A 56,193-nucleotide genomic window follows, 5' to 3' on the forward strand; every position below is an offset into this window, starting at 1 on the left:
GCATCGTCCTGGCCGGCACCGTGACCCTCTTGACCCAGAAGTGGTTGTGGGCCTCTCAACGCCGGAACATCAGCGCCCCATAGGGACAGCCCGCCATCAGGAATTCCGCCGCCCCGAACCCGGCCCGGGCCCGTTGCGGCCCTTACCCCAGCGCCGACTTCACCGCGTCGGCCAGCCGCCCCGCCACCGACCGGGCCTGATCGATGTCGGCGGCTTCGACCATGACCCGGACCAACGGCTCCGTCCCGGAAGGCCGCAGCAACACCCGCCCGGTGGAGCCGAGTTCACGCTCGGCCTCGGAAACGGCCGCCGCCAGCTCCGCGGACGTCCGCACCCGGGACTTGTCGACGTCCGGCACATTGATCAGCACCTGCGGCAGCCGCTCCATCACCCCCGCGAGGTCCCGCAGCGACCGCCCCGTCTCCGCGACGCGCGCCGCCAGCAGGAGCCCCGTCAGCGTGCCGTCCCCGGTCGTCGCGTGGTCCAGGATGATCACGTGCCCGGACTGCTCGCCGCCGAGCGCGTAGCCGTGCCGCTTCATCTCCTCCAGCACATACCGGTCCCCGACCGCGGTCTGGACGAGCGTCAGCCCCTCCCGCTCCAGCGCCAGCTTGAACCCGAGGTTGGACATCACGGTCGCCACCACGGTGTCGGCCCGCAGCACGGACCGCTCCCGCATGGCCAGCGCGAGTACGGCCAGGATCTGGTCGCCGTCGACCTCCGCCCCGGTGTGGTCCACGGCCAGGCACCGGTCCGCGTCACCGTCGTGCGCGATACCGAGCGCCGCCCCGTGCTCGACGACCGCGGCCTTCAGCTTGTCGAGGTGGGTCGAGCCGCAGCCGTCGTTGATGTTGAGCCCGTCCGGCGAGGCGCCGATCGTGACGACCTCGGCCCCGGCCCGGGAGAACGCCTCCGGCGACACCCACGCCGCCGCGCCGTGCGCCTCGTCGAGGACGATCTTCAGTCCGTCCAGCCGGTTCGGGAGTACGGCGATCAGATGGGCGACGTACTTGTCGAAGCCCTCCTCGTAGTCCCGCACCCGTCCGACGCCCGCCCCGGTGGGCCGCTCCCAGGGCTCACCGTGCCGGTGGGAGTCGTACACCGCCTCGATCCGGTCCTCCAACTCGTCGGCGAGCTTGTGGCCGCCACGGGCGAAGAACTTGACGCCGTTGTCGGGCATGGCGTTGTGGCTGGCGGAGAGCATGACGCCCAGGTCGGCGCCGAGCGCGCCGGTGAGGTACGCCACCGCGGGCGTCGGCAGCACACCGACGCGCAGCACGTCCACGCCGGCGCTCGCGAGGCCCGCGACGACAGCGGCCTCCAGGAACTCCCCGGACGCACGGGGGTCCCGTCCGACGACCGCCGTTGGCCGGTGGCCCTCGAACGTTCCCGCCTCGGCCAGCACGTGCGCCGCCGCGACCGACAGACCGAGCGCCATCTCGGCCGTCAGGTCCGCGTTGGCGACGCCCCGTACGCCGTCCGTGCCGAAGAGTCGTCCCACTTGTCCTCCTGAGGAAACGTCGGTTGCGGGCGGCGTACACCCATCGGATAGCGGCATCCGATCACACAAGCCGTTGAGCGTCTTGTGCCGTTATACGCCCCCGACGGTGATAAACGAACGCCCCGACAGCACTGTGGCGTGCCGCCGGGGCGTTCGCGGAAGAGCAGGCAGCGAAGCTTAGCGCTTGCTGTACTGCGGGGCCTTGCGGGCCTTCTTCAGACCGGCCTTCTTGCGCTCGACCGCACGGTCGTCGCGGCGGAGGAAGCCGGCCTTCTTGAGCGGACCGCGGTTGTTGTCGACGTCGGCCTCGTTCAGCGCGCGGGCGACACCGAGACGGAGCGCACCGGCCTGACCGGAGACACCGCCACCGGCGATGCGGGCGATGACGTCGTAGCGGCCCTCGAGCTCGAGCACCTTGAAGGGCTCGTTGACTTCCTGCTGGTGCACCTTGTTCGGGAAGTAGTCCTCGAGGGTGCGACCGTTGATCTTCCACTTGCCGGTGCCCGGGACGATCCGGACGCGGGCGATGGCGTTCTTGCGGCGGCCCAGGCCGGCGGCCGGCTGGGGGTCGCCGAAGCGGGACGCGAGGGACTCGGAGGTGTACTCGCCCTCGACGGGGACGTCCGACTCCGTGGTGTAGCTGTCGATGTCAAGCTCTTCGAGCGGCTGCTCGGCAGTGGTCTCGGCCACGATTCTCCTCAGATTCTCTTCAGTCTTAGGGGTGGCCGGACTTACTGCGCGACCTGGGTGATCTCGAACGGCTGCGGCTGCTGCGCGCCGTGCGGGTGCTGGTCACCCTTGTAGACCTTCAGCTTCGAGAGCATCTGACGGCCCAGGGAGTTCTTGGGGAGCATGCCCTTGACGGCCTTCTCGATGGCCTTCTCGGGGTTCTTGTCCAGCAGCTCGTCGTAGCGGACGGAGCGCAGACCACCCGGGTAGCCGGAGTGGCGGTACGCCATCTTCTGGGTCCGCTTGTTGCCGGACAGGTGCACCTTGTCGGCGTTGATGATGATGACGAAGTCACCGGTGTCGACGTGGGGCGCGTAGATCGGCTTGTGCTTGCCGCGGAGGAGCGACGCGGCGGTGGTGGCAAGACGCCCCAGGACAACGTCCTGAGCGTCGATGACGTGCCACTGGCGAGTCACATCGCCGGGCTTGGGGCTGTACGTACGCACTTCGCAGCCTTCTTCTTCAGTGGATGGGTGCTGAAAATGGCATCACTGAAGCGATCGTGCAGCTGGGGACGACAAATATGCCGGGCCACTGCCCGTATGCCGCCCACTGGTAACTGCTCCAGGGAACCTGTGTGAAGGGCTTCTCGTGAGTACGAGCGAGCCAATACACAACGAAGAAGCAGAATACCGGGGTCATCCGGGCGGGTCAAAACGAGCCCGTTGTCCACAGGCCCACCGGCACCACGCGCACCCCCACTAAGATGCGCCCCATGAGCTTTGGGCAGCAGGGGGGACCTCAGTCCCAGTGGGATCCCTGGAAACCGCAATCCCAGCAGCCGTGGAACAGCGGCGGCGACAGCCGGACGCCGGACTGGGCGGCGCTCGCCGAGGCGTCCGAGACCCGCAACCGAAGGCGCCGGCTGCTGTTCATAGGCGGCGGCGCGGTGGCCACCATCGCGATAGGCACCGCCGTCGCCCTGGCCGTCGTCTCGGCCAACGGCGACAACAACGCCTCCGGGAGCCCGTCCAACCTGCCCGCGAGCGCCTCGATCCCCAGCAGCAGCGCCTCGGCCCCGTCCTTCGCGCCGACCAGCGCGCCGCCCCCGCTGGACCCGAAGGAGTTCATCTCCAGCAAGGCAAAGGACACGGCCCCGCTCAGCGTGGAGACCCTCTTCCCGGGCTCCCAGCTGACCATGGGCTCGGCGGTCTACAAGAAGGGCGCCACGGCCGACACGAAGAACTGCGCGTCGGCCGCCAAAGGCACCCTCCCGGCCGTCCTCACCGGCAACGACTGCACCCGTCTGATGCGCGTCACCTACAGCAAGGACGGCGTCGCGGTGACGGTCGGCGTGGCCGTCTTCGACACCCAGGCCCAGGCGGCCAAGGCCAGGACCCAGTCGGACAAGAAGGGCTTCGTCACGTCCCTGCCCGGCAAGGGCGTGAAGGACTTCTGCAACGCCGCCACCTGCCTCACCACGGCCAACTCCTACGGCCGCTACGCCTACTTCACGACCGTGGGCTTCACCAACGGCAAGGACGTGACGAAGAACTCCACGAACGTCTTCGCCGCCGGCAACGACCTGCAGCTGTTCACGTTCCGCCAGATCAACCGGCGGGGCGAGGCGCAGGCGTCGGCCGCCGCGAACGGCTGACCGGCCCGCCGTCGAGGCGTACGGGTCCGCCGTCGAGCGCGCCGGTCCGGTCAGCTCCGCTCCCAGGCCCCGCTCAGCACGGGCTCCGGGTAGGACGGCAGCGGGTCGGCCGGCGGGGCGGCCGTCCGGAAGACCCACGTCCGGTAGGACCAGAAGCGGAACAGGGTCGCGATGCCGATGCCGACGAACTTGCTGACGTTGTTGGCGATCGTGCCGTCGAAGCCCAGCCCGTAGGTGGCCGCGTAGAGGACCCCGTTCTCGATGACCAGGCCGACCGCGCTGAAGAAGAGGAAGAGAGTCATCTCCCTCCGCTTGCTGCCGCGGTCCTCCTGGGTCCGCTCGCGGTACGTGAAGTACCGCAGGCCGAGATAGTTGGTGAGGATCGCGACGGCGGTCGCCAGGACGCTCGCCCGGACCGTCTGCCACTGCGTGACGGTCCTGATGGCGTTGAAGACCGCGAGGTTCACCACGAACCCCGAGGCTCCCACCAGGCCGAACTTCGCGATCTCGCCGTACAGCTTCCCCGTCCGCGACGGAAGCGCATGCCGTCCGCTCACGGTGGCGCTCAGCCCCGCCGGTTGCGCAGCCGCAGCCGCACCGGCATCACGGCCGACTCGATCTGCGTCGACAGGTTCATCTTGGACACGCCCTCCGTGCGCTCCTCGAAGCGGATCGGGATCTCGACGGCGCTGTGCCCGGCCCGGACGGCCTTGAACTTCAGCTCGACCTGGAAGCTGTATCCGGCGCTGTCCAGGGTCGCGAGGTCGATGTCCCGCAGCGTCGCGGCCGACCACAGGTTGAAGCCGGCGGTGATGTCCCGGATCTTGGTGCCGAGCACGGTCCGGGCGTAGCGGTTGGCGAACCGGGAGAGCAGGACGCGGTGCTTGCCCCACTCCTCGTCCAGCGAGCCGCCCTCGACGTACCGGCTGCCGACGACCAGGCCCACGCCGGACGCGATGGCCGTTCCGAGCATCCGTGGGACCGCTTCCACCGGGTGGCTGCCGTCGGCGTCCATCTGCACGACGTACTCGGCGCCCTCGTCGAGCGCGGCGCTCATGCCCGCCACGTAGGCCCGCCCGAGCCCGTCCTTCTCGGTCCGGTGCAGCACGCTCATCCGGTACCGCCCGTCCCAGTTGTACTTCTCCGCCAGCTCCTCGGCGATCCGCCCGGTGCCGTCAGGGCTCGAGTCGTCGACGATCTTCAGATGCAGCCCGTCGATCCGCAGCCCGAGCACCAGCTCGGCCATCCGCGGCAGGTTCGCGGCCTCGTTGTAGGTGGGCATCACGACGGTGACCCGGACGCCCGGGTATCTGTCGAGGCTCGTCATGTCCGTTTCTTCCCCTCCCTAGAGGCCCCGAAGGGACCTCTCCCCAGCGGGCGCGGGTCTGCCCAGCGCCCGGAAGTGCCAGCCCGCAGCGGTCCAGCGGTCCGCGTCGAGCACCCCCCGGCCGTCCACGATCAGCGGACGGGACACGAGCCCGGCGGCATGCTCCGGGTCGATCTCCCGGAACTGCGGCCACTCAGTCAGATGCAGCACGAGGTCGGCTCCCCGCAGGGCTTCCTCGGCCGACACCGCGTAACCGAGGAGCGGGAACGCCTTGCGGGCGTTGTCCAGCGCCTCGGGGTCGTAGACCGTTACGTCGCCGCCGTCGAGACGCAGCCGGGCGGCCACGTTCAGCGCGGGCGAGTCGCGGATGTCGTCGGAGTCGGGCTTGAAGGCCGCTCCGAGCACGGCGATCCGGGCCCCCAGGACCGAACCCCCGCACAGCTCGCGCGCCACGTCGACAACCTTGTCGCGTCGGCGCATGTTGATCGCGTCGACCTCCCGCAGGAAGTCCAGCGAGACCCCCAGTTCCCCGGCGCGGTGCGCGAAGGCCCGGATGTCCTTGGGCAGACAGCCTCCGCCGAAGCCGATGCCGGCGCGCAAGAACTTCCGGCCGATCCGGTCGTCGTGGCCGATCGCCTCGGCCAGGACGCCGACGTCGCCGCCCGCGGCCTCGCAGACCTCGGCCATCGCGTTGATGAAGGAGATCTTGGTGGCGAGGAACGCATTCGCGGCCGTCTTGACCAGCTCGGCGGTCGGGAAGTCGGCCGTGACCAGCGGTGTGCCCGCGTCGAGGACGGGGGCGTACACCGCACGGAGGATCGTTTCCGCGTGCGAAGACCGTACGCCGAACACCAGCCGGTCCGGCCGCAGCGTGTCCTCGACGGCGAAGCCCTCGCGCAGGAACTCCGGGTTCCACGCGACCTCGGCAGCCTCGTGCAGCGCCGCCAGTCGCTCCGCCGTCCCTACCGGCACGGTCGACTTGCCGACCAGCAGGGCCCCCTCGGCCGCGTGCTCGGCGATGGCCGCGAAGGCCGCGTCGACGTAGGTCAGGTCGGCGCCCTCGGAACCCGAGCGCTGGGGAGTGCCGACGCACACGAAGTGCACCTCGCCGAAGGCCCCGGCCGCCGCGTAGTCGGTGGTGAACCGCAGCCGTCCGCTCGCAGTGTGCTTCGCGATCAGCTCCGGCAGCCCGGGCTCATGGAACGGCACCCGCCCCGCCTGCAGCGCGGCGACCTTGTCGGGGTCCACGTCGACCCCGAGCACCTCGTGTCCCAGCTCCGCCATGCAGGCGGCGTGGGTGGCACCGAGATAGCCGGTGCCGATGACTGTGAGCCGCATGGGCACGGTGTTTCCTGCGATGGAGAGGGCGTTCATGACGTCTTGACCCAGATGCGGTATTCGCTGGTTCCGTTCGCGTTGCGGAACGGGATCTCGGCCAGCAGTCGGTAGTGGGCGTTGCCCTTCACGGCGGCGGCGACGATGTGGTCAACCCGCGGGTTGGTGAGCCCGTCGAGCACGATCAGGTCGAAGTCGCCGTCCTTGACGGCCTCCTTGTAGGCCTGGTCGCCGCTGTAGTACTTGCCCTTCTTGTCCTTGTACTCCATGCCGAAGAGGCTGTTCCACTGCTTGTGGGTGGACTTCTCGCGCAGGTAGTAGACGGGTACCTCCGGCGTCGAGGCCAGGTAGGTGCCCTTGGAGTTCACATGGGACTGGATGGCGCTGATCATCTTGCTGGAATTCGGCCAGATGTCGAAGCGCCAGTCCGCCTGCTGGATGCCCAGGCACAGCATCGCGGTCCAGAGCATGATGCCGAGCTGCGGGTAGCGGAAGTGCGCCCCCACCAGGCGGGTCACGCCCACACCGGCCATCGGCGCGGCGAACAGAAGGCCGAAGCCGACGTGCTTGAACAGCGACACCACGGTCCCGAGGTAGACCTGGTACGCCGGCGCCAGCAGCGCCGTTCCGCACAGCACGATGCCGAGCAGGGCCCGCCACCGCCAGCCGGGGGCGCCGAGCCTGAGCGCCTGCGGAGACTCGTTCATGCGGCTGCGCCGGACATAGGAGACGGCGCCGCCGACGGCCGCGAGGAACATCAGCCCGCCCCACTTGGCGGACTGCGTCAGCAGGAACTCGGTGGTGTCGGTGCCGTGCACACGGTTGGTCGTGGTCTGCCGCACACCGTCCATCAAGTTGGTGGTGTACATGCCCGCCACCAGCAGACCGCCGATACCGGCGGCGAGCAGGACCATCCGCAGGAACGCCTTACGGCCCTTGTAGGGCCACCCGGTGAGCAGCGCCAGCACGACGATGGTCGGCAGGTACAGCGCGGACGCATACTTCACGCCGACCGCCAGGACGGCGACGGGTGCGGCCAGCAGCACCGTGATCACCGGGGCACGGGCCGTGCGCACGACGATCCAGGTGGTCAGGGCCAGCAGGAACACCGCGCACGCGTCGTAGGTGGCGAAGTAACCCATCACCACGGTCGACTGGATCACCGCGAAGAGTGCCGCGCCCGCCAGGGCGGCCCGTTCGTTGAACAGCCGCCGGGAGAAGGAGTACAGCAGTCCGGTGGTGCAGAGCATGAAGAACAGGCTCAGCGTCCGCGCCCCCGCAAGCCCGAACTTCGAGTCCACGATCGCGGCGAGTACCGGGTAGAGCTGCGGCGAGCCGGAGAAGTACGCGGCGTAGTCGCGGGGCAGCGGGGTGCCGTGGAGCAGGTTGGCAAGCTCGGAGTGACCGGCCGCCAGATACAGCGCCTCGTCCTGGAATGCGGTGTTGGACAACCGCAGCGACAGCGCCGCCTGGACGGCCAGGATGCACAGCAGCACCGCCCGGCTGACCCAGGCCCGCCGACGGCTCGCCTCCATCTCCCAGCCGGCCTCCGGCGTCTCGGGGATGTGGTACGCGGGCTCGTCGTCCGGAACCTGCTGGTACTGGACCGTGCGCAGGGCGTACGTCGGCTGGTCGTCATAACCCGCCTGCGGCTGATCCGGGATGCCGGCGGCGTAGGGCTGGTACGTCTGCTGGTCCACGAACTGCCGTGTTTCGTACTCCTGCTGCTGGTACTGCCTCGGGGGCACACCGTTGGAGTTGAACCAGCCGCCGGCGTCGTCCTCGGCGTACGGATCGTAGGGCGGCTGGGGCGAATAGTGATCGTTTTTGGAGGTCATCACGGCTTCCGTACGTCGAAGCCGAAACGGTCGTCAGCGGCGAGGCGCTTGAACTCCTTGAGTGCCAGCGGGCTCGCCTCCAACCGCCAGTCGGCACGCTTCTTTTGGTTGAACCAGATGAAGCCGAGCATGTTGTCATCGGCCTCCACACCCGCGAACAGGTTGCGGATGTCGGCCCGTCGCCGCTCCCCCGCCATCGCCGCGGTCTCCAGGAGGAGCATCGGCTTCTTGGTGAAGGTACGGACCTCGTCGATGGTGGGTCCGAAGACACTGCTGAAGGCGTTGTCCTGGTCGATCGTCCAGTAGCCGACGAAGCCGACCCAGTCCACATAGGCGTCGCCCGGGTAGTACGGCTTGAGCTGTACGTTCTTGACCGGGTTGATGATGTTGGGAGCCCAGGCCCAGATCACGTTCGAGGCTCCGACGTCGGCGAACGTGTCGTGGATGTGCCGCCAGGCCGCCACGAACTGCTGGGGGGTGACGTACTTCGTACCCCACTTCTCCCAGTGCCCGTTGAACTCGTCGGCGAAGTCGATCACCACGGGCAGGTTCAGCTTGCGGACCGCGGTCGCGTACTTCTTGAGGTACGCGTCCGACTTGCCGGCCGCGATGTCGGCGAGGGTGGTGTCGAAGGGCTCCCAGGACATCAGCGTCAGGGCGCCTTCCTTCCAGGCCGCGCGCACTCCGCTGGCATCGAAGCCGTCGCCCCAGGCCGCGTAGTACTCGAGGAGGTTCGGCTGCTTGCCGGTCATCCCGGTGTACGCCTCGACGGGCTTGAGGGAGTTCGGCGCTCCCGGGAGAGCCGCACCGTAGTACTTCTTCGCCGGCTTCAGCAGCGGTGTGACGTCGTAGGGAATGTCGTTGTTCGCGCTCCCCGACGGATCGGCTCCGGCCTTGGCGTGCCCGGCCGACGACGGCTTGCCCCCGTCGTCCCCGAGCAGCGAGCATCCGCTGAGGGTCAGTGCGGCCAGCACGACGGCCGTCAGGGCGGTACGGGTACGAGTGAGGAGGCGCATCAGGCCGCCGCCCTTTCCCGCGGCTGGACCAGCACCCGGCCCACCACGAGGGCGTAGAAGACTCCGGAGGACAGGACCAGGGCAAAGTTCGGGGCGTCCATCGTGAACGTCCGGTAGACCGCCGCCACGACCCAGATCAGCGCGGTGCCGCCGCTCCAGACCCACATGCCGATCCAGAAGCGGCGGGTCTTGTTCTTCTTGGCGCCGGAGGAGCCGGTGGGCTGCCAGCCCATGCGGTTCTTGCGCAGGATGTCCCAGATGGCGAAGACGTGCGCCCAGCCGTACATCATGCGGGCAGCCCATGCCTCCAGGCGGTAGGGCGCCTTGTGCCACATGGGGAAGACGATCGTGGTGTAGACGATGCTGGGCACCACCAGGAGCAGATGCTCGACCTTGAGCTTGTCCGGCATCATCACCAGCAGCACGATCGGGATGACCGGTGCGGCGAAGGTGAACAGCGCCGTGTGGATGTAGTAGAAGAACCCGGACATGTAGCACAGGCGGCTGGAGAGCTTGATCTTGCGCTCCCAGAACTTCCTGCTGCCGAGCAGACTCATCGAGCCGGAACACCAGCGGTACTGCTGGTTGAAGAAGGCGCCGGCGGTGTCCGGGCACACTCCAGTGGACACGGCGACGGGCACATAGCGCAGGTCCCAGCCGAGGCCGCGCAGGTCGAACCCGGTGTGCACGTCCTCGGAGTGCTCGATCAGGGTGGTGCCGCCGTTGGTCTCCAGCGCGGCCCGCCGGTACACGGCACAGGAGCCGACGCAGATCGCTCCGTCACTGCCCTGCCGGGAGACCTGCACCGACCGGTAGAACAGCTCCTGCACGGCGCCCGCACCGCGCTCGATCCAGTTCTGCGAGTCGAGCACGCGGAAGTACTGCGGGGACTGGACGATGCCGATGGACGGGTCGGACTCCATGTACGGCAGCAGCTCTTCGAGCAGGTCGGCGCGCGGGGTAAAGTCGGCGTCCAGGATCAGGATGTACTGACCGTCGGACTGCCCGAACCCGAAGTGCAGGTTGCCGGCCTTCTTGAACCAGCCACGGTTCTCCCGGGTGCCATAACGGAACCCGAAGTCACGGGCCATCGCCTTCAGTTGCGGGTCAGCGCCGTCGTCCAGGACGAACGGGACGCAGACACCGGGGTAGTGGTCGGCCATCTGCCGGACGTGCCGCCAGGTGTTGTGCAGGACCTCGATTGGCTCTCCACACACCGGCAGGAACACGTCCACCGTGGGGTAGACCTCGGGTCGCCAGTTGTGCACGAGCTGCTTGTGGTGGGCGATGTCGAAGTCCCTGGTGAAACCGTTCACCCGCAGGGACACGAGGTAGTAGACCACCGTGAAGACCAGCAGCGGCGTGTAGATCCACAGGACCGGCGTGGACTGGGCCAGTTTGAACTGGCTCACCACCAGGCAGCAGAAGCTGATCAACGAGCAGATCGTCAGGATCCACAGGTTCCTTCGGGCGTAGGAGTACTTCTCCTTGTCCGTGGGCGGCAACGGCAGCAGCCCCAACGGAGCTTCGACACCTCGCCCGGCTTTCCTTCGCCCACTGCTCTGACGCGCGGCACGACGCCCCCCGGCCCGTACCGGGCCAACTGAACTCATGAAAAACCACCCATGGGCCCCTACCGGCCCGTTGACCCCCACCGTTTTTCGGCCACCCCTGTCGAACCTATGGCCGAGTTGCGAAACATTATCCGAGTTATGTGAAGGGCGTAAGAGTTGACTAGATACCTATGGGAAGAAAGTGACTCCATGTCCGTTATCTTCTGTGAAATGAGGGATAGCTAACAGGTTTCACATCCAGCGCCCCGGGCAGACCGTTCTGCCCTCTGATGGGAGGTGCAGATCGACGATCTCCGACCACCCAGGGGGAACCACATGACCAGTTCGAACTCACGACGCTCCGTCCTAAGGTCGGCCCTCGCGGTGGGCGGCGTCGCCGTCTCCGCCACAGCGGTCTCGGCGGGCGACGCCACCGCCGTGGCGGCGGACGCGGGATGGGTGAACGTCAAGGACCACGGCGCCAAGGGCGACGGCACCACCGATGACACCGCGGCGATCCAGGCGGCACTGGACGCCTGCCGGCCGGGCAATGTCACCGTGCTCCCCGCAGGGGTGTACCGCACGAGCGCTCCGCTGCGCATCGGCCCGTACGTGACCCTCCAGGGTTCGCACGCCGGCGGTGAGTCCCAACCAGGCGCCCAGAACCCGGTGGCCGGCCTGCGTCCCCTGCCCTCGTTCACGGGGCACGCCGTCGTCGAGATCCTGGACCAGCAGCTGGGGGGTTACTCGATCCAGGCCAACGCGCAGCGCGTCTTCTCGCTGTCCATCGACGGCTCCGACCTGCCACGCGGTGGAGCGGAGATCGACGGCATCCGTGCCACAGGGCAGATCCAGCATCTGCAACTGCGCGACGTCCACGTCCGTGCGGTCACCGGCGTCGGGATCAACACCTGGTACAACTTCGACGCCACTGGCGGCCCCCAGGCGCCGTTCTGCCTGCACTACGACCGCATCTCCGTCCTGTGGACCGGCTCGCACGGCATCGTGCTGAACAACTCCACCGACTCCGTCTTCCACGACGTGTACGTCCTGGGGGTCGGCGGCTGCGGCTGGTGGATGTCGGGCGCGGGCAACTCCTCCTTCACCAGCTGCCGTGCGGAGTGGTCCTCGAAGCACGGGTTCGACATCGAGTCCGTGCCCGGTGTGATCAAGATGGTCGCCTGTTCCACCGACCGGAACGGCTGGCACGGCATGTACGTCCACGCGACGGACACCACCGGCGTCCTCCTGCTGTCCGCCGTGCAACTCACCCGGGACGGCAAGAACGCCGGGTCCGGTGGCGGCGGGTACGCGGGGCTGGGGGTGGCGAGTTCCCTGTGCAAGGTCATCGCCGACGGCCTGGTCGTCCTCACGGGCAAGGACGACGACGGAGCGGGAGTCGTGAGCCCTCAGTACGGCGTGCGCGCCGACTACTCGGCCTATGTCGTGGTGAACTCGGGCCACCTTCAGGGCGTCACGTCCCCGTGGCAGAGCGGCTCCGGCAACACGAAGTTCGTGAAGGGCACGCTCGTCGGCACGGGCTGAGAACACGCCATTCCCGCTGACGATGCCGAAGCGAAACGCGCCCCATAGTGCCCAAAAACCTCAATTGATGATAGGAACAACCGCTTAGTCTTCACGTTTGTGCCGTGCCCGTGACCGCTCCGGGTGCGAACCCGAGGGGGGTTCCGATTTGCCCGGGTTTTCCATGCCCGCACGCGGTGGCCGTCATCGCAACCGGCGGCATACGTGGTTGATGTCCGTCGTGGCCGCGGCCATCGCCGCGCTGATCGGCACGATGATCAGCCTGGTGGCTTCGTCGGCCCAGGCCGACCAGAACACCCAGGGCGTCGACAACCTGCGCACCAACTGGGACCAGCACGAATCCTCGCTCTCCCCGGCGGTCGTCCAGTCGTCCGCCTTCGGCCGGCTCTTTGCCACCCAGCTCGACGGTCAGATCTACGCCCAGCCGCTGGTGCTCGGTGACCAGGTGATCGCGGTCACCGAGAGCAACACCCTGTACGGCCTCGACCGCACCACTGGTGCGATCAAGTGGAGCAAGAACTACGGACCGTCCTGGCCTGCCTCGGCGATCGGCTGCGGTGACCTGGTGCCCAACATCGGGGCGACCGCGACCCCCGTTTACGACCCGTCCACCAACGCCCTCTACTTCACCACCAAGATCGACGACGGCACCTCCACGCACCGCCACCCGACCTGGCTGATGCACGCGGTGGACCCGGCCTCCGGCGCCGAGCGCCCGGGGTGGCCCGTCACCATCGCCGGAAGCCCCGTCAACGACCCGAGCACCCCCTTCGACGCCTACTACCAGCAGCAGCGCCCCGGCCTGCTGCTGATGGACGGCGTCGTCTACGCGGGCTTCGGTGCCCACTGCGACGCCTGGCCCTACCGCGGCTACGTCGTCGGGGTGAGCACCACCAAGCACAGCATCACCTCGATGTGGGCCACCACGACCGGGGTCGGCACCGGCGGCGCCGGCATCTGGCAGGCGGGCGGCGGACTGGTCTCGGACGGCTCCGGCCGGATCTTCTTCAGCACCGGCAACGGCATCAGCCCGGCGCCCGGCCCGGGCAAGACCGTCCAGGGAACACTGGCCGAGTCCGTCGTACGCCTCCAGGTCGGCGCGGACAACAGCCTCAGCACGGCCGACTTCTTCAGCCCCAGCAACGCCGCCACCCTGGACCTCAACGACCAGGACATCTCCTCGGGCGCCCCGATGGCGCTGCCGGACGGCTTCGGCACCAGCGAACACCCGCACCTGCTGGTCCAGCAGGGCAAGGACGGGCGGGTGTTCCTGCTCGACCGCGACAACCTCGGGGGCATGGGCCAGGGACCCCAGGGCGGCGACGCCGCGGTGAGCGTGTCCGGGCCCTATCAGGGCATGTGGGGGCATCCCGCGTTCTGGGGCGGCGACGGCGGCTATGTCTACGTCGTCGGCAACCAGGGGCCGCTGCGCGCCCTCAAGTACGGCGTGCGCAACGGCGGTACGCCGACGCTCACCCTCACCGGCCAAAGCCAGGACACCTTCGGCTACACCAGCGGCTCTCCCCTGGTCACGTCCAACGGCACCGACGAGTCCAGCGCACTGGTGTGGATGACGTCCGCGAGCAACGCCACCGGCGCCAACGGCACCCTGCGCGCCTACAGCCCCACCCCCGACGGCAATGGACTGCTCCAACTGCTGTGGTCCGCGCCGATCGGCACCGCGACGAAGTTCAGCACGCCGACCGCCGAGGGCGGCAAGGTCTACGTCGGCACCCGGGACGGTGTGCTCTACGGCTTCGGCAGCCCGGCCAGGACCGCGCTGACCGCGACCTCGCTGGACTTCGGCCAGGTCGGCGTTGGCGCCACCGGTTCGGCCCGGATGACGCTGACGGCCACGCAGGACGTCAGCGTCACCGGCCTCACCGCCTCCAGCGGGTTCTCGGTGGACCCGTCCGTCGTCCCGACCCCCGCGCAGCCCACGGCACTGGCGGCCAACGCCACCCTGGACGTGCCGATCAGCTTCGCCCCCACCACCACCGGCGGCATCAACGGCACGCTGACCGCGAACCTCTCGGACGGCCAGAAGCTGGTCTTCGCGCTCCACGGCGTCGGCACCAGGCCCGGCCTGGGAGCGGCACCAGCCGCCCTGGACTTCGGGGACGTGCCCACCGGCAGCACCTCGACGCTGAACCTCCAGGTGACCAACACCGGCACCCAGCCGGAGACCATCAACGCGGTCGACTCCCCCGGCGGCGCCTTCTCCACCTCCGGACTGCCGAGCGCGGGGACGGTCGTACCGGCCGGTGGGTCCTTCGTGCTCTCGGTCACCTATACGCCAGTCGGCGAGCAGAACGACAGCGACGCACTCGTGGTCAGCAGCAGCGGCGGCGCCCCGCACACGCTGAGCGTGCCGGTCAGCGGGACGGCCATCACGGGACAGGGACACCTCGAGTTCTCCACGAGCTCGCTGGACTTCGGCAAGGTCCCGATCGGCAGCTCGAAGTCGCTGTCGTTCACCATCACCAACACCGGCAACATCCCGGTGACAGTGACCAAGGCCAAGGCGCCGACGGGCGACTTCAACAGCCCGGTACAGCTCTCGGAGGGCCTGGTCATCGGTCCTGAGCAGTCCGCGGTGCAGAGCGTGACGTTCACTCCGCGGTCAGCCGCGGATCTGAGCGCCTCCTACGAGGTCACCGGCACCGGGACCGATGCCAACGGCAACAGCCAGGGCGCCATGTACGTGCAGATCAAGGGCACCGGTACCGGAACGGCGACGACCACCTCGACCGGCGACGGGCAGTGGCAGACCAACGGCTCGGCGGTGCAGGCCGAGGGCGGCGGTGTCCAGCTGACCCCGGCCGCAAGCAATCTGGCGGGCACGGCGGTGTACACCAAGCCGTTGCGCACCGACGGACTGCGGGCCACCTTCACCACGAAGTTCGGCCCCGGCACCGGCGGGAAGGGCATGACGCTCGCTCTGCTGGACCCGGCCCAGAACTCCGCCTCGGCACTCGGCGGCGCCGGCGACAGCCTCGGCGTCGCGGGACGACCGGGTACGGTGGTCGCGCTCGCCACCGCCTGGAACGACACCCTCAAGGCCCAGAACTTCGTCGGCGTCGGTCGCAGTTCGGCCGGCTCCCCGACGATCGACTACCAGTCGCTGGTCCGCCTCAGCACCTCACTGCGCCAGGGCACGCACCAGGTCGACGTCCAGGTGGCCGCCGGTCATCTGTACGTCTGGGTCGACGGGACACAGGTGTCGGACACGACGCCGACGCTGACGTCCACCGCGCTCCTCGCCTTCTCCGGCGCCACGGCCGCCAGTGCCGACGTGCAGACGGTCAGCGGTCCGGTCATCGCCCAGGGGCCGGCGGCGGCCACCTCGCTCCACCTCACCGCCCCGAGCGCGACCGTCCCCGGCCGACCGCTGACCGTCACCGGCACCCTGACCTCGACTGTGTCGCTGCCCGCGGGGCAGCCGGTGCACATCACCCGGAACGGGACGGCGCTCCCGGACGTGACGACGAAAGCGGACGGCTCCCTCACCTTCACCGACACCCCACCGGCCGAGGGCACCTACACCTACGCCGCGAGCTACGCCGGGGACGCGACCCACGACCCGGCGAGCACGACGAGCCTCGTCCAGGCGTCGAAGCTGGCCACCACGGTCACCATGACGGCCCCGGCCACGTCCACCCGCGCGCAGAAGCTGACCGTGTCCGGCACGCTCTCCGGAGCGCCCTTCGCCGCCGGAGGGGTCGTCAAGGTCACGAAGGCCGACCTCGGCCACACCTCCGGCACCGCACTCGCCGACGCCAAGGTCGCCGCGGACGGTTCGTTCACCTTCTCGGACACCCCGCAGATCGGCGGCGCCAACACCTACAAGGTGACCTACGGCGGCGACGTCTCGCACAAGGCGGGCAGCACCAGCGCCACCGTCCAGGTCTCCCGGACCGCGACGTCCCTGACCATCGCGACCGACCACGCGACGTACGCGTACGGCCAGACCGCGAAGATCACCACACACCTCGGTACGACGTACAACAAGCGCACGGTGGCGATCTACGCCCAGCCCTTCGGCGGCACGTCGGTCCTGGTGAAGTCGGGGACGGTGGACAGCAACGGCAACCTGGCCGGGTCGTACAAGCTCACCCGCAACACCACGTTCAGCGCGGTGTTCGCAGGCGACTACCGGTACGCCCCGAAGACCGTCGCCCGAACCGCGCAGACCCAGGTGCGGGTCTCGGAGACGCTCTCCGGCTACTACACGAGCACGCACTACGGCAGCACCCTCTACCGGGTGTACCACCACACCGCCAAGGAGCAACTGGACGTCACCGTCACACCCAACAAGGCCGGCCAGTGCATCCTCTTCCGTGTGCAGCGCTACTACAGCGGCGCCTGGCACACGCAGACCACCACGCCCTGCGCGGCCCTGAGTTCCGTCAGCACCGGCCGCTACAAGATGTCCCTGACCAACTCCGTGGGAAGCAAGTTCCGCATCGCAGCGGAGTACGTCCACAGCAGCAGGGACACCACCAACCCCAGCACGTGGGGCGCCTGGCAGTACTTCACTGTCAAGCAGTGAACACGAGCCTCAGCACCCGCCGCACCCCGGCAACGACCGCTTGTTGCGCGCCTCCTTGCTGCGCGCGGCCAGCAACTCGTCCGCCGGATACCCGACTTCCTCCAGCGTCAGCCCGTGCGGCCGTACGACGTGCACCGCCGAGTCCCGTACGCCGGCGGCCAGCACCTTGGCCGGCCAGTCCGGCCCGCGGTGCCCGTCCCCCACGAACAGCAGCGCCCCGATCAGCGAGCGCACCATGTTGTGGCAGAAGGCGTCGGCCCGCACGGTGGCCGTGATGATCCCGTCCGCCCCCCGCTCCAGGCTCAGCTCCTGCAGCGTGCGGATGGTGGTGGCCCCCTCCCGCCGCTTGCAGTAGGCGGCGAAGTCGTGCTCCCCCAGCAGCCCCCGGGCCGCCTCGTTCATGGCGTCGACGTCGAGCGCCCAGTCGTGCCACAGCACATGGTTGCGCAGCAGCGGGTCCACTCCCCCTGGGTTGTCCGTCACCCGGTACGCATAGCGCCGCCAGACGGCCGAGAAACGGGCGTTGAAGCCCCGGGGCGCCTCCCTGAGCGCCCACACCCGCACATCCCGCGGCAGCCGCCCGGCGAGCCGCTTCAGCAGCTTCTCGTGATGCTCACGCCAGACCGCCTCCGGCAGATCCACATGCGCCACCTGCCCCCGCGCATGCACCCCGGCATCGGTCCGCCCGGCCACGGTCAGCTCGTACGAGACGTCCCCCGACCGCGTGACGGTCCGCAGAGCGTCCTCGATCTCCCCCTGCACGGTCCGCCGCCCCCCGGCCTGCCTGGCCCACCCGGAGAACTCGCTCCCGTCATAGGACAGATCAAGACGAACACGCCGATAACCAGGCTCTACTTCATCACTCACCCAGAGATCCTTTCAGGAACACGAAAGCGGGCCCGCTCCTCAAGAGGAACGGGCCCGCAACGCCCTGTCTTTCAGGGGCGCGGGGAACTGCGCGACAAGCCACCACGAACCCGCAGCCGCGAGCCGAACAGCACCCCGCAGACGCTCACGCGTCCTTGGTCTCCTCGGCGGAGTCCTCGTCGGCCTTGGTCACATCGACCTTGGCGTCCTCGACCTCGGCAGCCGGCGCAGCAACCTCGGCGTCCTTCGCGGCACGCTTCGTCGCGGCCTCCGCCTCACCCGTGGCCTGCTGCGCAACCGTCAGCGCCTCGACCAGCTCGATGACAGCCATGGGCGCGTTGTCGCCACGGCGGTTACCGATCTTGGTGATGCGGGTGTAGCCACCCGGACGGTTCTCGTAGCGCGGGCCGATCTCGGTGAAGAGCGTGTGGACGACGCTCTTGTCCGTGATGACCTGCAGCACCTGGCGGCGGTTGTGAAGGTCGCCCTTCTTCGCCTTGGTGACCAGACGCTCGGCGTACGGGCGCAGGCGGCGGGCCTTCGCCTCGGTGGTGGTGATACGGCCGTGCTCGAACAGCGACTTCGCGAGGTTCGCGAGGAGCAGCTTCTCGTGCGCGGCGCTGCCGCCCAGACGGGCACCCTTGGTGGGCTTCGGCATTGTTCTTCTCCTGTGTGTCTGCCCCGGCCGTATCAGGTACCGGGGTCAGGAACCCGATGAGCGGACGCTCACCGGCATCAACCGATCAGATACTGCTCAGCACTGTTCAGTGCTGCTCAGTACTGCTCGGTCTCCACGAAACCCGCGTCCGCGTCGTCGTCGGCGCCGAAGGCGTCGGCGGCGGCGGTCGGGTCGAATCCGGGCGGGCTGTCCTTCAGGGCCAGGCCCATGCCGGCCAGCTTCGCCTTGACCTCGTCGATGGACTTCGCACCGAAGTTGCGGATGTCCAGGAGGTCGGCCTCGGAACGCGCCACGAGCTCACCCACGGAGTGGATGCCCTCGCGCTTGAGGCAGTTGTACGACCGAACGGTGAGCTCCAGCTCCTCGATCGGCAGCGCCAGATCGGCGGCAAGGGCGGCGTCCGTCGGGGACGGGCCCATGTCGATGCCCTCGGCGTCGATGTTCAGCTCGCGGGCGAGACCGAACAGTTCGACCAGGGTCTTACCGGCGGAGGCCATGGCGTCACGGGGACGCATCGCCTGCTTGGTCTCGACGTCGACGATCAGCTTGTCGAAGTCGGTGCGCTGCTCGACACGCGTGGCCTCGACCTTGTACGTGACCTTCAGCACCGGGCTGTAGATGGAGTCGACCGGGATACGGCCGATCTCCTGGCCCACCTGCTTGTTCTGCACGGCGGAGACATAACCGCGGCCACGCTCGACCGTGAGCTCCATCTCCAGCTTGCCCTTGCCGTTGAGCGTGGCGAGGACCAGGTCGGGGTTGTGCACCTCGACACCGGCCGGGGGCGCGATGTCGGCGGCGGTGACCAGACCCGGGCCCTGCTTGCGCAGGTACATCACGACCGGCTCGTCGTGCTCCGAGGAGACGACCAGCTGCTTGATGTTGAGGATCAGGTCGGTGACGTCCTCCTTGACGCCCGGCACGGTGGTGAACTCGTGCAGGACGCCGTCGATGCGGATGCTGGTGACAGCGGCACCGGGGATCGACGACAGGAGGGTGCGGCGGAGGGAGTTGCCGAGGGTGTAGCCGAAGCCCGGCTCCAGCGGCTCGATCACGAACCGGGAGCGGAACTCGTCGACGACCTCTTCGGTCAACGAGGGACGCTGAGCGATCAGCATGTGTGGATCAGATCCTTCTTTCGTGGACGCCCGCTATTTGACGCCCGACGGAAACCGCCCCCGGTAAAAGGGACGGGTACTGCAAGGGTACGGGCGATACGACCCTTGTAGAGCCGTACCGCCCGAAACCAAGCCTGCGCGAAGCAGCCGTACGTCAGACGCGACGACGCTTCGGCGGACGGCAGCCGTACTGCGACATGTGGGGGATAACCCCCACACCCCCAGCCGGAAGCCGAACCGACCGTGAGCCCTCGCGTCAGACGCGACGACGCTTAGGCGGACGGCAGCCGTTGTGCGGGGTCGGGGTGACGTCCTGGATGGAGCCGACCTCGAGGCCCGTGGCCTGCAGGGAGCGGATGGCGGTCTCACGACCGGAACCCGGGCCCTTGACGAACACGTCGACCTTGCGCATGCCGTGCTCCTGGGCGCGGCGGGCAGCCGACTCGGCGGCCATCTGCGCGGCGAACGGCGTGGACTTCCGGGAGCCCTTGAAGCCGACGTGGCCGGCGGAGGCCCAGGAGATCACGTTGCCGGACGGGTCCGTGATGGAGACGATCGTGTTGTTGAACGTGCTCTTGATGTGCGCGTGGCCGTGAGCGACGTTCTTCTTTTCCTTGCGGCGCACCTTCTTGGCAGCGCCCTGACGACCCTTGGGGGGCATGTAGAAATCTCCTACGGGAGGTGGTCGGTCCTACGGCAGCTGGTGGGACCGCTGCGAGGACTACTTCTTGCCCGGCTTCTTCTTGCCGGCGATGGCGCGACGCGGGCCCTTGCGGGTGCGGGCGTTGGTGCTGGTGCGCTGACCGCGGACGGGCAGACCACGACGGTGACGGAGACCCTGGTAGCAGCCGATCTCGACCTTGCGGCGGATGTCGGCCTGGATCTCGCGACGGAGGTCACCCTCGGTCTTGATGTTGTTGTCCACGTATTCGCGGATCGCGACGAGCTGCTCTTCGCTCAGGTCACGAACACGGGTGTTCGGGTCGATGCCCGTCTCTGCCAGCGTCTGCTGAGAGAGCGTCCGGCCGATGCCGAACACGTAGGTGAGGGCGACCTCCACGCGCTTTTCGCGCGGGATGTCAACACCGGAAACGCGTGCCATTCAATGGCTCCTGGTGGTCTTCGGAGGTCTTCCACAGAATCGGTTCCCGGCCGCCGTATCAGGTACGAACCGGGTCCCCGGCCTCCGAACCGGGGGTGTCAGCCGGGCTGCCGCCCGTCTGGATCCTGCGTATGAACATATTCAGCTCGCGTCGCGCGAAGCCCTGCGAAACCGCAGAGGGAGGTCGTTACGTCAGCCCTGGCGCTGCTTGTGGCGCGGGTTCTCGCAGATGACCATGACCCGGCCGTGACGGCGGATCACCCTGCACTTGTCGCAGATCTTCTTGACGCTCGGCTTGACCTTCATGGGATCGAGGTTCTCCGAGTCAGAGGGATCTACTTGTAGCGGTAGACGATCCGGCCACGCGTCAGGTCGTACGGAGACAGCTCCACCACGACCCGGTCGTCAGGGAGGATGCGGATGTAGTGCATACGCATCTTGCCGCTGATGTGTGCCAGGACCTGGTGGCCGTTCTGGAGCTCGACCTTGAACATGGCGTTCGGAAGAGACTCGACGACAGTGCCCTCGATCTCGATGGCACCTTGCTTCTTGGCCACGCTTCGCCCTTCGAATCGACTACCTTGATCGACTCTCCCGCTGTGCCCCTGCGGGCGCATGCGGACATGCGGATGCACGAGAGCCGACGAGTCAGTCTACGTCAGCGCATCCCGAAAGACGAATTCACTGCGGTTCCACGGCCTTCTCATGACGATGCCCCACCCGTCGGCATGGTATGCACGACGGGCGGGGCGATCGGGGGCCTCTCAGCCCAGCGGGTCCGGCGCCGCCGTGATCCCGTGTTCCGCCAGCTTGGCCTTGCCGCCGTCCGGGGCCGTGAGGACCAGGGGGCCCTGCTCGGTCAGGGCGACCGAGTGTTCCCAGTGCGAGGACCAGGTGCCGTCCGTGGTGATGACCGTCCAGTCGTCGGAGAGGACCTCGGTCTTCGGGGTGCCCAGGGAGACCATCGGCTCGATGGCGAGGCAGAAGCCCGGGACCAGCTTGGGGCCCTTGCCGCGGCGGCGGTCGACGTAGTTCAGCAGGTGCGGGTCCATGTGCATCTCGGTCCCGATGCCGTGGCCGCCGTAGTCCTCGATGATCCCGTACTTGCCGCCGCCCGGCTTCGGCTGGCGGCGGATGTACGTCTCGATCGCCCGGGAGACGTCGACCAGCCGGTTGCCCGGCTTCATGGCCGCGATACCGGCCCACATCGACTCCTCGGTCACCCGGGAGAGCTCGATGAGTTCGGGAGCGTGGCCCGAGCCCACGAAGGCGGTGTAGGCCGCGTCCCCGTGCCATCCGTCCACGATCGCGCCGCAGTCGATGGAGATGATGTCGCCGTCCTTGAGGACCACGTCCTCGGACGGGATGCCGTGGACGACGACCTCGTTGACGGAGGTGCAGATCGTCGCCGGGAAGCCGCCGTACCCGAGGAAGTTGGGCTTGGCGTTGTGCTCGGCGAGCACCTTGCGCGCGACCTCGTCCAGGTCCTTGGTGCTGGCTCCGGGCACCGCCGCCTCACGGGTGGCCGCGTGGATGGCGGCGACGACCAGCCCCGCCTCCCGCATCTTGGCGATCTGCTCGGGGCTCTTGATCTGCACCATGGGGGCCTGCGCTCTCCGTCTACTTCCGCTACTGCTCACTGCGTCAACCGGTTACCAACACAACAGTACGGCCGTGACGCCCTCTCGGGTGCCACGGCCGTGACTGGCTGACGGCTACTTGCCGTCGTCCTCGCGCTTGAGGGCCTCCAGCGCCCGCTGCGTGACCTCGTCCACCGGGCCGAGGGACGAGATCGTGACGACCAGCCCCTGCGACTTGTAGTAGTCGATGATCGGCTCGGTCTGCGTGTGGTAGACCTCGAGCCGGGTGCGGACCGTCTCCTCGGAGTCGTCGTCCCGCTGGTACAGCTCACCGCCGCAGACGTCGCAGACGCCTTCCTTCTTCGGCGGGCTGTACGTCACGTGGAAGACGTGCGAGGAGTCGTTGCGGCAGATACGTCGGCCGGCGATCCGCTTGACGACCTCTTCCTCGGGGACTTCGAGGTCGAGTACCGCGTCCAGCTTGATGGCCTCGGTCTTCAGCAGCTCGTCCAGCGCCTCGGCCTGCGAGACATTGCGCGGGAAACCGTCGAGCAGGAAGCCGCCCTCGGCGTCCGGCTGCTCCATGCGGTCCTTCGCCATCGCGATGGTGACCTCGTCGGGGACGAGATTGCCGGCGTCCATGTAGGACTTCGCGAGTTTCCCGAGCTCCGTCTGCTGGCTGATGTTGGCCCGGAACAGGTCGCCCGTGGAGATGTGCGGGATGCGCAGTTTCTCGGCAAGGCGAACGGCTTGCGTTCCCTTGCCGGCTCCCGGCGGCCCGACGAGGACGATTCGCATCAGCGGAGGAACCCTTCGTAATTGCGCTGCTGGAGCTGGCTCTCGATCTGCTTCACCGTCTCGAGACCCACACCCACGATGATCAGGATGCTCGTCCCGCCGAAGGGGAAGTTACCGGATGCCCCGAACCCGACCAACGCCATCGTTGGAACGAGAGCGATCAGACCCAGATACAGCGAACCCGGCCAGGTGATCCGGTTGAGCACGTAACTCAGGTACTCAGCGGTCGGTCGGCCAGCCCGGATGCCCGGGATGAAGCCACCATACTTCTTCATGTTGTCGGCGACTTCCTCGGGGTTGAAGGAGATCGCCACATAGAAGAACGCGAAGAAAACGATCAGCAAGAAGTAGCTGACCAGGTAGATCGGGTGGTCACCCTTGGTCAGGTTGTCGTTGATCCAGACCTTCCAGCTGGAGTTCCCGCCGGAGAACTGCGCGACCAGCGCCGGGATGTAGAGCAGCGACGACGCGAAGATGACGGGGATCACACCCGCCTGGTTGACCTTCAGCGGAATGTACGTCGACGTACCGCCGTAGGACCGACGGCCGATCATGCGCTTCGCGTACTGCACCGGGATACGGCGCTGGGCCTGCTCGACGAAGACGACCAGACCGACCATGACCAGGCCGACGAGGATGACGGTGCTGAACTCGATCCAGCCGTCGGCCAGCTTGCCCTGCTTCTTGATGGCCCACAGCGCGGACGGGAAGGTCGCCGCGATCGAGATGAACATGAGGATCGACATGCCGTTGCCGATGCCGCGGTCGGTGATGAGCTCACCGAGCCACATGACGACGGCGGTGCCGGCCGTCATGCAGATGACCATCGTGATGGTGGTGAAGATCGAGCGGTCCGGCACGATCTGGCTGCCGACCGAGCACTGGCCGAAGAGCGCGCCGCTGCGGGCGGTGGCCACCAGGCCGGTGCCCTGCAGGATGGCGAGGGCCACCGTCAGGTAACGGGTGTACTGCGTGATCTTCGCGGTACCCGCCTGGCCCTCCTTCTTCAGGGCTTCCAGGCGCGGGATCACCACGGTCAGCAGCTGCAGGATGATGCTCGCCGTGATGTACGGCATGATGCCGAGCGCGAAGATCGTGATCTGCAGCAGCGCGCCACCGCTGAACATGTTGATCATGCCGAAGAGCCCCTGGTTGCCAGAGGCCTCCTTTACGCACTGCTGGACAGACGTGTAGTCGACGCCAGGGATCGGAATGTGGGTACCGACCCGGTAGACCACGATGATGCCCAGCGTGAAGAGCAGCTTCTTGCGCAGGTCGGGCGTTTTGAACGCCCGGGCGAACGCGGTGAGCACGGTGCCTCCTGCGACCCCCGCGCAACTGCGTCAAGGGTGACGGTCTTGAGGTTCGACGGATACGAATAACGAACGGTGCAGGCTACCTTACCGGCGGCACAGCTCCCCGTGGAACGACCAACCGGGGATACCCCTTTGTGGGATATCCCCGGTCGGGATCGTTCATGTCATCGAGCGATCGTCTGAGTGGTGTCAGACGAGCTCGGTGACGGTGCCGCCGGCGGCGGTGATCTTCTCCTTGGCGGAGCCGGAGACGGCGTCGACCGTCACCTGCAGCGCCACGGAGATCTCGCCCTGGCCGAGGACCTTGACGAGCGCGTTCTTGCGAACGGCACCCTTGGCCACCAGACCCTCGACGGTGACCTCGCCACCCTCGGGGTAGAGCGAGGCCAGCTTGTCGAGGTTCACGACCTGGTACTCGGTCTTGAACGGGTTCTTGAAGCCCTTCAGCTTCGGAAGACGCATGTGGAGGGGCATCTGCCCACCCTCGAAGCGCTCCGGAACCTGGTAGCGGGCCTTGGTGCCCTTGGTACCACGACCGGCCGTCTTACCCTTCGACGCCTCACCACGACCGACACGGGTCTTGGCGGTCTTGGCGCCCGGGGCGGGACGGAGGTTGTGGATCTTGAGCGGGTTGTTCTCCGCCATGATCAGTCGACCTCCTCGACCGTCACGAGGTGGCGGACGGTGTGCACCATTCCGCGGAACTCGGGGCGGTCCTCCTTGACGACCACGGTGTTGATCCCCTTGAGACCAAGCGACCGCAGGGTGTCACGGTGGTTCTGCTTGCTGCCGATGTAGGACTTGACCTGCGTAATCTTGAGCTGCGCCATGATTACGCACCCGCCCCGGCACGCGCACGGAGAAGAGCCGCGGGGGCGACGTCCTCGAGCGGCAGACCACGGCGGGCCGCGATCTCCTCGGGACGCTGCAGACCCTTCAGGGCCGCCACGGTCGCGTGCACGATGTTGATCGCGTTGTCGGAGCCGAGCGACTTCGACAGCACGTCGTGGATACCGGCGCACTCGAGCACGGCACGCACCGGACCACCGGCGATAACACCGGTACCGGGCGACGCGGGCTTCAGGAGCACGACGCCGGCAGCCTTCTCACCCTGGATGGGGTGCGGGATGGTGCCCTGGATACGGGGGACCTTGAAGAAGTGCTTCTTGGCCTCCTCAACGCCCTTGGCGATGGCGGCCGGCACCTCCTTGGCCTTGCCGTAACCGACACCCACGGTGCCGTCACCGTCGCCCACCACGACCAGCGCGGTGAAGCTGAAGCGACGACCACCCTTCACAACCTTGGCGACGCGGTTGATCGCGACGACGCGCTCAACGTACGCGGTCTTCTCGGCGGCAGCAGCGCCGCCGTCACGGCCCTTCCGGTCCCGCCGCTCGCCGCCACCGGCACCGCCACCGCGGCGCTGGGGTCCAGCCATTGGAATTACCTCTCTCTTTTTCCGCTAGCTACGAACGGCTCAGAACTTCAAGCCGGCTTCGCGGGCGGCGTCCGCCAGGGCGGCGATGCGCCCGGCGTACTGGTTGCCACCACGGTCGAATACGACAGCCTCGACACCGGCGGCCTTGGCGCGCTCGGCGACCAGGGCACCGACCTGCTTGGCCTGCGCGGACTTGTCGCCCTCGCCACCGCGGACCGTGGTGTCCAGGGTGGACGCCGACGCCAGGGTGTGACCCTTGATGTCGTCGATCACCTGGGCCACGATGTGGCGGTTGGAGCGGGTAACGACCAGACGGGGACGCTCCGCCGTACCGGAGATCCGCTTGCGGATCCGGATGTGACGGCGCTTGATCGCGGCGCGCTTGTAGGCGTCGCCCTTCAGGATCTTCTGTCCGTATGCCATGGCTTACTTACCCGCCTTTCCGACCTTGCGGCGGATGACTTCGCCCTCGTACTTGACGCCCTTGGCCTTGTACGGGTCGGGCTTGCGCAGCTTGCGGATGTTGGCCGCAACCTCGCCGACCTTCTGCTTGTCGATGCCCTCGACCGAGAACCGGGTGGGGGCCTCCACCTTGAAGGTGATGCCCTCGGGGGCCTCGACGGTGATCGGGTGGCTGTAGCCGAGCGCGAACTCGAGGTTCGAACCCTTGGCCGTAACGCGGTAACCGACACCGCTGATCTCGAGCTTCTTCACGTAACCCTGGGTCACGCCGGTGATCATGTTCGCCACCAGCGTGCGGGACAGGCCGTGCAGGGCCTTGTTCTGACGCTCGTCGTTCGGGCGGGTGACGTTCAGGACGCCGTCCTCACCCTTGGCGACCTCGATCGGCGCGGCGACGGTGTGGGTCAGCGAACCCTTGGGGCCCTTGACCGAGACCGTACGGCCGTCGATGGTGACGTCCACGCCGGCGGGAACCGTGATGGGGAGCTTGCCAATACGCGACATAGCTGTTTCCTCCGATTCCTTTCCGCTACCAGACGTAGGCGAGGACTTCTCCGCCTACGCCCTTCTTGCCGGCCTGCTTGTCGGTCAGGAGACCGTGCGACGTGGAGATGATCGCCACGCCGAGGCCACCGAGGACCTTGGGCAGGTTGGTGGACTTCGCGTACACCCGGAGACCGGGCTTGGAGATCCGCTTGATGCCCGCGATGGAGCGCTCACGGTTCGGGCCGAACTTCAGCTCGAGGACGAGGTTCTTGCCGACCTCGGCGTCCTCGATCTTCCAGCCCGTGATGAAGCCCTCCTGCTGGAGGATCTCCGCGATGTGAGACTTGATCTTGGACGCCGGCATCGTCACGGAGTCGTGGTACGCCGAGTTCGCGTTTCGCAGACGCGTCAGCATGTCTGCGATCGGATCAGTCATGGTCATGAATTGGCCTTCGGCCTCTCTCGCCGGGGTTTCCAGGTGCCCATCCCTCTCCTCGATCCGAGACGAGGCGGGTGCGGTGCGGTGGACCTACGGCGTAGTAAGTCGTACGGGCGTCAAGGCGCCCAACCCTCCAAGCCTAAGCCATGGAGGGATGGGCCCCTGACCAAACCCTTTGCTTACCGAGAGCTTCAGGTATCCCCAAGTAGGGGATTACCAGGAGCTCTTGGTCACGCCCGGCAGCTCGCCACGGTGAGCCATCTCACGAAGGCACACGCGGCACAGGCCGAACTTGCGGTACACGGAGTGCGGACGGCCGCAGCGCTGGCAGCGGGTGTAGCCGCGCACACCGAACTTGGGCTTGCGAGCAGCCTTGGCAATCAGAGCCTTCTTCGCCATCTCGCTCACGCCTCCTTGAAGGGGAAGCCGAGGTGACGAAGGAGCGCACGGCCCTCAGCGTCGTTGGTCGCCGTGGTGACCACGGTGATGTCCATGCCCCGGGTACGGTCGATCTTGTCCTGGTCGATCTCGTGGAACATGACCTGCTCCGTGAGACCGAAGGTGTAGTTGCCACGGCCGTCGAACTGCTTGGGGGACAGACCACGGAAGTCGCGGATGCGCGGGAGCGCGAGCGACAGGGTGCGGTCCAGGAACTCCCACATGCGGTCGCCACGGAGCGTGACGTGGGCACCGATCGGCTGACCCTCACGCAGCTTGAACTGCGCGATGGACTTGCGGGCCTTGGTGACGGCCGGCTTCTGACCGGTGATGGTGGTCAGGTCGCGGATCGCGCCCTCGATCAGCTTCGAGTCACGGGCGGCGTCGCCGACACCCATGTTGACCACGATCTTCACGAGACCGGGGATCTGCATGACGTTCTCGTACTTGAACTCGTCACGCAGCTTGCCCGCGATCTCCTCGCGGTACTTCGTCTTGAGACGCGGAGTGGTGGTGGTAGCCATCAGATGTCCTCACCCGTCCGCTTGGCAACGCGGATCTTGTTGCCCTCGTCGTCGAAGCGGTAACCGACACGCGTGACGACCTTCTGACCGTCCTTCTCAACGACCAGCTGGACGTTGGAGACGTGGATCGGCGCCTCGGTCGTGACGATGCCGCCGGCCTGCGAACCGCTGGCGGTCGGACCGGCCTTGGTGTGCTTCTTGACCCGGTTGACACCCTCGACCAGGACGCGCTCGTCGCGCGGGTAAGCGGCAATGACCTTGCCCTGCTTGCCCTTGTCCTTGCCGGTGATGACCTGGACCAGGTCGCCCTTCTTGATCTTCATGCTTACAGCACCTCCGGAGCCAGCGAGATGATCTTCATGAACTTCTTCTCGCGCAGCTCACGCCCGACCGGGCCGAAGATGCGGGTGCCGCGAGGGTCGCCGTCGTTCTTCAGAATGACGGCGGCGTTCTCGTCGAAGCGGATGTACGAGCCGTCCGGACGGCGGCGCTCCTTGACGGTGCGAACGATGACCGCCTTGACGACGTCACCCTTCTTCACGTTGCCACCGGGGATCGCGTCCTTGACGGTGGCGACGATGACGTCACCGATGCCCGCGTAGCGGCGACCGGAGCCACCGAGCACACGGATGCAAAGGATCTCCTTCGCACCAGTGTTGTCGGCGACACGCAGTCGCGACTCCTGCTGGATCACGTCTATCTCCTGTTTGTCTGCCGGTTCCCTCCGGGGGTTGGCCCGGAGAGCCTGGCGGAACCGTCCTGCCGGGATACCCCCGCAGGAATTACTTGCCGACCCGGCCGGGGCCGCGGGGCGGCTCTCGCGACGAGCGCGAGTGCCTCACGCAGCTCGGCCGGGCTTCCCGGCGGCGGCTCCGTAAGTCGTTTCACGGAGCTCGCCGGGCGGCGGTCTTTCTTCGATCGGGTGAAACCTCGCCGGGAGCGCCCGGCCGGGCCGGGGCCCGGGGGCGAGCCCCCGGCGGGGGCAGCGGGGGCGAACCCCCGCTTGATTACTTCGCCTTCTCGAGGATCTCGACGACGCGCCAGCGCTTCGTCGCGGACAGCGGCCGGGTCTCCGCGAGGAGGACACGGTCGCCGACACCCGCGGCGTTCTGCTCGTCGTGCGCCTTGAGCTTGTTCGTACGGCGGATGACCTTGCCGTACAGCGCGTGCTTCACGCGGTCCTCGACGGCGACGACGACGGTCTTGTCCATCTTGTCGCTGACGACCAGACCCTCACGGGTCTTGCGGAAGCCGCGGGCCTCTGCGGTCTGCTCAGTCACGTTGCTCTCACTCATCAGGCGTTCTCCACCGTTTCGATGCCCAGCTCACGCTCGCGCATCAGGGTGTAGATCCGCGCGATGTCCTTGCGGACCGCCTTCAGACGGCCATGGTTCTCGAGCTGACCGGTCGCCGCCTGGAAGCGGAGGTTGAACAGCTCTTCCTTGGCCTCGCGGAGCTTCGCCAGAAGCTCCTCGTTGCCCAGCTCGCGCAGCTCGGACGCCTTGGTACCGGCCGACATCACGCTTCACCTGCCTCGCGCTTGACGATCCGGCACTTCATCGGCAGCTTGTGGGCCGCACGGGTCAGCGCCTCACGGGCGATCTTCTCGTTGGGGTACGACAGCTCGAACATCACGCGTCCGGGCTTGACGTTGGCGATCCACCACTCAGGAGAACCCTTACCGGAACCCATGCGGGTCTCGGCGGGCTTCTTGGTGAGCGGACGGTCCGGGTAGATGTTGATCCAGACCTTGCCACCACGCTTGATGTGACGCGTCATGGCGATACGAGCGGCCTCGATCTGACGGTTCGTCACATACGCCGGGGTGAGCGCCTGGATGCCGTACTCGCCGAACGCAACCGTGGTGCCACCCTTGGCAGCGCCGCTGCGTCCCGGGTGGTGCTGCTTGCGGTGCTTGACCCTACGGGGGATCAGCATGACGGTCAGGCCTCCGTTCCGGTGCTCTCAGCCGGAGCGGCGGCGGGGGCGTCGGCCTTGGGGGCCTCGGCACCGGCAGCCTGCTGCGGCTTGCGACCGCGCCGCTCGCCACCACGGCCCCCACGGGCCGGGCGGTCGGCACCGCCACCGCGAGCCGGGCGGTTACCCGCACGGGCGGCAGCGTTCTCGGCGCGGACCTCGGCGATGTTCTTGACGTCGCCCTTGTAGATCCAGACCTTCACACCGATGCGGCCGAAGGTCGTCTTGGCCTCGAAGAAGCCGTAGTCCACGTTCGCGCGGAGCGTGTGCAGGGGCACGCGGCCCTCGCGGTAGAACTCCGAGCGGGACATCTCGGCGCCGCCGAGGCGGCCACCGCACTGGATCTTGATGCCCTTGGCGCCGGCCTTCATGGCGGACTGCATGCTCTTGCGCATGGCCCGACGGAAGGAGACGCGGGAGGAGAGCTGCTCGGCGACGGCCTGCGCGACCAGCTGAGCGTCCGTCTCGGGGTTCTTGACCTCGAGGATGTTCAGCTGGACCTGCTTGCCCGTGAGCTTCTCGAGGTCACCGCGGATGCGGTCGGCCTCGGCGCCACGACGGCCGATGACGATGCCCGGACGAGCGGTGTGGATGTCCACACGCACGCGGTCACGGGTGCGCTCGATCTCGACCTTGGAGATGCCGGCGCGCTCCATGCCGGACGTCATCATCCGACGGATGGCGACGTCTTCCTTGACGTAGTCCTTGTACAGCTTGTCGGCGTACCACCGGGACTTGAAGTCCGTGGTGACACCGAGCCGGAACCCATGCGGGTTAACCTTCTGGCCCATTACCGGGTTCCTTCCTTGCTGCTGACGACCACGGTGATGTGGCTGGTCCGCTTGCGGATCCGGTAGGCACGGCCCTGGGCACGCGGACGGAACCGCTTCAGGGTCGGGCCCTCGTCGACGTACGCCTCGGAGATGAAGAGGCTGTCGGCGTCGGTGTGGTCGTAGTTGTGCGCGGCGTTGGCGATGGCGCTGTCGAGCACCTTGCCGACGGGCACGGAGGCTGCCTGCGGAGCGAATCGCAGAACAGCCTGAGCCTCCGTGGCGTCCATGCCACGGATAAGGTCCACCACGCGGCGGGCCTTCATGGGCGTAACGCGGATGTACCGCGCCTGGGCCCTGGCTTCCATGGTTGTCCCTCTCAGTTACTTACGTGTCTGAATGCGATCCGCTGCTAGCGGCGCTTCGACTTCCGGTCGTCCTTGACGTGACCCCGGAAGGTGCGCGTCGGCGAGAACTCGCCGAGCTTGTGGCCGACCATCGACTCGGTGACGAACACCGGGATGTGGGTCTTGCCGTTGTGCACCGCGATCGTGTGGCCCAGCATGGCCGGGACGATCATCGAGCGACGGGACCAGGTCTTGATGACGTTCTTAGAGCCCGCTTCGTTCTGGGCGTCCACCTTCTTGATCAGGTGGTCGTCGACGAAGGGCCCCTTCTTGAGACTGCGCGGCATCTAAACCCGCTCCTAGCGCTTCTTGTTCGTCTTGCGGCGGCGGACGATGTACTTGTTCGACGCCTTCTTGGGCGAACGAGTACGACCTTCCTTCTGGCCCCAGGGGCTGACCGGGTGGCGACCACCGGAGGTCTTGCCCTCACCACCACCGTGGGGGTGGTCAACCGGGTTCATCGCCACACCGCGAACGGTCGGGCGGACGCCCAGCCAGCGCTTGCGGCCGGCCTTGCCCCAGTTGATGTTGCTCTGCTCGGCGTTGCCGACCTCGCCGACCGTGGCGCGGCAGCGCTGGTCGACCAGGCGGATCTCACCGGACGGCATACGAAGGTGGGCCATCGTGCCCTCCTTCGCGAGCAGCTGCACGGAGGCACCGGCGGAGCGGGCGAACTTGGCGCCGCCGCCCGGACGAAGCTCCACGGAGTGGATCGTCGTACCGACCGGGATGTTGCGCAGCGCCAGGTTGTTGCCGGGCTTGATGTCGGCGCCCGGACCGTTCTCGATCCGGTCGCCCTGGGTCAGACCCTTCGGCGCCAGGATGTAGCGCTTCTCGCCGTCCGCGTAGTGGAGCAGCGCGATGCGCGCGGTGCGGTTGGGGTCGTACTCGATGTGCGCGACCTTCGCCGGCACGCCGTCCTTGTCGTGACGACGGAAGTCGATCACGCGGTAGGCGCGCTTGTGTCCGCCACCCTGGTGGCGAACGGTCACACGACCGGCGTTGTTACGGCCGCCCTTGCTGTGCAGGGGGCGGACCAGCGACTTCTCCGGCGTGGACCGCGTGACCTCGACGAAGTCGGCGACGCTGGAACCACGACGGCCCGGCGTAGTCGGCTTGTACTTGCGGATTCCCATTTCTCAGTCCTCGTCCGATATCGGACGATCCGACCCGCTTACGCGGTCGGACCGCCGAAGATGTCGATACGGTCGCCCTCGGCGAGGGTCACGATCGCGCGCTTGGTGGCCGCACGCTGGCCGAAGCCGGTGCGGGTCCGCTTGCGCTTGCCGATGCGGTTGATCGTGTTGACCCCGGTGACCTTGACCGAGAAGACCGCCTGGACGGCCTGCTTGATCTGGGTCTTGTTGGCGTTCGGGTCGACGATGAACGTGTACTTGTTCTCGTCCAGGAGCGCGTAGCTCTTCTCCGACACGACCGGCTTGAGCAGCACGTCACGGGGGTCCGTGTACGACTTGCTCAGCGGCGTCTCGACGGTGTTCTTGCCCTCGGCGGCGTGGCGACGCGCCTTGGCGACGCGCGCGGCCTTGGCCTTCTTCGCGGCCTTGGAGGCAATGGCGGGGTGACGGATGGCCATCAGACCTCGCTCCCTTCGGTGTCATTGGCCTTCGGGCCGGACACGAAGGACTCGAAGGCGGCCTGGGTGAAGACCACGTCGTCGGAGACGAGAACGTCGTACGTGTTCAGCTGGCCCGGCTCCAGGATGTGGACCTGGGGCAGGTTGCGGGCGGACAGCCACGCGGCCTCGTCGGCGCGCTCGACGACCAGGAGCAGGTTCTTGCGCTCCGAGATCTTGCCGAACAGCGTCCGGGCGGCCTTCGTCGAGGGGCTGTCGCCCTCGATGACGCCGGAGACGACGTGGATGCGGTTGTGGCGGGCCCGGTCGGTGAGGGCGTGACGCAGGGCGGCAGCCTTCATCTTCTTCGGGGTCCGCTGCGAGTAGTCGCGCGGCTGCGGGCCGTGGACGACGCCACCGCCGGCGAACTGCGGCGCACGGGTCGAGCCCTGACGGGCGCGGCCGGTGCCCTTCTGGCGGTACGGCTTCTTGCCGCCACCACGGACCTCGCCGCGACGCTTGGTCTTGTGCGTGCCCTGGCGGGCAGCGGCGTTCTGCGCGACGACGACCTGGTGGATCAGCGGGATGCTGATCTTCTCCACGCCGAAGATCTCCGCGGGGAGCTCGACGCTACCGGTCTTCTCGCCCGCAGGCGAAAGGATGTCAACAGTGCTCATCGGTACCTCAGGCCCCCTTGGCCGCGGTGCGGACCAGGACGAGGCCGCCGTTCGGACCGGGAACCGCGCCCTTGATGAGCAGCAGACCCTTCTCCGCGTCAACGGCGTGGACGGTCAGGTTCTGGGTGGTGACACGCTCGTTGCCCATGCGACCCGCCATGCGGAGGCCCTTGAACACGCGGCCCGGGGTGGCACAGCCACCGATGGAACCGGGCGAGCGGTGCTTGCGCTGGGTGCCGTGACCGGCGCCGAGACCACGGAAGTTGTGGCGCTTCATGACACCGGCGAAGCCCTTGCCCTTGCTCTTGCCGGTGACGTCGACCTTCACGCCGGCCTCGAAGACCTCGGCGGTGACTTCCTGACCGAGCGTGTACTCGGCGGCGTCGGCCGTCCGGATCTCGACGAGGTGGCGACGGGGGGTGACGTCGGCCTTCGCGAAGTGGCCCTTGAGGGGCTTGTTCACCTTGCGCGGGTCGATCTCGCCGAAGGCGATCTGGACCGACTCGTAGCCGTCGACGTCGTTCGTACGCACCTGGGTGACGACGTTGGGGCCGGCCTTGACGACGGTGACCGGAACAACACGGTTGTTCTCGTCCCACACCTGCGTCATGCCGAGCTTCTCGCCCAGGATGCCCTTGATCTGCTTGGTCATTCTCAGCTCACCGGCCTTCAGAGCTTGATCTCGATGTCGACACCGGCCGGGAGGTCGAGTCGCATCAGAGAGTCAACGGTCTTCGGGGTCGGGTCGAGGATGTCGATCAGGCGCTTGTGCGTGCGCATCTCGAAGTGCTCGCGCGAGTCCTTGTACTTGTGCGGCGACTTGATGACGCAGTACACGTTCTTCTCAGTGGGCAGCGGCACCGGGCCCGCGACCGACGCACCAGTACGCGTCACCGTCTCGACGATCTTCTTCGCCGAGGAGTCGATGACCTCGTGGTCGTAGGCCTTGAGCCGGATGCGGATCTTCTGTCCCGCCATGGCTACTCAGTAGTCCTGTCTCTTCTACAGCTCTGGAACCCGGTGTTCCCTTGACTTCGTCCGACCCACGCGGTCGGGCGTGTCGCGCTTTCACTGACACAGATGTCCCTTGTTCGAACATCCCTTGCCTGGGAAAGAGGTTCACCGGGTGCCTGGCCAGTGCCGCACCACACTTCCCGGAAGATTCCCGTACGTCCGCCCCAGTGCTGCCATCAGGCAGTTAGGACGACGAGTACTGTGGGACTCGCTTCCGGTCCCCCCGGCGGGAGGCGCGCAGCATCAACACTCGACCGAGCAACTCCGACAGTCTGCCATATGGGGCAGGGGCCTGGCCAATCGAGCCGGAGACAATACCCCGAGAGTGACACAGGTCAAACACGAGCACCCGTCAGCCACCGTCGGCGGGTGGGGTGCCCCCTGGCGTCACTGCGCCGCCCACGAGCCCAGGTGATCCGTCGCCCGTCCCGGCTGCCGTCGTGAAGGGCTGTCGGTCGGCGTCACGCCCCGGCGCGTGAGGACAGAGCCAGATGCATCGCTCGCAGGTCGATGCCTCGTTGTCCAACGCTCGCAGCTCGTCCTTCAGCTCTCGGAGATCCCGTTTCTGCAGGTCGTTCAAGTCCCGTGAGATCCCCACCCCCAGCCCCGCTTCAGCGGCGACCACGGCGTCCATGTCCGCACAGAGGTTGTGGAGGCGCTGCTGGAAACCGTGCACCGTCAGTTCCATCAGCGGAGCGCCTCGGCGCCCGCGCTCCCCTCGGTTCCCGCTCCCCCTCGACAGATACGCAACCCCGAGCGTGCCCGCGGCCCCGATCATGCGGCCCAGGACAGGCCCCCCTCGCCTACTCCTGGCGCGCCCCCAACGACCCTGCCGCCCCGACCCGGCACACTTGCCCGCGCCGAACACGACGACTCGGCGTTCGACCGGGCGGTCGTGCTGCTGCGTCGCTAGGACGCCGCGTTCCGCAGTCGGGCGAACGACGTCTCCAGGCCCCGTTTCAGCAGCCGGGCCACCGGTGCCTCCACGACACGGTGGACCAGCCAGCTCAGGAGCAGGAAACCGGCGATGACGGAGGCGACCAGGAGGCGGGCGTCCATCGTGTCCTTCAGGCGGTTGATGACCGTCGTACCGGCGGCGTAGTGCATCAGGTACAGGGGGTACGTCAGGCTGCCGGCCGTCACCAGCCACTTCCAGCGGATGCGGTCGGTCGCGCCGAGCGCGATCGCCACCATGACGAGCAGGAACACGGTGTAGATCAGCAGCGCCCCGCGCCAACTGGAGACGTGCTCGACGGTGTCGATCCGTTTGCCGAGCTCCCGCTGCCCCATCAGCCAGGACGTCGCGAGGATCCCCCACAGCAGCAGGTCCTGGCCGAAGCGGTACATCAGGTACAGGGCGAGGCCGGCGATGAAGTACCAGGCGCCGTCGGGGTTCGCGAAGAGGGTGAGGAGCCTGAAGTCCGCCACCGGCGTCAGCATCGCCGCCGCACCCCAGACGCAGCAGAAGACGACGACCTTGCGGTACGTCAGCCCGGTCGCGACCACGAGCAGGAAGAGCAGGTAGAAACGGAGCTCGGACCAGAGGGTCCAGTACACGCCGTCGACGTTGCCCACCTTCGAACCGGCCTGCAGCATCGTGAAGTTGAGCAGCACGTCGCGTGCCCGCATCCGGTCCCAGACGCCGGGCAGGACCACCAGGACGGCGGTGGTGAAGGCTATGGCGAACCAGTACGCGGGGTAGAGCCGTATGACCCGGGAGACGAAGAACTGGCGCGGGCTGCGGCCCCAGCAGGACATGCAGATGACGAAGCCGCTGATGACGAAGAAGATCTCGACGCCGATCCAGCCGTAGGACGCGACATGGAACACCGTCGGCATGATGTCGGACACCGGCCGGTCCCAGATGGCGTTGCCCGGCTGGTTCACCCGCCAGGTGCCGGCGTAGTGGTGCGCGGCGACCATCAGCGCGGCCGCCAGCCGGATGCCGTCGATGGCGTACAGCCGCGGGCGTTCCCGGCGCGGCGGGTCGGCAGGACGGGGCACCCGCACCACGCGCAGCTGCTGCGTCGGCCGGTCGGCCATCACGGACATGCACGTCCCCCTGTCTGCCTGTTTCTGCCGGTCCACGCTAGGACGTCACAAGAACCCCACAGAGAACAGAGGCGAACAATCGGGGCACGGGCGGCCGGGAGTTGGTCCAACTCTCGACGACATGTCCCGCAAGGTTTGCCGAGACTTCACCGGACGACCGTCGCCCCACCATCTCCCGGGCCCGCGCGCCGGGCGAACGAAAGGATCCGGGCAAGCGAAAGGGCCCGTACGACCGAAGTCGTACGGGCCCTTCCAGAGGCCTAGCGGCTCAGAGTCACTTGGTGATCTTGGTGACCTGGCCGGCGCCGACCGTCCGGCCACCCTCACGGATGGCGAACTTCAGGCCCTCTTCCATGGCGATGGGCTGGATGAGCTCCACCTTCATCTCGGTGTTGTCACCCGGCATGACCATCTCGGTGCCCTCGGGGAGGGTCACGACGCCGGTCACGTCCGTCGTACGGAAGTAGAACTGCGGACGGTAGTTGTTGAAGAACGGCGTGTGGCGGCCACCCTCGTCCTTGGACAGGATGTAGGCCTGCGCCTCGAACTCGGTGTGCGGGGTGACCGAGCCCGGCTTGATGATGACCTGGCCGCGCTCGACGTCCTCGCGCTTGATGCCGCGAAGCAGCAGACCGACGTTCTCACCGGCCTGGCCCTCGTCGAGCAGCTTGCGGAACATCTCGATGCCGGTGACCGTGGTGGTGGTCTTCTCGTTCTTGATACCGATGATGTCCACGGTCTCGTTGACCTTGAGGACACCACGCTCGATACGGCCGGTGACGACCGTACCGCGACCGGTGATCGTGAAGACGTCCTCGATCGGCATCAGGAACGGCTTGTCGACGTCGCGCTCCGGCTCCGGGATCGCGGTGTCGACGGCGGCCATCAGGTCCAGGACCGACTGGCCCCACTCCTTGTCGCCCTCGAGCGCCTTGAGCGCGGAGACCTTGACGACCGGAACGTCGTCGCCCGGGAACTCGTACTCGGAGAGCAGCTCACGGACCTCGAGCTCGACGAGCTCCAGGATCTCCTCGTCGTCCACCATGTCGGCCTTGTTCAGGGCGACCACGATGTACGGAACGCCGACCTGGCGGGCCAGGAGCACGTGCTCCTTGGTCTGCGGCATCGGGCCGTCCGTGGCGGCGACAACGAGAATGGCGCCGTCCATCTGCGCCGCACCCGTGATCATGTTCTTGATGTAGTCCGCGTGACCGGGGCAGTCGACGTGGGCGTAGTGACGGGTCTCCGTCTGGTACTCGACGTGCGCGATGGAGATGGTGATACCGCGCTGGCGCTCTTCGGGAGCCTTGTCGATCTGGTCGAACGCCGAGGCCTCGTTCAGGTCCGGGAACGCGTCGTGCAGCACCTTGGTAATGGCGGCCGTGAGGGTCGTCTTACCGTGGTCGATGTGACCGATGGTGCCGATGTTGACGTGCGGCTTAGTCCGCTCGAACTTCGCCTTCGCCACTGGGGTCCTCCTGTGGAGTGGTTCTGTACGCCTTACTTCATCGGCGCCAGGTGATCTTTGCTGTCAAATCCCGGGCCCCGGGTCATTCCGCCACGAATGCGGAGGAACGACCCGTGAGGCTCCGGAGTCAAGCCTACGGCGTATGAACGCGGTGCGTTAACGCGGTGCGTTTACTCGCCCTTGGCCTTCGCGATGATCTCCTCGGCGACGTTCCGCGGAACCTCGGCGTAGGAGTCGAACTGCATGGAGTAGCTGGCCCGGCCGGACGTCTTGCTGCGCAGGTCGCCGACGTAACCGAACATCTCCGAGAGGGGCACGAGGCCCTTCACGACGCGGGCACCGGCCCGCTCCTCCATGGCCTGGATCTGGCCACGGCGGGAGTTGATGTCGCCGATGACCTCACCCATGTAGTCCTCGGGCGTGGTGACCTCGACGGCCATCATCGGCTCGAGCAGCACGGGGCTGGCCTTGCGCGCGGCCTCCTTGAAGGCCTGCGAACCGGCGATCTTGAAGGCGAGCTCGGAGGAGTCGACCTCGTGGTAGCCACCGTCGTGCAGGATCACACGGACGCCGGTCATCTCGTAGCCGGCGAGGATGCCGAACTGCATGGCCTCCTGCGCACCCGCGTCCACCGAGGGGATGTACTCCTTGGGGATGCGGCCACCGGTCACCTTGTTGATGAACTCGTACGACGCGTCGCCGCCCTCGATCGGCTCGATGCCGATCTGGACCTTGGCGAACTGACCCGTACCACCGGTCTGCTTCTTGTGCGTGTAGTCGACACGCTCGACGGCCTTGCGGATCGTCTCGCGGTAGGCCACCTGCGGCTTGCCGACGTTGGCCTCGACCTTGAACTCACGGCGCATACGGTCGACCAGCACCTCGAGGTGCAGCTCGCCCATACCACCGATGATGGTCTGACCGGTCTCCTCGTCCGAGTGGACCTGGAAGGACGGGTCCTCCTCGGCCAGGCGCTGGATCGCGATGCCCAGCTTCTCCTGGTCGCCCTTCGACTTGGGCTCGATGGCGACCTGGATGACCGGCGCCGGGAAGTCCATGGACTCCAGGATCACCGGGGCCTTCTCGTCGGACAGCGTCTCACCGGTCGTGGTCTGCTTCAGACCCATCACGGCGACGATGTCGCCGGCGCCCACCGACTCGATCTCCTCACGCTTGTTCGCGTGCATGCGGTAGATCTTGCCGATGCGCTCCTTGCGGCCCTTGACGGAGTTCAGCACCGCGGTGCCGGACTCCAGACGGCCGGAGTACACGCGGACGAAGGTGAGCTTGCCCAGGTGCGGGTCGCTCATGATCTTGAACGCCAGCGCGGACAGCGGCTCGTCGTCGGACGGCTTGCGCTTGACGACGACCTCGGGGTCCTTGACGTCGTGACCCTCGATGGCCTCGACGTCGAGCGGGGACGGCAGGTAGCGCACGACCGCGTCGAGCAGGGGCTGGACGCCCTTGTTCTTGAACGCGGTACCGCAGAACACCGGGGTGACCGTGGTGTCCTTGGACTTGCCGGACGCGATGGTGATACGACGGATCGCGGCGTACAGCTGCTCCACGGTGGGCTCTTCGCCCTCCAGGTACAGCTCCATGATCTCTTCGTCGTTCTCGGCGACGGCCTCGATCAGCTTGCCGCGGTACTCCTCGGCAGCCTCGGCGTGCGTGGCCGGGATGTCGACGGTGTCGTACATCTCACCCTTGGTGGCCTCGGCAGACCAGACCAGGGCCTTCATCGTCACGAGGTCGACGACGCCCTTGAAGTCGGCCTCGGCACCGATCGGGAGCTGCATGACGATCGGCTGAGCGCCCAGGCGGTCCGAGATCATGTCCACGCAGCGGTGGAACTCGGCGCCCGTGCGGTCGAGCTTGTTGACGAAGCAGATACGCGGAACGCCGTAGCGGTCCGCCTGACGCCACACCGTCTCGGACTGGGGCTCGACGCCGGCGACGCCGTCGAACACCGTCACGGCACCGTCGAGCACACGCAGCGAACGCTCCACCTCGACGGTGAAGTCGACGTGGCCCGGCGTGTCGATGATGTTGATGGTGTGGTCGACGTCTTCCAGCGGCCAGTGACAGGTGGTGGCAGCAGAGGTGATCGTGATGCCACGCTCCTGCTCCTGCTCCATCCAGTCCATGGTGGCAGCGCCGTCGTGGACCTCACCGATCTTGTAGGACACACCGGTGTAGAACAGGATCCGCTCGGTGGTGGTCGTCTTGCCCGCGTCGATGTGGGCCATGATCCCGATGTTGCGGACCTTGGCCAGGTCAAGTGAAGTGGTAGCCATAAGGCTTCAGTCTTCTCTCGGTCTCGATGTGGGTAGCGACTACCAGCGGTAGTGCGCGAAGGCCTTGTTGGATTCGGCCATCTTGTGCGTGTCCTCGCGCTTCTTGACGGCCGCACCGAGGCCGTTCGAAGCGTCGAGAAGCTCGTTGAGCAGACGCTCGGTCATGGTCTTCTCGCGACGGGCGCGGGAGTAACCGACCAGCCAGCGCAGCGCCAGGGTGTTGGCGCGGCCGGGCTTGACCTCGACCGGCACCTGGTAGGTGGCGCCACCGACACGGCGGGACTTGACCTCGAGGGTCGGCTTGATGTTCTCGAGAGCGCGCTTGAGGGTGATGACCGGGTCGTTGCCGGTCTTCTCGCGCAGGCCCTCCATGGCGCCGTAAACGATCCGCTCGGCAGTCGAGCGCTTGCCGTTCAGCAGCACCTTGTTGATCAGGGAGGTCACCAGAGGAGAACCGTAGACCGGGTCGATGATGACCGGGCGCTTCGGGGCGGGGCCCTTACGAGGCATTCTTACTTCTCCTTCTTGGCGCCGTAACGGCTGCGAGCCTGCTTGCGGTTCTTGACACCCTGGGTGTCGAGCGAGCCGCGGATGATCTTGTAGCGAACACCCGGCAGGTCCTTCACACGGCCGCCGCGCACGAGCACGATGGAGTGCTCCTGCAGGTTGTGTCCCTCACCCGGAATGTAGGCCGTGACCTCGATCCCGCTGGTCAGACGCACACGCGCGACCTTACGCAGGGCCGAGTTCGGCTTCTTCGGGGTGGTCGTGAACACACGCGTGCAGACGCCGCGACGCTGAGGGGAACCCTCGAGTGCGGGCGTCTTGTTCTTCTCGACCTTGTCCTGCCGGCCCTTGCGGACCAGCTGCTGGATCGTAGGCACTACTTCTCCGGTTTCTGTGTGCCGATGGGTACAGCTAACCTGGAACGTCGCCGACCCACGCGGTCGGGTGTGTCGAATCCGGCAGACTCCCGCCGCAAGGCAAAAGGGCACAGATTACGGTGGCCAGTAACGGCTCGCTATGCGGTTGATGGCACGCACAAGAGCCAGGGCACACCCCAGGCACAAGGTCTGAGCGTACCTACCGCATTCGCTGCGGTCAAAACAAATGGGCCCCGCCCGCATCACCATGCGGAACATGTCAAGACCCTACGCCGTACGTGATCTTCGATTTCACGTCCCGGTCACGTGCAGACGCTAGCCGGTAGCGAGCGACACCGCGATGAGAAGGGTCAGCACCAGGGCCCATCCGGCCGTCGACAGCCAGCCCAGCACCAGCCCGGTCATGGCGAGCCCCTCCCCCGTCTCGCCGGTCCGCTCGATCTCGGCGCGCGCGGTGTGGCCGAGGATCACCGCCGGGATCCCGGTCAGCCCCAGCGTCGGAACGCACAGCAAACCGCACACGGCGGCCCCCACGGCCTTCCCGTTCGTCTGTGGCCGCGCGGTGGGCAGGAACGTCCGCGGTACCGGCGGTAGGGCCATCAGGGGCGCCGGCTGCGGTACGGGGCCCAGGGGCAGGTCGCCGACCAGCAGGGCCAGCTCCCCCACCGTCCGCGCCGCGTAGGCCCGCGCCACCCGCTTCTCGAACTCGGAGTGCTCCAGCCGCCCCTCCCCGTACCCGGCTCTGAGCACGTCGACGGCCCGCTCGCGGTCGGCGTGCGAGGCGAGCATGGAGGAGGTGGTGTGGGACTGCCACGGCTGCGGGACACCTTGCCCCGACTGCCACGGCTGCCATGGAGTCGGTTGAGACACGGGCGCCTCCCCCCAAAAGCGAATGAACGCCTCCATCATCCTCCAACGCCCCGCTTTCGCCACGGGTTCCCACACAGCGGACCGACTTCCGGCCACCACCGAGCACCACTGGCGGCCGAGGGTGTTGCGGGGCCGGGGCGGGCGTAGGCCAGGGGCAGGCGTGGACCCGCGGCGGCCGCAGCCGGGGTCCCACCGGGTGCCGACAGGCCGGAGAGCGGCGTGACCGGGGTCTGGGCCGCGGCCGGGGCCCCGCCGGATCCCGACCAGCCCGGCAGTCTGCCCGTGGCGGGGGTGGATGGGGGCGAGCGGCCCCGGGTCCGGGTCCTCGCGCGTGGCGCCGAGGGCGGGGCGTTGCCGGGGTTCGGCAGTCAGGGGTGGCTCAATGCGGCCTGTTTGCTCCCTGACGGTGGTATGGGTCCGCGTCGGACACTGGGCCGAAGGAGTGAACGGGGGGGTGGGTCGATGGCTGGTCGGGGAGCCTCGTGGGGGAGGTTTCTGGGGCATGGGCTGATCAGCGGGACCGTCGTCTTCGGGCTGATGGTCCTCGTGTTCGGCCTGGTACCGGTCGGCGACGGCACGGCCGCGCTGCTGATGTATCTGGCCCTGGTGGTGCCACCGGCGCTGACGGCCCGCCGGTTCGCCCGGAAGGGCGGCGCAGGCGGAGTGGGCCGAGAGGTCCGGTCACGCGGCACCGCGAAGCCGGCCGTGGCCCGGGCGCCCCGGCGCACCCGCCCCACGGCCGGCGAGGCCGCAGAGCTCGCCGTCACGTCGTACGGCGAAATGCTGCGCCTGCACCCCTATCGCCCCGGCCCCTCGGCCGACCCGGACGACCTCGCCGACTACCGCACCGCCCTGGAGGCCTACGACGCGGCGAAGACCAGCACTCCGCGCCGGGTGCCGGAGCTTCTCGACCGCGGCCGGGAGGCGCTGGAGCGGCTGGACGCCGCCCGCCTCGCCGGCACCGACATCGCCTGGATCCACGGCACCGGCGACACCCGGGTGCGCGTGCCCGCGCCGGACGACGGCCCCGTTCTGCTCGTCTTCGAGTCCACCGACCGGCACGGCGGCTTCTCGGTGTCCGAGGGCGGCGGCCTGAACCCCCGTCCGCGGGAGCTGTTCCGGGTCGCCCACGAGGCCGGGCGCCCGGTGTCCGGCCGGGTCCGCGTCCTGCTGCCCGCGCAGCGCGGCACGGAGCGGCTGCTGGACGTCTGGGCCCTGGGCCCGTGGCGGCTGGCGCTGCGCCCGCCCGGCGAGGCCCGGCGGCTGGAGACGGGTCTGCCGCTCACGGGACAGGGCATCGAGACGGTCCTGAAGGACGACGGATGCCGGGTGGCCGAGTTCGAGCACGACGGCACGGGAGCGTTCGCGCTGCACGAGGTGACCCGCACTCACCGCACGGGTCGCCTCCTGGCGAACGGCCACGGCCCGGCCCGCCTGTCCGTCGCCCTGCCGGAATCCCGCCGCGTCCTGCGCGTCGAGTCCACCGGCCGCTGGACCCTGCGCACGCCGAAGGGCGGCCACCCCTCCACGAGGTGACCGCCCTTCAACTCAAGCTGCTCGCTTACTGGTTGTACGGACCGTAGTCGTAGTCCTCCAGCGGAACGGCCTGGCCGGAGCCCGTGCCGAACGGCGAGTAGTCGATGTCGTCGTAGCCGACGGCCGAGTACATCGCGGCCTTGGCCTCCTCGGTCGGCTCGACCCGGATGTTGCGGTAGCGGGACAGACCCGTACCGGCCGGGATGAGCTTACCGATGATGACGTTCTCCTTGAGGCCGATGAGCGAGTCGGACTTGGCGTTGATCGCCGCGTCCGTGAGGACTCGCGTCGTCTCCTGGAAGGACGCCGCCGACAGCCAGGACTCCGTGGCCAGCGAGGCCTTGGTGATACCCATGAGCTGCGGACGACCGGAGGCCGGGTGACCGCCCTCCTGGACCACACGACGGTTCTCGTGCTCGAACTTCGAGCGCTCGACCAGCTCACCGGGCAGCAGCTCGGCGTCGCCGGACTCGATGATCGTCACGCGGCGCAGCATCTGCCGGATGATGATCTCGATGTGCTTGTCGTGGATCGACACACCCTGCGAGTTGTAGACCTTCTGGACCTCGCCGACCAGGTGGACCTGGACGGCACGCTGACCCAGGATGCGCAGCACGTCGTGCGGGTTGGTGGCACCCACGGTGAGCTTCTGGCCCACCTCGACGTGCTCGCCCTCGCTGACCAGGAGCCGGGCACGCTTCGAGATCGGGTACGCCGTCTCGTCGCTGCCGTCGTCCGGGGTGATGACGATCTTCTTGGTCTTCTCCGTCTCCTCGATGCGAACGCGGCCGCTCGCCTCGGAGATGGGAGCCACACCCTTCGGGGTACGGGCCTCGAAGAGCTCGACGACACGCGGCAGACCCTGGGTGATGTCGTCACCGGCCACACCACCGGTGTGGAAGGTACGCATCGTCAGCTGGGTACCGGGCTCACCGATGGACTGGGCGGCGATGATGCCGACCGCCTCACCGATGTCGACCAGCTTGCCGGTGGCCAGCGAACGGCCGTAGCACATCGCGCAGGTGCCGACGGCGGACTCGCAGGTCAGGACCGAGCGGGTCTTGACCTCGGAGACACCGTGCTTGACCAGCTCGTCGATGAGCACGTCGCCCAGGTCGGTACCGGCCGGGGCCAGCACCTTGCCGTCGACCACGATGTCCTCGGCGAGGCAGCGCGCGTACACGGACGTCTCGACGTTGTCCGCCTTGCGCAGCACGCCGTCCGCGCCGACCTCCGCGATGTGGAGCTTGAGGCCGCGGTCGGTGCCGCAGTCCTCCTCGCGGATGATGACGTCCTGGGAGACGTCGACCAGACGACGGGTCAGGTAACCCGAGTCGGCCGTACGCAGAGCGGTGTCCGCCAGACCCTTACGGGCACCGTGCGTGGAGATGAAGTACTCCAGCACGGACAGGCCCTCACGGAAGGACGCCTTGATCGGACGCGGGATCGTCTCGTTCTTCGCGTTCGACACCAGACCACGCATACCGGCGATCTGACGCATCTGCATCATGTTGCCTCGTGCACCCGAGTTCACCATCATGAAGATCGGGTTGGTCTTCGGGAAGTTGTCGTTCATCGCCTCGGCGACCTCGTTGGTCGCCTTGGTCCAGATCGCGATGAGCTCCTGCGTGCGCTCGTCCTTGGTGATCAGACCGCGCTCGTACTGCTTCTGGACCTTCTCGTCCTGCGCCTCGTAGCCCTTGACGATCTCCTTCTTCGCCTCGGGAACGACGACGTCGGAGATGGCCACGGTGACGCCGGAACGGGTCGCCCAGTAGAAGCCGGCCGCCTTCAGGTTGTCGAGCGTCGCCGCCACGATGACCTTGGGGTAGCGCTCGGCGAGGTCGTTGACGATCTCGGAGAGCTGCTTCTTGCCGACCTCGTAGTCGACGAACGGGTAGTCCTCGGGCAGCAGCTCGTTGAAGAGCGCGCGGCCCAGCGTGGTGTTCAGCCGGAAGCTGTCACCCTGCTGCCACTCCGGGTCGCCCTCCTCCCGCGCCGGCGGGGTCCAGCCGCGCGGCGGGATGGTGCCCACCGGGAAGCGGATGTCCACGCGCGACTGGAGCGAGAGCTCACCCGCGTCGAACGCCATGATCGCCTCGGCCGCGGAGCCGAAGGAACGGCCCTCGCCCTTGACGCCCCGCATCTCGCCGTCGGTGGTGAGGAAGAACAGACCGAGGACCATGTCCTGGGTCGGCATCGTCACCGGACGGCCGTCGGCGGGCTTGAGGATGTTGTTCGAGGACAGCATCAGGATGCGGGCCTCGGCCTGCGCCTCCGCGGACAGCGGCAGGTGCACGGCCATCTGGTCACCGTCGAAGTCCGCGTTGAACGCGGTGCAGACGAGCGGGTGGATCTGGATGGCCTTGCCCTCGACCAGCTGCGGCTCGAAGGCCTGGATGCCGAGGCGGTGCAGGGTGGGGGCACGGTTGAGCAGCACCGGGTGCTCAGCGATGACCTCTTCGAGGACGTCGTACACGACGGTGCGGCCGCGCTCCACCATGCGCTTGGCGGACTTGATGTTCTGCGCGTGGTTCAGGTCGACCAGGCGCTTCATCACGAACGGCTTGAACAGCTCCAGCGCCATCGCCTTCGGCAGACCGCACTGGTGCAGCTTCAGCTGCGGACCGACGACGATCACGGAACGCGCGGAGTAGTCCACACGCTTGCCGAGCAGGTTCTGACGGAAACGGCCCTGCTTGCCCTTCAGCATGTCGCTGAGGGACTTCAGCGGGCGGTTGCCGGGGCCGGTCACCGGACGGCCGCGACGACCGTTGTCGAAGAGGGCGTCAACGGCCTCCTGAAGCATGCGCTTCTCGTTGTTGACGATGATCTCGGGCGCGCCGAGGTCCAGGAGCCTCTTCAGACGGTTGTTGCGGTTGATCACCCGGCGGTACAGGTCGTTCAGGTCGGAGGTCGCGAAGCGGCCACCGTCCAGCTGCACCATCGGGCGGAGGTCCGGCGGGATGACCGGGACGCAGTCGAGGACCATGCCCTTGGGGCTGTTGGAGGTCTGCAGGAAGGCAGACACGACCTTCAGCCGCTTCAGGGCGCGGGTCTTCTTCTGGCCCTTGCCGGTGCGGATGATCTCGCGGAGACGCTCGGCCTCCTCGTCGAGGTCGAAGGACTCCAGGCGCTTCTGCAGCGCCGCGGCACCCATCGAACCGTCGAAGTACGTGCCGAAGCGGTCGCGCAGCTCGCGGTAGAGCAGCTCGTCGCCCTCGAGGTCCTGGACCTTGAGGTTCTTGAACCGGGTCCACACCTCGTCGAGACGGTCGATCTCGCGCTGCGCACGGTCGCGCAGCTGCTTCATCTCACGCTCGGCGCCCTCGCGCACCTTGCGGCGCACGTCGGCCTTGGCGCCCTCGGCCTCCAGCTCGGCCAGGTCGGACTCGAGCTTCTTGGCGCGGGCCTCCAGGTCGGCGTCCCGGCGGTTCTCGATCTGCTGCCGCTCGACCGAGACGTGCGCCTCCAGGGAGGGCAGGTCGCGGGTACGGCGCTCCTCGTCGACGTACGTGATCATGTACGCGGCGAAGTAGATGACCTTCTCGAGGTCCTTGGGCGCCAGGTCCAGCAGGTAGCCGAGGCGCGAGGGGACACCCTTGAAGTACCAGATGTGCGTGACGGGGGCGGCCAGCTCGATGTGGCCCATCCGCTCACGGCGCACCTTGGCGCGAGTGACCTCGACGCCGCAGCGCTCACAGATGATGCCCTTGAAGCGGACGCGCTTGTACTTGCCGCAGTAGCACTCCCAGTCCCGGGTCGGACCGAAGATCTTCTCGCAGAAGAGTCCGTCCTTTTCGGGCTTGAGGGTGCGGTAGTTGATGGTCTCGGGCTTCTTGACCTCGCCGTGGCTCCACTGACGGATGTCGTCAGCGGTGGCCAGGCCGATCCGGAGCTCGTCGAAGAAGTTGACGTCGAGCACTATGCGTCAATCCCTCTCAGGGTTGTAAGTCTTGGGGTCTGAAACGGGGGTCCCGGAGCCGGCCGGAGGTTCCTCACCAGGTCCTCCGGCCGGACTCCCGTCAGACCTCTTCGACGCTGCTCGGCTCGCGCCGGGACAGGTCGATGCCGAGCTCCTCCGCAGCGCGGAAGACGTCCTCGTCGGTGTCACGCATCTCGATGGACATACCGTCGCTGGACAGCACCTCCACGTTCAGGCAGAGCGACTGCATCTCCTTGATGAGGACCTTGAAGGACTCGGGGATGCCGGGCTCGGGGATGTTCTCGCCCTTGACGATGGCCTCGTAGACCTTCACGCGGCCGGTGACGTCGTCGGACTTGATGGTCAGCAGCTCCTGGAGGGCGTACGCGGCGCCGTATGCCTCCAGCGCCCACACCTCCATCTCGCCGAACCGCTGGCCACCGAACTGCGCCTTACCACCCAGCGGCTGCTGGGTGATCATCGAGTACGGACCGGTCGAGCGGGCGTGCAGCTTGTCGTCGACCAGGTGGTGCAGCTTCAGGATGTACATGTAGCCGACCGAGATCGGGTCCGGGAACGGCTCACCGCTACGGCCGTCGAACAGCCGCGCCTTACCGGTCGGGAGCACCATGCGCTCGCCGTCCCGGTTCGGGATGGTGTGCTGCAGCAGACCCGCGAGCTCGTCCTCGCGCGCACCGTCGAAGACGGGGGTCGCGACGTTCGTGCCCGGGTCGACCTGGTCGGCGCCGATCGCCTGGAGGCGCTGCGCCCACTCCTCCGCGAGGCCGGAGACGTCCCAGCCGCGGCTGGCGAGCCAGCCGAGGTGGATCTCCAGGACCTGTCCCGGGTTCATTCGGGACGGCACACCCAGCGGGTTGAGGATGATGTCGACCGGGGTGCCGTCCTCCAGGAACGGCATGTCCTCGATCGGCAGGATCTTGGAGATGACACCCTTGTTGCCGTGCCGGCCGGCGAGCTTGTCACCGTCGGTGATCTTGCGCTTCTGCGCGACGTAGACGCGCACCAGCTGGTTCACACCGGGGGGAAGCTCGTCGCCCTCCTCGCGGTCGAAGACGCGCACGCCGATGACCTTGCCGGTCTCACCGTGCGGCACCTTCAGCGAGGTGTCACGGACCTCACGGGCCTTCTCACCGAAGATCGCGCGCAGCAGGCGCTCCTCCGGGGTCAGCTCGGTCTCACCCTTGGGGGTCACCTTGCCGACGAGGATGTCACCGGCGATGACCTCGGCGCCGATGCGGATGATGCCGCGCTCGTCGAGGTCGGCGAGGACCTCCTCGGAGACGTTCGGGATGTCCCGGGTGATCTCCTCGGGGCCGAGCTTGGTGTCACGGGCGTCGACCTCGTGCTCCTCGATGTGGATCGAGGAAAGGACGTCGTCCTGCACGAGGCGCTGCGACAGGATGATCGCGTCCTCGTAGTTGTGACCCTCCCACGGCATGAACGCGACCAGCAGGTTCTTGCCGAGCGCCATCTCGCCGTTCTGGGTGGCCGGACCGTCGGCCAGGACCTGGCCCTCGATGATCCGGTCGCCCTCGTTGACGATGACCTTCTGGTTGACCGAGGTGCCCTGGTTGGAGCGGGCGAACTTGGCCAGCCGGTAGGTGATGTACGTGCCGTCGTCGTTGGCGGTGGTGATGTAGTCCGCGGAGACCTCCTGGACCACACCGGCCTTCTCGGCCTTGACCACGTCGCCGGCGTCGACCGCGGAGCGGTACTCCATGCCGGTGCCGACGAGCGGGGCCTCGCTCTTGATCAGCGGCACGGCCTGGCGCATCATGTTCGCGCCCATGAGGGCACGGTTGGCGTCGTCGTGCTCGAGGAACGGGATCATGGCGGTCGCGACCGACACCATCTGGCGCGGCGAGACGTCCATGTAGTGCACGTCGTCACCGGCGACGTAGTCGACCTCGCCGCCACGGCGGCGGACGAGCACCCGGGCCTCGGCGAACCGCATGTCGTCGTTGAGCGTGGCGTTGGCCTGCGCGATGACGAAGCGGTCCTCCTCGTCGGCGGTCAGGTAGTCCACCTCGTCGGTGACCTGGCCGTCGACGACCTTGCGGTACGGGGTCTCGACGAAACCGAACGCGTTGACGCGGCCGTAGGAGGCGAGCGAGCCGATCAGACCGATGTTCGGGCCTTCAGGGGTCTCGATCGGGCACATGCGGCCGTAGTGCGAGGGGTGCACGTCACGGACCTCGAAGCCGGCCCGCTCACGGGAGAGACCACCGGGACCAAGGGCCGACAGACGGCGCTTGTGGGTGAGACCCGACAGCGGGTTGTTCTGGTCCATGAACTGCGACAGCTGGCTGGTGCCGAAGAACTCCTTGATGGAGGCGACGACCGGCCGGATGTTGATCAGGGTCTGCGGCGTGATCGCCTCGACGTCCTGGGTCGTCATGCGCTCGCGCACGACGCGCTCCATCCGGGCCAGACCCGTGCGGACCTGGTTCTGGATGAGCTCGCCGACGCTGCGCAGACGACGGTTGCCGAAGTGGTCGATGTCGTCGGTCTCGACGACGATCGTGTCGCCGTTGTCCCCGGCGGTCTCGGTCTCGCCGGCGTGCAGCTTCACCAGGTACTTGATCGTCGAGATGATGTCCTCGACGGTCAGGATGCCCGCGTCCAGCGGGGCGTCCGCACCCAGCTTCTTGTTGACCTTGTAGCGGCCGACCTTGGCGAGGTCGTAGCGCTTGGGGTTGAAGTACAGGTTCTCGAGCAGCGTCTGCGCGGCCTCACGCGTGGGGGGCTCGCCCGGACGCAGCTTGCGGTAGATGTCGAGCAGCGCGTCGTCCTGGCCCTGGGTGTGGTCCTTCTCCAGGGTGGCGCGCATCGACTCGTACTCGCCGAACTCCTCGAGGATCTGCTCGGTCGTCCAGCCGAGAGCCTTCAGGAGAACGGTGACGGACTGCTTGCGCTTGCGGTCGATACGGACACCGACCATGTCGCGCTTGTCGATCTCCATCTCCAGCCAGGCACCCCGGGAGGGGATGATCTTGGCGGAGAAGATGTCCTTGTCGGACGTCTTGTCGATGGTGGAGTCGAAGTAGACACCGGGCGAGCGGACCAGCTGCGACACCACGACACGCTCGGTGCCGTTGATGACGAAGGTGCCCTTGTTGGTCATGAGCGGGAAGTCGCCCATGAAGACCGTCTGGGACTTGATCTCGCCGGTCTCGTTGTTGGTGAACTCGGCCGTGACGAAGAGCGGGGCCGCGTACGTGAAGTCGCGCTCCTTGCACTCGTCGATGCTGTTCTTCGGCGGCTCGAAACGGTGGTCGCGGAACGTCAGCGACATCGACCCGGAGAAGTCCTCGATCGGGGAGATCTCCTCGAAGATCTCCTCCAGACCGGACTTGGTGGGGACGTCCTGACCGGACTCCAGAGCCTCCTCGACCCGACTCTGCCAAGCGGTGTTTCCGAGCAGCCAGTCAAAGCTCTCGGTCTGCAGCGCGAGCAGGTTGGGAACCTCGAGAGGCTCCTTGATCTTTGCAAAAGAGATGCGCAGCGGGGCGGTGCTGGCGCCGTTGTTCGTATTCGCGGTCGAGGCAGTGCGCGAGGCGGCCAAGAGGGGGTCCTTCCGAGGGCTCGGACTCACTACGCGCTCCCCGGCCCCTTGCCACCGCACCACGACAGGCTCTTCCAGATCTGGCAAAAGGCCAGGTCAGAGATGATCCGGTCGACAATGCTGAGGCGAGGGCAGACCCCTGGTGACGGGCAGGGGACAGCTAACAGGCAGCGCAAAGGGTCAGTGTAGCCACTTGGCGCACTGATGTCCAGCCCCGCTTTTCTGAGACCCTCGTTGTCCTCAACGCCCTCGGCATGCCTGCCCTCAACGCACGTTGATACTGCCCTCTTCGTCGCCGATCCATGCCTCGGATTCGGACCGTTCTGGCGACGCGTCCTGAGAATTGCGCGCTGCGTGCGGTTCGTCAAGGCCCCCTTGCCCGAACCGGAGTTCCGGGAGACACGACGAAGATCACCATACCCCTCGCATGCGAGCCCGCAAGGTGACCGTGGCCGCGCCCCCAGGAACGCCGAAGAGCGACCACCCGGATGGATGATCGCTCTTCGGTGCTTGAGCGTTACAGCCCTCTGTTACGACGGCTGCGGCACGCGTGGATCCTGGCGGACCCGAGAGGTCTTACTTGACCTCGACGGAGGCACCGGCGCCCTTGAGGGACTCGGCGGCCTTGTCGGCGGCTTCCTTGTTGACCTTCTCCAGAACCGGCTTCGGCGCACCGTCGACCAGGTCCTTGGCCTCCTTCAGGCCGAGGGAGGTCAGCTCACGCACGACCTTGATGACCTGGATCTTCTTGTCGCCGGCGCCGGTGAGGATGACGTCGAACTCGTCCTTCTCCTCGACGGCCTCGGCACCACCGGCGGCACCGCCGGCAGCGGGGGCGGCGACGACGGCCGCGGCGGCGGCGGTGACGTCGAACTTCTCCTCGAACGCCTTCACGAACTCGGAGAGCTGGATGAGGGTCATGCCCTCGAACTCGGCGAGCAGTTCGTCCTGGGTGAGAGCCACGATGGCTTTCCTTCCACTAATTTCGGCTGGTGCCGGATGTACATGTATGGCGGGCGTACGTTCGGCCCGCTACGACCACTGCCTGCGGCGGGCTGCCTCAGGCGGCGGTCATGATGCGAGCCGAGTTACTCGGCACCGCCCTGCTCGTCCTGCTTGGCGCGCAGCGCGTCCACGGTGCGGACGAGCTTCGTCGGAAGCGCCTGGAAGAGCTGTGCAGCCTGCGTCTGCTTGCCCTTCAGGGCGCCCGCCAGCTTGGCGAGCAGAACCTCGCGGGACTCGAGGTCCGCAAGCTTCTTGATCTCGTCGGCGGACAGAGCCTTGCCGTCAAGGACACCGCCCTTGATGACGAGGTTCGGGTTGTCCTTGGCGAAGTCACGAAGACCCTTCGCCGACTCCACCGGGTCACCGGTGACGAAGGCGACCGCCGTCGGACCGTTGAACAGGTCGTCGAGCGTCGTGATCCCGGCCTCGTTGGCCGCAATCTTGGTCAGCGTGTTCTTCACCACGGCGTACTGGGCGTTCTCACCGAGCGAGCGGCGCAGCGTCTTGAGCTGCGCCACGGTGAGACCCCGGTACTCGGTCAGCACGGCGGCACTCGAGCTGCGGAACTGCTCCGTCAGCTCGGCTACCGCGGCAGCCTTGTCGGGCCTTGCCATAGAGCGTCGGCCTCCTTCCGGGTGATGACGACCGCTCGGAAGGGGCTGGGGAAAGCGAAACGCCCCGGCGCAGGCGCACGGGGCGTAGCTCGACCGGGCGACCCCATGGTCAGGGGCGGTCCGGGAGCACTTCCACAGTCACCTGCGCGGGTCGTCCGCGGTTCAGCGGATCCTTCGGCCACCGGGCCCTCTTCCGAGCGCACGGCAACGACCAGCGGTCTTTGGCTTCTGTAGGAGAGTACGGGACCGGATCGCCGTGAGGCAAATCCGGTCGTACGGCTCAGCCCTGGGCGTCCTTCATCATCTCGGCCAGGTCGGCGACGTCCTTGGCCGGCGGGGCGGTGACGGCGACCGGCTTGTTGTAGTCGACGAAGGTGATGGTCATGTCGAGCGGGCCCTTGTCGGCCTGGCCCTTCATCCGGAACTGCTTGGTGCGGTCCTGGCCGTCGACCCACATGTCCATCGTCATCGTGTCGACGCCGAGCTTCTCGTACTGCTGGAGGCTCTTCTCGCGCTGCTCGCGGACGTCCTTGCTCTCCTTCTTGAGGGAGGCCCTGAGCTCGTCGAGGGTGACGGTGCCCCGGTAGTGGGTGGTCTCCACACCGTCGACGGTCTCGGTGCCGACCTTCTTCACGTCCTTGGCCCCGGTGAGGAAGCCGGACTCGGCAGCCGGGTTCTGCTCGGCCTGGCCGGCGCCCGCCGCGCCCGCGCCGAGCTGCTTGTCGCCGAGGGCGGACAGGTCGAACTTGAGCCAGGTCTTGCCGTCCATCTCCTTGGCCATCTCGGGGTTGCCGCCGATGTACATGGCCTTGTCGACGAGCCGGATCTCCGCCGCGCCCTCGGCGCCCTGGGAGGGCACGTTCATCTTCATGCTCATCGCCACGGTGGGCTTGAGCCGCATGGAGGCCTCGGCCGTGATCTGCCCCTGCTCCGGGTACTGGCCCTTCATGCGGTAGCGCAGGGACGTGATGTCCTGCGTGTTCTTCGCGGCCTTGGCCACCGCCGCCGCCGGCGTCATCTCCGGCGACTGGTCGCCCTTCCCGCCGCAGGCAACCGCTCCCCCGGCGAGCAGCAGGGCGGCGAGCCCGGCCCCCGTCGCCCGGCGGCGCACAGAACCACGTACAGCAGACATCATTGATTCCCCCCAAAAGGAACACATGGAACACACCGAACACATGGAACACATGGTCGATACACAGGTGTGCCGTGAGCCTATCCCCAAGGGAGTGCAAAGTGCTCCCGAATATCGTCACGCTTCAGGAGCGAGCCCCTGTTTCCTCAGCAACTGCCTGAAGTCCTCGGTGTCCCCCGTCGGCGGCCGGGCCGTCGAGACCCGCACGCCGTAGTCGCTGTAGTACGCGGTTTGGGTGTAGGCGCCGCTCGCCGTCCGGCCCCGCTCGACCTTCTTGACCAGCAGGTTCCGGTTGTCGACCCAGATGTCGACGCTCTCGCTGTCGACGCCGGCCTCGGTGAGCTGCTTCCTGAGCTCCCCGGCGGCGAGGTCCGCGACACGTACGGTGCCGGCGTAGTGCGTGGTGTGCTCGCCGCGCACCTTCTCCTCGCCGACCTCGCGCACATCCCCGGAGGCCAGCAGGAGCTTCACGGACTGGTTGGGCGTGGTGGACCGCATCTGGTTCTTCAGCTCGGCGCCGGAGCCGCCGCCGAGTACGTCGAGATCGTCGTAGCCGTACCGGATCCAGTGCCTGCCGCCGGCCTGCCGGGCGAACTTCTCGCCCATGCGCGCGTAGTAGGCGTCCGGCAGATAGCGGGCCTCCATGGAGGTCGTGCCGAGACGGCGCATGAGGTCGGCGGTGGTGCCGCTGGTGTAGGTGATGGTGACCGTGCCGGTCGTGCCGTCGCTCCAGGCGAGGACGCCGTCCGCCGTCATCGACAGCTCGGCGCCCAGGGTCGTGGTGGAGCGGACCCTGGCCGACTCGGCCCGGTCGGTGGAGCGTTCGGCGCCGCGCAGGGCGGTGATGACGGCGGCGGGGACCGTGGCCTTGCGGGACGGCTCGTCCTGCCCGGAAGGCCCGGAGGAGGTGCACGCGGCCGTCGCGGAGAGCGCGAGCACCGCCGCGGCCGTCAGGGCCGCGTGGCGCACGGTCGTGCTCGTCATACGTCCCACCCCTGTGCGATCGCCCTGCTCGCACGCTAACCCAGGGCATGCGCGCGTGTACCGCAAAAGGGGACGGGCCCCGCACCTGGGCAGGTGCGGGGCCCGTCGTCCGACTGGGGTGAGCCTCAGGCTCAGACCGCGGCCGGGTCCTCCTCGACGAGGAGGTTGCGGGTGCGGTTCGGGTCGACCGGGATGCCGGGGCCCATGGTGGTGGAGACCGCGGCCTTCTTGATGTAGCGACCCTTGGCGGCGGACGGCTTCAGACGGAGGATCTCCTCCAGCGCGGCGCCGTAGTTCTCCACCAGCTTGTCGTCGTCGAACGACGTCTTGCCGATGATGAAGTGCAGGTTCGAGTGCTTGTCGACGCGGAACTCGATCTTGCCGCCCTTGATGTCGTTGACGGCCTTCGCCACGTCCGGGGTCACGGTGCCGGTCTTGGGGTTCGGCATGAGACCACGGGGACCGAGCACACGGCCGAGGCGGCCGACCTTGCCCATGAGGTCCGGGGTGGCGACGACGGCGTCGAAGTCCAGGCGGCCCTTCGAGACCTCGTCGATCAGCTCGTCGGCACCGACGATGTCGGCGCCCGCGGCACGCGCGGCCTCGGCACGGTCACCGGTCGCGAAGACCAGGACCCGGGCGGTCTTACCGGTGCCGTGCGGGAGGTTCACGGTGCCACGGACCATCTGGTCGGCCTTGCGCGGGTCGACACCCAGGCGGAAGGCGACCTCGACGGTGCCGTCGAACTTGGTCGTGGAGGTCTCCTTGGCGAGACGGACGGCCTCGAGCGGGGCGTAGAGCTTCTCCCGGTCGACCTTGGCGTCCGCAGCGCGGAGAGACTTGCTGCGCTTGCTCACTACTGCTCCTGTGTGTTCTTGAGGAGTCGTGGTGCGGGCCGAGCAGGCCCTTCCACTTCTGCTGCTGGGGGGTTGGGGCTCAGCCCTCGACCGTGATGCCCATGGAACGGGCGGTGCCGGCGATGATCTTCGACGCGGCGTCCAGGTCGTTGGCGTTGAGGTCGGGAAGCTTGGTCTGGGCGATCTCGCGGACCTGCGCCTCGGTGATCTTGGCGACCTTGGTCTTGTGCGGCTCGCCGGAGCCCTTCTCGACACCCGCGGCCTTGAGGATCATCTTCGCGGCCGGCGGCGTCTTGGTCACGAAGGTGAAGGAACGGTCCTCGTA

The 56,193-nt window shown here is 67.5% G+C and carries 60 protein-coding genes (2 of these 60 cut by a window edge); 5 read left to right on the plus strand and 55 right to left on the minus strand.

The window, feature by feature from the left end:
- A protein-coding gene (locus ACWCQ1_RS34970) for a DUF389 domain-containing protein (protein WP_358593197.1) crosses the window boundary here: on the plus strand, nt 1–83 show its 3' portion. Its footprint begins 856 nt before the window's first position; 83 of the gene's 939 nt are visible here — the last part of the coding sequence; its start codon lies beyond the left edge, outside the window; it ends in the stop codon at nt 81–83.
- 59 nt (nt 84–142) lie between these two features.
- Here ACWCQ1_RS34970 and glmM read toward each other — a convergent pair whose 3' ends face one another.
- From glmM to rplM, 3 genes are all read right to left on the minus strand, one after another.
- On the minus strand, nt 143–1,501 hold the full coding sequence (gene glmM / locus ACWCQ1_RS34975; RefSeq protein ID WP_133043271.1) for a phosphoglucosamine mutase: 1,359 nt from the start codon (nt 1,499–1,501) through the stop codon (nt 143–145).
- A gap of 177 nt (nt 1,502–1,678) precedes the next feature.
- A complete protein-coding gene (gene rpsI / locus ACWCQ1_RS34980) occupies nt 1,679–2,191 on the minus strand; it encodes a 30S ribosomal protein S9 (protein WP_123974782.1) in 513 nt (170 codons plus the stop codon).
- 41 nt (nt 2,192–2,232) lie between these two features.
- Complete coding sequence (rplM, locus tag ACWCQ1_RS34985; RefSeq protein ID WP_133043272.1) at nt 2,233–2,676, minus strand: 50S ribosomal protein L13; 444 nt, start codon at nt 2,674–2,676, stop codon at nt 2,233–2,235.
- Between the two features lie 269 nt (nt 2,677–2,945).
- Here rplM and ACWCQ1_RS34990 point away from each other — a divergent pair, with 269 nt between their 5' ends.
- Entirely contained in the window at nt 2,946–3,827 is an 882-nt protein-coding gene (locus tag ACWCQ1_RS34990; protein WP_451028196.1) for a hypothetical protein, read from the plus strand.
- Between the two features lie 50 nt (nt 3,828–3,877).
- Here the strand turns inward: ACWCQ1_RS34990 and ACWCQ1_RS34995 are convergent, their stop codons facing one another.
- From ACWCQ1_RS34995 to ACWCQ1_RS35020, 6 genes are read right to left on the minus strand one after another with little or no spacing between them, the layout of a single operon-like run.
- Entirely contained in the window at nt 3,878–4,384 is a 507-nt protein-coding gene (locus ACWCQ1_RS34995; RefSeq protein ID WP_358593195.1) for a GtrA family protein, read from the minus strand.
- An 8-nt stretch (nt 4,385–4,392) separates the two neighbouring features.
- On the minus strand, nt 4,393–5,154 hold the full coding sequence (locus ACWCQ1_RS35000) for a polyprenol monophosphomannose synthase (protein WP_133043275.1): 762 nt from the start codon (nt 5,152–5,154) through the stop codon (nt 4,393–4,395).
- 18 nt (nt 5,155–5,172) lie between these two features.
- Nucleotides 5,173–6,492, minus strand: a complete 1,320-nt coding sequence (locus tag ACWCQ1_RS35005; protein ID WP_133043276.1) for a UDP-glucose dehydrogenase family protein — start codon at nt 6,490–6,492, stop codon at nt 5,173–5,175.
- Between the two features lie 32 nt (nt 6,493–6,524).
- Entirely contained in the window at nt 6,525–8,327 is a 1,803-nt protein-coding gene (locus ACWCQ1_RS35010; RefSeq protein WP_451028197.1) for an ArnT family glycosyltransferase, read from the minus strand.
- Nucleotides 8,327–9,343, minus strand: coding sequence for a glycoside hydrolase family 26 protein (locus ACWCQ1_RS35015; RefSeq protein ID WP_358593193.1), 1,017 nt, complete (start codon nt 9,341–9,343; stop codon nt 8,327–8,329). Before ACWCQ1_RS35015 ends, ACWCQ1_RS35010 begins: the two co-directional genes overlap by 1 nt.
- A complete protein-coding gene (locus tag ACWCQ1_RS35020; protein WP_133043527.1) occupies nt 9,343–10,758 on the minus strand; it encodes a glycosyltransferase family 2 protein in 1,416 nt (471 codons plus the stop codon). The genes ACWCQ1_RS35015 and ACWCQ1_RS35020 overlap by 1 nt, the downstream gene beginning before the upstream one ends.
- Before the next feature lie 474 nt (nt 10,759–11,232).
- On the opposite strand from ACWCQ1_RS35020, the gene ACWCQ1_RS35025 reads away from it, so the two are divergent.
- Together ACWCQ1_RS35025 and ACWCQ1_RS35030 are read left to right on the plus strand one after the other, a co-directional pair.
- Nucleotides 11,233–12,441: a right-handed parallel beta-helix repeat-containing protein gene (locus ACWCQ1_RS35025; protein WP_358593192.1), complete on the plus strand. Its 1,209-nt coding sequence runs from the start codon at nt 11,233–11,235 to the stop codon at nt 12,439–12,441.
- Between the two features lie 211 nt (nt 12,442–12,652).
- Complete coding sequence (locus ACWCQ1_RS35030; protein ID WP_451028198.1) at nt 12,653–16,993, plus strand: Ig-like domain-containing protein; 4,341 nt, start codon at nt 12,653–12,655, stop codon at nt 16,991–16,993.
- 9 nt (nt 16,994–17,002) lie between these two features.
- On the opposite strand, the gene truA is transcribed toward ACWCQ1_RS35030, so the two are convergent.
- The 38 genes from truA to ACWCQ1_RS35220 form a co-directional block, all read right to left on the minus strand.
- Nucleotides 17,003–17,860, minus strand: coding sequence for a tRNA pseudouridine(38-40) synthase TruA (gene truA, locus ACWCQ1_RS35035; RefSeq protein ID WP_451028199.1), 858 nt, complete (start codon nt 17,858–17,860; stop codon nt 17,003–17,005).
- Between the two features lie 145 nt (nt 17,861–18,005).
- Nucleotides 18,006–18,518: a 50S ribosomal protein L17 gene (rplQ, locus tag ACWCQ1_RS35040; RefSeq protein WP_451028200.1), complete on the minus strand. Its 513-nt coding sequence runs from the start codon at nt 18,516–18,518 to the stop codon at nt 18,006–18,008.
- 116 nt (nt 18,519–18,634) lie between these two features.
- Nucleotides 18,635–19,657 carry a DNA-directed RNA polymerase subunit alpha gene (locus tag ACWCQ1_RS35045; protein ID WP_003966937.1) on the minus strand — a complete coding sequence of 341 codons (1,023 nt, stop codon included), beginning with the start codon at nt 19,655–19,657 and terminating at the stop codon, nt 18,635–18,637.
- Between the two features lie 256 nt (nt 19,658–19,913).
- Nucleotides 19,914–20,318, minus strand: coding sequence for a 30S ribosomal protein S11 (rpsK, locus tag ACWCQ1_RS35050; protein WP_003956432.1), 405 nt, complete (start codon nt 20,316–20,318; stop codon nt 19,914–19,916).
- A gap of 60 nt (nt 20,319–20,378) precedes the next feature.
- A complete protein-coding gene (gene rpsM / locus ACWCQ1_RS35055) occupies nt 20,379–20,759 on the minus strand; it encodes a 30S ribosomal protein S13 (RefSeq protein ID WP_020135802.1) in 381 nt (126 codons plus the stop codon).
- A gap of 192 nt (nt 20,760–20,951) precedes the next feature.
- The gene (gene rpmJ, locus ACWCQ1_RS35060; RefSeq protein WP_003998809.1) at nt 20,952–21,065 is read right to left on the minus strand and encodes a 50S ribosomal protein L36; all 114 of its coding nucleotides are present in this window, start codon (nt 21,063–21,065) and stop codon (nt 20,952–20,954) included.
- Nucleotides 21,066–21,094: 29 nt separating this feature from the next.
- Entirely contained in the window at nt 21,095–21,316 is a 222-nt protein-coding gene (gene infA, locus ACWCQ1_RS35065) for a translation initiation factor IF-1 (protein WP_003948620.1), read from the minus strand.
- Between the two features lie 207 nt (nt 21,317–21,523).
- Nucleotides 21,524–22,360, minus strand: coding sequence for a type I methionyl aminopeptidase (gene map / locus ACWCQ1_RS35070; RefSeq protein ID WP_133043283.1), 837 nt, complete (start codon nt 22,358–22,360; stop codon nt 21,524–21,526).
- Between the two features lie 114 nt (nt 22,361–22,474).
- Nucleotides 22,475–23,137: an adenylate kinase gene (locus tag ACWCQ1_RS35075; RefSeq protein WP_133043284.1), complete on the minus strand. Its 663-nt coding sequence runs from the start codon at nt 23,135–23,137 to the stop codon at nt 22,475–22,477.
- On the minus strand, nt 23,137–24,450 hold the full coding sequence (gene secY, locus ACWCQ1_RS35080) for a preprotein translocase subunit SecY (protein ID WP_133043285.1): 1,314 nt from the start codon (nt 24,448–24,450) through the stop codon (nt 23,137–23,139). Before secY ends, ACWCQ1_RS35075 begins: the two co-directional genes overlap by 1 nt.
- A 192-nt stretch (nt 24,451–24,642) precedes the next feature.
- Nucleotides 24,643–25,098, minus strand: coding sequence for a 50S ribosomal protein L15 (gene rplO / locus ACWCQ1_RS35085; RefSeq protein ID WP_133043286.1), 456 nt, complete (start codon nt 25,096–25,098; stop codon nt 24,643–24,645).
- 2 nt (nt 25,099–25,100) lie between these two features.
- Nucleotides 25,101–25,283, minus strand: coding sequence for a 50S ribosomal protein L30 (gene rpmD / locus ACWCQ1_RS35090; protein ID WP_003998814.1), 183 nt, complete (start codon nt 25,281–25,283; stop codon nt 25,101–25,103).
- A gap of 2 nt (nt 25,284–25,285) precedes the next feature.
- Nucleotides 25,286–25,891 carry a 30S ribosomal protein S5 gene (rpsE, locus tag ACWCQ1_RS35095; RefSeq protein WP_003992370.1) on the minus strand — a complete coding sequence of 202 codons (606 nt, stop codon included), beginning with the start codon at nt 25,889–25,891 and terminating at the stop codon, nt 25,286–25,288.
- Nucleotides 25,892–25,930: 39 nt separating this feature from the next.
- Nucleotides 25,931–26,314, minus strand: coding sequence for a 50S ribosomal protein L18 (rplR, locus tag ACWCQ1_RS35100; RefSeq protein ID WP_030317315.1), 384 nt, complete (start codon nt 26,312–26,314; stop codon nt 25,931–25,933).
- A 3-nt stretch (nt 26,315–26,317) separates the two neighbouring features.
- Nucleotides 26,318–26,857 carry a 50S ribosomal protein L6 gene (gene rplF, locus ACWCQ1_RS35105; RefSeq protein WP_133043288.1) on the minus strand — a complete coding sequence of 180 codons (540 nt, stop codon included), beginning with the start codon at nt 26,855–26,857 and terminating at the stop codon, nt 26,318–26,320.
- Nucleotides 26,858–26,882: 25 nt separating this feature from the next.
- Complete coding sequence (rpsH, locus tag ACWCQ1_RS35110; RefSeq protein WP_007494756.1) at nt 26,883–27,281, minus strand: 30S ribosomal protein S8; 399 nt, start codon at nt 27,279–27,281, stop codon at nt 26,883–26,885.
- Nucleotides 27,282–27,491: 210 nt separating this feature from the next.
- A complete protein-coding gene (locus ACWCQ1_RS35115) occupies nt 27,492–27,677 on the minus strand; it encodes a type Z 30S ribosomal protein S14 (protein ID WP_003948630.1) in 186 nt (61 codons plus the stop codon).
- Between the two features lie 5 nt (nt 27,678–27,682).
- Nucleotides 27,683–28,240: a 50S ribosomal protein L5 gene (rplE, locus tag ACWCQ1_RS35120; RefSeq protein ID WP_020135807.1), complete on the minus strand. Its 558-nt coding sequence runs from the start codon at nt 28,238–28,240 to the stop codon at nt 27,683–27,685.
- Nucleotides 28,240–28,563, minus strand: a complete 324-nt coding sequence (rplX, locus tag ACWCQ1_RS35125; protein WP_133043289.1) for a 50S ribosomal protein L24 — start codon at nt 28,561–28,563, stop codon at nt 28,240–28,242. The genes rplE and rplX overlap by 1 nt, the downstream gene beginning before the upstream one ends.
- Before the next feature lie 2 nt (nt 28,564–28,565).
- Entirely contained in the window at nt 28,566–28,934 is a 369-nt protein-coding gene (rplN, locus tag ACWCQ1_RS35130; RefSeq protein ID WP_003998823.1) for a 50S ribosomal protein L14, read from the minus strand.
- 313 nt (nt 28,935–29,247) lie between these two features.
- Nucleotides 29,248–29,535 carry a 30S ribosomal protein S17 gene (gene rpsQ, locus ACWCQ1_RS35135; protein ID WP_007384073.1) on the minus strand — a complete coding sequence of 96 codons (288 nt, stop codon included), beginning with the start codon at nt 29,533–29,535 and terminating at the stop codon, nt 29,248–29,250.
- Nucleotides 29,535–29,759 carry a 50S ribosomal protein L29 gene (gene rpmC, locus ACWCQ1_RS35140; RefSeq protein WP_007494763.1) on the minus strand — a complete coding sequence of 75 codons (225 nt, stop codon included), beginning with the start codon at nt 29,757–29,759 and terminating at the stop codon, nt 29,535–29,537. Before rpmC ends, rpsQ begins: the two co-directional genes overlap by 1 nt.
- Nucleotides 29,759–30,178 (minus strand): 50S ribosomal protein L16, encoded by a 420-nt coding sequence (gene rplP, locus ACWCQ1_RS35145; protein ID WP_007494765.1) that lies wholly within the window; start codon nt 30,176–30,178, stop codon nt 29,759–29,761. Before rplP ends, rpmC begins: the two co-directional genes overlap by 1 nt.
- A 5-nt stretch (nt 30,179–30,183) precedes the next feature.
- Nucleotides 30,184–31,008, minus strand: coding sequence for a 30S ribosomal protein S3 (gene rpsC / locus ACWCQ1_RS35150; protein ID WP_133043290.1), 825 nt, complete (start codon nt 31,006–31,008; stop codon nt 30,184–30,186).
- Entirely contained in the window at nt 31,008–31,355 is a 348-nt protein-coding gene (gene rplV / locus ACWCQ1_RS35155) for a 50S ribosomal protein L22 (protein ID WP_003974262.1), read from the minus strand. Before rplV ends, rpsC begins: the two co-directional genes overlap by 1 nt.
- A gap of 44 nt (nt 31,356–31,399) precedes the next feature.
- Nucleotides 31,400–31,681: a 30S ribosomal protein S19 gene (gene rpsS / locus ACWCQ1_RS35160; protein WP_007384069.1), complete on the minus strand. Its 282-nt coding sequence runs from the start codon at nt 31,679–31,681 to the stop codon at nt 31,400–31,402.
- Between the two features lie 12 nt (nt 31,682–31,693).
- Complete coding sequence (gene rplB, locus ACWCQ1_RS35165) at nt 31,694–32,530, minus strand: 50S ribosomal protein L2 (protein ID WP_058923763.1); 837 nt, start codon at nt 32,528–32,530, stop codon at nt 31,694–31,696.
- Between the two features lie 38 nt (nt 32,531–32,568).
- Entirely contained in the window at nt 32,569–32,988 is a 420-nt protein-coding gene (rplW, locus tag ACWCQ1_RS35170; RefSeq protein ID WP_133043291.1) for a 50S ribosomal protein L23, read from the minus strand.
- A complete protein-coding gene (gene rplD, locus ACWCQ1_RS35175) occupies nt 32,988–33,644 on the minus strand; it encodes a 50S ribosomal protein L4 (protein WP_133043292.1) in 657 nt (218 codons plus the stop codon). Before rplD ends, rplW begins: the two co-directional genes overlap by 1 nt.
- Before the next feature lie 7 nt (nt 33,645–33,651).
- Nucleotides 33,652–34,296, minus strand: a complete 645-nt coding sequence (gene rplC, locus ACWCQ1_RS35180; protein WP_133043293.1) for a 50S ribosomal protein L3 — start codon at nt 34,294–34,296, stop codon at nt 33,652–33,654.
- Between the two features lie 17 nt (nt 34,297–34,313).
- Complete coding sequence (gene rpsJ / locus ACWCQ1_RS35185) at nt 34,314–34,622, minus strand: 30S ribosomal protein S10 (RefSeq protein ID WP_003948644.1); 309 nt, start codon at nt 34,620–34,622, stop codon at nt 34,314–34,316.
- 388 nt (nt 34,623–35,010) lie between these two features.
- Complete coding sequence (locus ACWCQ1_RS35190) at nt 35,011–35,346, minus strand: hypothetical protein (protein ID WP_451028201.1); 336 nt, start codon at nt 35,344–35,346, stop codon at nt 35,011–35,013.
- Nucleotides 35,347–35,567: 221 nt separating this feature from the next.
- Complete coding sequence (locus ACWCQ1_RS35195) at nt 35,568–36,710, minus strand: acyltransferase family protein (RefSeq protein ID WP_358593189.1); 1,143 nt, start codon at nt 36,708–36,710, stop codon at nt 35,568–35,570.
- A gap of 274 nt (nt 36,711–36,984) precedes the next feature.
- Complete coding sequence (tuf, locus tag ACWCQ1_RS35200) at nt 36,985–38,178, minus strand: elongation factor Tu (protein WP_133043296.1); 1,194 nt, start codon at nt 38,176–38,178, stop codon at nt 36,985–36,987.
- 170 nt (nt 38,179–38,348) lie between these two features.
- On the minus strand, nt 38,349–40,475 hold the full coding sequence (gene fusA / locus ACWCQ1_RS35205; RefSeq protein ID WP_133043297.1) for an elongation factor G: 2,127 nt from the start codon (nt 40,473–40,475) through the stop codon (nt 38,349–38,351).
- Between the two features lie 39 nt (nt 40,476–40,514).
- Nucleotides 40,515–40,985, minus strand: coding sequence for a 30S ribosomal protein S7 (gene rpsG, locus ACWCQ1_RS35210; protein ID WP_003998848.1), 471 nt, complete (start codon nt 40,983–40,985; stop codon nt 40,515–40,517).
- A 2-nt stretch (nt 40,986–40,987) separates the two neighbouring features.
- Complete coding sequence (rpsL, locus tag ACWCQ1_RS35215; RefSeq protein ID WP_003948652.1) at nt 40,988–41,359, minus strand: 30S ribosomal protein S12; 372 nt, start codon at nt 41,357–41,359, stop codon at nt 40,988–40,990.
- A gap of 315 nt (nt 41,360–41,674) precedes the next feature.
- Nucleotides 41,675–42,229: a DUF1707 and DUF4190 domain-containing protein gene (locus ACWCQ1_RS35220; RefSeq protein WP_358593188.1), complete on the minus strand. Its 555-nt coding sequence runs from the start codon at nt 42,227–42,229 to the stop codon at nt 41,675–41,677.
- Between the two features lie 462 nt (nt 42,230–42,691).
- Between ACWCQ1_RS35220 and ACWCQ1_RS35225 the strand changes: the two genes are divergently transcribed.
- Nucleotides 42,692–43,765 (plus strand): hypothetical protein, encoded by a 1,074-nt coding sequence (locus tag ACWCQ1_RS35225; RefSeq protein WP_451028202.1) that lies wholly within the window; start codon nt 42,692–42,694, stop codon nt 43,763–43,765.
- A gap of 25 nt (nt 43,766–43,790) precedes the next feature.
- Here ACWCQ1_RS35225 and ACWCQ1_RS35230 read toward each other — a convergent pair whose 3' ends face one another.
- From ACWCQ1_RS35230 to rplK, 8 genes are all read right to left on the minus strand, one after another.
- Entirely contained in the window at nt 43,791–47,690 is a 3,900-nt protein-coding gene (locus ACWCQ1_RS35230) for a DNA-directed RNA polymerase subunit beta' (protein ID WP_133043299.1), read from the minus strand.
- Between the two features lie 100 nt (nt 47,691–47,790).
- Nucleotides 47,791–51,276: a DNA-directed RNA polymerase subunit beta gene (gene rpoB / locus ACWCQ1_RS35235; protein ID WP_133043300.1), complete on the minus strand. Its 3,486-nt coding sequence runs from the start codon at nt 51,274–51,276 to the stop codon at nt 47,791–47,793.
- Between the two features lie 576 nt (nt 51,277–51,852).
- Nucleotides 51,853–52,242, minus strand: a complete 390-nt coding sequence (gene rplL, locus ACWCQ1_RS35240) for a 50S ribosomal protein L7/L12 (RefSeq protein ID WP_133043301.1) — start codon at nt 52,240–52,242, stop codon at nt 51,853–51,855.
- Between the two features lie 122 nt (nt 52,243–52,364).
- Entirely contained in the window at nt 52,365–52,895 is a 531-nt protein-coding gene (rplJ, locus tag ACWCQ1_RS35245) for a 50S ribosomal protein L10 (RefSeq protein WP_133043302.1), read from the minus strand.
- A 280-nt stretch (nt 52,896–53,175) separates the two neighbouring features.
- On the minus strand, nt 53,176–54,030 hold the full coding sequence (locus tag ACWCQ1_RS35250) for an LppX_LprAFG lipoprotein (RefSeq protein WP_358593186.1): 855 nt from the start codon (nt 54,028–54,030) through the stop codon (nt 53,176–53,178).
- A 114-nt stretch (nt 54,031–54,144) separates the two neighbouring features.
- Nucleotides 54,145–55,011: a hypothetical protein gene (locus tag ACWCQ1_RS35255; RefSeq protein WP_358593185.1), complete on the minus strand. Its 867-nt coding sequence runs from the start codon at nt 55,009–55,011 to the stop codon at nt 54,145–54,147.
- A gap of 131 nt (nt 55,012–55,142) precedes the next feature.
- Nucleotides 55,143–55,868 carry a 50S ribosomal protein L1 gene (gene rplA, locus ACWCQ1_RS35260; RefSeq protein ID WP_133043305.1) on the minus strand — a complete coding sequence of 242 codons (726 nt, stop codon included), beginning with the start codon at nt 55,866–55,868 and terminating at the stop codon, nt 55,143–55,145.
- A 79-nt stretch (nt 55,869–55,947) separates the two neighbouring features.
- Nucleotides 55,948–56,193 carry the 3' portion of a 50S ribosomal protein L11 gene (rplK, locus tag ACWCQ1_RS35265; protein ID WP_037858373.1) on the minus strand. The gene runs 189 nt beyond the window's last position, so only the last 246 of its 435 coding nucleotides appear in the window; its start codon lies off the right edge, out of view; it ends in the stop codon at nt 55,948–55,950.

The organism is Streptomyces sp. NPDC002144, assembly GCF_053593695.1.

What these genes read in the sequence shown, in the direction of transcription:
- rplE (WP_020135807.1), bottom strand. Translation starts at nt 28,240, where the DNA reads ATGGCTACCACCACCACTCCGCGTCTCAAGACGAAGTACCGCGAGGAG.
- rplD (WP_133043292.1), bottom strand. Translation starts at nt 33,644, where the DNA reads ATGAGCACTGTTGACATCCTTTCGCCTGCGGGCGAGAAGACCGGTAGC.
- rpsM (WP_020135802.1), bottom strand. Translation starts at nt 20,759, where the DNA reads ATGGCACGCGTTTCCGGTGTTGACATCCCGCGCGAAAAGCGCGTGGAG.
- ACWCQ1_RS35115 (WP_003948630.1), bottom strand. Translation starts at nt 27,677, where the DNA reads ATGGCGAAGAAGGCTCTGATTGCCAAGGCTGCTCGCAAGCCCAAGTTC.
- ACWCQ1_RS35195 (WP_358593189.1), bottom strand. Translation starts at nt 36,710, where the DNA reads ATGTCCGTGATGGCCGACCGGCCGACGCAGCAGCTGCGCGTGGTGCGG.
- ACWCQ1_RS35025 (WP_358593192.1), top strand. Translation starts at nt 11,233, where the DNA reads ATGACCAGTTCGAACTCACGACGCTCCGTCCTAAGGTCGGCCCTCGCG.
- ACWCQ1_RS35015 (WP_358593193.1), bottom strand. Translation starts at nt 9,343, where the DNA reads ATGCGCCTCCTCACTCGTACCCGTACCGCCCTGACGGCCGTCGTGCTG.
- rplX (WP_133043289.1), bottom strand. Translation starts at nt 28,563, where the DNA reads ATGAAGATCAAGAAGGGCGACCTGGTCCAGGTCATCACCGGCAAGGAC.
- rplO (WP_133043286.1), bottom strand. Translation starts at nt 25,098, where the DNA reads ATGGCGGAGAACAACCCGCTCAAGATCCACAACCTCCGTCCCGCCCCG.
- ACWCQ1_RS35030 (WP_451028198.1), top strand. Translation starts at nt 12,653, where the DNA reads ATGTCCGTCGTGGCCGCGGCCATCGCCGCGCTGATCGGCACGATGATC.
- ACWCQ1_RS35250 (WP_358593186.1), bottom strand. Translation starts at nt 54,030, where the DNA reads ATGATGTCTGCTGTACGTGGTTCTGTGCGCCGCCGGGCGACGGGGGCC.
- rpsE (WP_003992370.1), bottom strand. Translation starts at nt 25,891, where the DNA reads ATGGCTGGACCCCAGCGCCGCGGTGGCGGTGCCGGTGGCGGCGAGCGG.
- rplJ (WP_133043302.1), bottom strand. Translation starts at nt 52,895, where the DNA reads ATGGCAAGGCCCGACAAGGCTGCCGCGGTAGCCGAGCTGACGGAGCAG.
- rplF (WP_133043288.1), bottom strand. Translation starts at nt 26,857, where the DNA reads ATGTCGCGTATTGGCAAGCTCCCCATCACGGTTCCCGCCGGCGTGGAC.
- rplQ (WP_451028200.1), bottom strand. Translation starts at nt 18,518, where the DNA reads ATGCCGAAGCCCACCAAGGGTGCCCGTCTGGGCGGCAGCGCCGCGCAC.
- rpsH (WP_007494756.1), bottom strand. Translation starts at nt 27,281, where the DNA reads ATGACCATGACTGATCCGATCGCAGACATGCTGACGCGTCTGCGAAAC.
- rpsJ (WP_003948644.1), bottom strand. Translation starts at nt 34,622, where the DNA reads ATGGCGGGACAGAAGATCCGCATCCGGCTCAAGGCCTACGACCACGAG.
- ACWCQ1_RS35255 (WP_358593185.1), bottom strand. Translation starts at nt 55,011, where the DNA reads ATGACGAGCACGACCGTGCGCCACGCGGCCCTGACGGCCGCGGCGGTG.
- ACWCQ1_RS35005 (WP_133043276.1), bottom strand. Translation starts at nt 6,492, where the DNA reads ATGCGGCTCACAGTCATCGGCACCGGCTATCTCGGTGCCACCCACGCC.
- rplB (WP_058923763.1), bottom strand. Translation starts at nt 32,530, where the DNA reads ATGGGAATCCGCAAGTACAAGCCGACTACGCCGGGCCGTCGTGGTTCC.
- map (WP_133043283.1), bottom strand. Translation starts at nt 22,360, where the DNA reads ATGGTGCAGATCAAGAGCCCCGAGCAGATCGCCAAGATGCGGGAGGCG.
- rplC (WP_133043293.1), bottom strand. Translation starts at nt 34,296, where the DNA reads ATGACCAAGCAGATCAAGGGCATCCTGGGCGAGAAGCTCGGCATGACG.
- rplW (WP_133043291.1), bottom strand. Translation starts at nt 32,988, where the DNA reads ATGGCCATCCGTCACCCCGCCATTGCCTCCAAGGCCGCGAAGAAGGCC.
- ACWCQ1_RS35190 (WP_451028201.1), bottom strand. Translation starts at nt 35,346, where the DNA reads ATGGAACTGACGGTGCACGGTTTCCAGCAGCGCCTCCACAACCTCTGT.
- ACWCQ1_RS35000 (WP_133043275.1), bottom strand. Translation starts at nt 5,154, where the DNA reads ATGACGAGCCTCGACAGATACCCGGGCGTCCGGGTCACCGTCGTGATG.
- rpsK (WP_003956432.1), bottom strand. Translation starts at nt 20,318, where the DNA reads ATGCCCCCCAAGGGTCGTCAGGGCGCTGCCAAGAAGGTGCGCCGCAAG.
- rpmC (WP_007494763.1), bottom strand. Translation starts at nt 29,759, where the DNA reads ATGTCGGCCGGTACCAAGGCGTCCGAGCTGCGCGAGCTGGGCAACGAG.
- ACWCQ1_RS35225 (WP_451028202.1), top strand. Translation starts at nt 42,692, where the DNA reads ATGGCTGGTCGGGGAGCCTCGTGGGGGAGGTTTCTGGGGCATGGGCTG.
- ACWCQ1_RS35045 (WP_003966937.1), bottom strand. Translation starts at nt 19,657, where the DNA reads ATGCTGATCGCTCAGCGTCCCTCGTTGACCGAAGAGGTCGTCGACGAG.
- rpsG (WP_003998848.1), bottom strand. Translation starts at nt 40,985, where the DNA reads ATGCCTCGTAAGGGCCCCGCCCCGAAGCGCCCGGTCATCATCGACCCG.
- rplP (WP_007494765.1), bottom strand. Translation starts at nt 30,178, where the DNA reads ATGCTGATCCCCCGTAGGGTCAAGCACCGCAAGCAGCACCACCCGGGA.
- ACWCQ1_RS35010 (WP_451028197.1), bottom strand. Translation starts at nt 8,327, where the DNA reads ATGACCTCCAAAAACGATCACTATTCGCCCCAGCCGCCCTACGATCCG.
- rpsC (WP_133043290.1), bottom strand. Translation starts at nt 31,008, where the DNA reads ATGGGCCAGAAGGTTAACCCGCATGGGTTCCGGCTCGGTGTCACCACG.
- rpsQ (WP_007384073.1), bottom strand. Translation starts at nt 29,535, where the DNA reads ATGAGTGAGAGCAACGTGACTGAGCAGACCGCAGAGGCCCGCGGCTTC.
- rpmD (WP_003998814.1), bottom strand. Translation starts at nt 25,283, where the DNA reads ATGGCGCAGCTCAAGATTACGCAGGTCAAGTCCTACATCGGCAGCAAG.
- rpsS (WP_007384069.1), bottom strand. Translation starts at nt 31,681, where the DNA reads ATGCCGCGCAGTCTCAAGAAGGGGCCCTTCGTCGACGACCACCTGATC.
- ACWCQ1_RS34990 (WP_451028196.1), top strand. Translation starts at nt 2,946, where the DNA reads ATGAGCTTTGGGCAGCAGGGGGGACCTCAGTCCCAGTGGGATCCCTGG.
- rpmJ (WP_003998809.1), bottom strand. Translation starts at nt 21,065, where the DNA reads ATGAAGGTCAAGCCGAGCGTCAAGAAGATCTGCGACAAGTGCAGGGTG.
- fusA (WP_133043297.1), bottom strand. Translation starts at nt 40,475, where the DNA reads ATGGCTACCACTTCACTTGACCTGGCCAAGGTCCGCAACATCGGGATC.
- rplV (WP_003974262.1), bottom strand. Translation starts at nt 31,355, where the DNA reads ATGGAAGCCAGGGCCCAGGCGCGGTACATCCGCGTTACGCCCATGAAG.
- rplR (WP_030317315.1), bottom strand. Translation starts at nt 26,314, where the DNA reads ATGGCATACGGACAGAAGATCCTGAAGGGCGACGCCTACAAGCGCGCC.
- ACWCQ1_RS35075 (WP_133043284.1), bottom strand. Translation starts at nt 23,137, where the DNA reads ATGCGAATCGTCCTCGTCGGGCCGCCGGGAGCCGGCAAGGGAACGCAA.